Genomic DNA, 47,012 nt, shown 5'->3' on the forward strand with positions numbered 1-47,012 from the left:
CGAAAGCGGTGTGTCATCCAACGTTTATGTTGACTGACACACCGCTTTCGCGAGCAAGCCCGCTCCCACAGGTTGTGTGGCGTTTGGTTTAGAACGCTGAAGGATTTATCCGCGCAAAGCTGTCCACGGTGACATGCCCTGCCAGTTCCCCGCCCTCACGGGCCAATCCGCAAGTGGCCATCCCCGCTGCACGCGCCGCATCCAACTCTTCGACGATGTCCGACAGAAACAGAATTTGCCCCGCCTCGATGTTGATCGCCTGAGTGATGTTGGCGTAGGACTGCGCCTCGCGCTTGGGTCCCGAAGTGGTGTCGAAATAGCCGCTGAACAACGGCGTCAGGTCCCCCGCCTCGGAGCAACCGAAGATCAGCCGCTGGGCCTGGATCGAGCCGGACGAATAAACAAAAAGTTGATAACCGGCCTGATGCCAGTCTTTAAGCGCATCAACGGCGTCCGGGTAAACGTGGCCCTTCAACTGCCCGGCCTGATAGCCCTGCTCCCAGACCATTCCCTGCAACGCTTTCAACGGCGTGGCCTTGCGGTCTTCGGCAATCCAGCCCAACAGGATCTCGATGACCCGTTCGACATCGGCATTCGGCTCGTTGCTGTCGCGACGTACGGCAGCCAGTTGTTCGGCCACGTCGGCACGCTCGGCCTGCTGACGAACAAACTCCGGCAGATGTTTGGCGGCATAGGGAAACAGCACGTCGAACACAAAACTCACCGCGCTGGTGGTGCCTTCGATATCGGTGAGAATCGCTTTGATCGGCATCGACTCAGTCCTCAAGACGCGGGAATTGGCTGGCGATGTCTTCACCGGTGAAATTGGCCACCCAGCCTTCCGGGTTGTTGAACAGGCGGATCGCAATGAAGTGCGGATGCTCGCCCATGTCGAACCAGTGTTTGGTCCCCGCCGGCACCGAGATCAGGTCGTTTTTCTCGCAGAGCACCGCGTAGACGTAATCGTCGATGTGCAGGGTAAACAGGCCGCGCCCGGCGACGAAAAATCGTACTTCGTCTTCGCCATGGCGGTGTTCATTGAGGAATTTGGCGCGCAATTCGGCTTTTTGCGGGTGGTCGCTGTTGAGGCTGATCACGTCGACGGTGATGTAACCGCGTTCGGTCATCAGCTGGTCGATTTGCGCCTGATAGGCCGCAATCACTTCATCCTGGCTGGCGCCCGGCTGGAGCTTGGTGGCGGCTTGCCAGCGGTCGAAGCGCACGCCTTGCTCGGCAAGGGTCGAGGCGATGTCTTCGAAATGGGTCAGCACCTTATTGGGAATTTCAGGGCTGGAGACGTGATAAACGGACAGGCTGCTCATCAGGGCAACTCCTTAACGGTTCATGCTTTACGGTTAAAGAGCGAGCGGGTTTTCAACTCGCACTCGAACAAAAATTCAAAGGCCTCGATCTGCCGCAGGGCATCGCTCATGCGCGCGCCCCAGGTGTAGAGGCCATGACCGCGGATCAGGTAGCCGACGCAATCGGGATGGGCGTCGAGCCAAGGCTGCACCTTGGCGGCCAGGCGCGCAATGTCCTGGTCGTTGTCGAAAATCGGCACGCGCACCCGGGATTCGTGGGTCGTCACACCGCTGAAGGCTTTTTGCAGTTCGTAGTCTTCGAACTCGATGAAGTCTTGCGGCGTCAGGCGCGACAGTACCGTGGCGTTCACCGAATGGGTGTGCAGCACCGCACCGATCTCAGGGCGCCAGCTGTAAAGCTGGGTGTGCAACAGGGTTTCGGCGGACGGCTTCTTGCCCGGCTCCAGGCTGTTGCCTGACAGGTCGGTGGCCAGCACATCGTCCATGCCGAGTTGACCCTTGTGCTTGCCGGAAACGGTCAGCAAGGCTTCGGTCGGCGACAGGCGGGTCGAGTAATTGCTGCTGGTGGCCGGCGACCAGCCGCGGCCATACAGAAAACGCCCGGCGTCGATGATTTCCTGGGCGAGGTGTTCACGGGTAAGGCTCATGGCCTGTCCTCTTGCATACGTGTGGCAATGATAACGGCAGCCGCGAGGGCTGCGAGACTGGCAATACTAAAGGTCCATGCCGCGCCGAGGGCGTTCCAGCTATAGCCGGAATACAACGCACCCAATGCACCGCCGGTGCCGGCCAGGGCAGCGTACAACGCCTGGCCCTGCCCTTGCTGGCGTGCGCCGAAGCTACGTTGCACGAATGAAATGGCAGCGGCATGAAAGCTGCCGAACGTCGCCGCGTGCAACACCTGGGCAAACAACAGCACCCACAGAAACTCCGCGAGCGAGCCCAGCAATAGCCAACGCAGCGCCGCCAGCAGAAAACTGGCCATCAGTACCCGACGCAACGAGAAGCGCGCGAGGATCCTGCTCATGGCCATGAACATCAAGACTTCAGCCACCACGCCGACCGCCCAGAGCATGCCGATCACACCGCGGCTGTAGCCCAGTCGCTCAAGGTGCAGCGTTAAAAATGTGTAATACGGTCCGTGGCTCATCTGCATCAGCGCCACGCATGCGTAAAACGCCAATACGCCGGGGCTGCGCAGTTGCTTGAGGAATCCTTCCCCCGTCACCCGGTTGCCTGGCGCCGGTTGAGCGTTCGGTACCCACAGGCTGCTGAGCACGATGCCGGCCAGGATCAGTACCAGCGCCGCCGGGTAGATGTCGAGGCTCAACCATTCGAACAGTCGCCCCAGCACGACCACGGTGATGATGAAACCGATCGAGCCCCACAGGCGAATCTGGCTGTAGCGCGAGGTCTGCCCTTGCAAGTGCGCCAGGGTGATGACTTCGAACTGCGGCAACACCGCGTGCCAGAAGAACGCATGCAAGGCCATGACCATCGCCAGCCAGGCGTAGGTCTTGCTGACGAAAATCAGCGAGAACGTCAGCAACGTGCACACCGCGCCGAAGCGCACGATGGCCAGCCGTCGGCCGGTGTAGTCGCCCAGCCAGCCCCAGATGTTCGGCGCCACGCAACGCATCAGCATCGGGATCGCCACCAGTTCGCCGATGCGCGCGGCGCTGAATCCGAGGTGATCGAAGTACAGCGCCAGAAACGGCGCTGTCGAACCGAGCAAGGCGAAATAGAACAGATAGAAACTGGAGAGCCGCCAGTACGGGAGCGCCGCCACGCCGGTCAAACCGCAGCGGCTGCGAGGTCAGCCATTAAAGCTGACCCAGCACCGGCGTGCTCACCCGCACATCGGCGTTCTGCCCACGGTGACGCAGCAGGTGATCCATCAGCACGATGGCCATCATCGCTTCGGCAATCGGCGTGGCGCGGATGCCGACGCACGGGTCGTGACGACCCTTGGTGATCACTTCCACCGGGTTGCCATGAATGTCGATGGAACGGCCCGGCGTGGTGATGCTAGATGTCGGTTTCAGCGCCAGGTGCGCAACGATTGGCTGGCCCGAGGAAATACCGCCGAGAATGCCGCCCGCGTTGTTGCTGAGGAAACCTTCCGGGGTCATTTCATCGCGATGCTCGGTGCCACGCTGGGCAACGCTGGCGAAACCGGCGCCGATTTCCACGCCCTTGACCGCGTTGATGCTCATCAGTGCATGGGCCAGTTCGGCGTCGAGACGGTCGAAGATCGGCTCGCCCAGGCCTGGCATCACGCCTTCGGCGACCACGGTGATTTTCGCGCCGACCGAATCCTGGTCGCGGCGCAACTGGTCCATGTAGGCTTCCAGTTCCGGCACCTTGTCCGGGTCCGGGCTGAAGAAGGCGTTCTGCTCCACCGAGTCCCAGGTCTTGAACGGGATTTCAATCGGCCCGAGCTGGCTCATGTAGCCACGAATAACGATGCCCTGGCTGGCCAGGTATTTTTTCGCAATCGCACCGGCCGCGACGCGCATCGCGGTTTCGCGGGCCGAGCTGCGACCGCCGCCGCGATAATCGCGCTCACCGTACTTGTGGTGGTAGGTGTAGTCGGCGTGGGCCGGGCGGAACAGATCCTTGATCGCCGAGTAGTCCTTGGACTTCTGGTCGGTGTTGCGGATCAACAGGCCAATGGCGCAACCCGTGGTGCGACCTTCGAACACACCGGAGAGGATTTCGACTTCGTCGGCTTCCTGGCGCTGGGTGGTGTGGCGGCTGGTGCCGGGTTTGCGGCGGTCCAGGTCACGCTGCAGATCCTCCAGGGATATCTCCAGGCCCGGCGGGCAGCCATCGACAATGGCGACCAACGCCGGACCATGGCTTTCGCCCGCGGTGGTGACAGTGAACAGCTTGCCGTAGGTATTGCCGGACATGCAGGACGCTCCGTGAAATGAACCTGAATACGTAATGCGCGCCAGTATACGCAGGCTACCCAAGTAGTTCATCCTCGAACCTTATGGGTGCCTGTGAGTCCAACCGGCATCTTATTGATGATGGCGCGATGATGTTGCGAGTTCTAGCCTTGAGCCTTACCCTGATTTCCAACTTCGCCCAGGCGACTGTCCTGCAACGACCGATCACATTGGATACGGGCACTGGCGAGCTTTTCGGCTCGCTGTTACTGCCAAAATCCGACAATCCAGTGCCGGTTGTCCTGATCATTTCCGGCTCCGGTCCTACGGATCGTGACGGAAACAACGCCGATGGCGGGCGCAATGACAGCCTCAAGCGCCTGGCCTGGGTGCTGGCCAAACACAACATTGCCAGCGTGCGTTACGACAAACGTGGCGTGGCCGCGAGCCTGGCGGCGACCCCGGACGAACGCAACTTGACGGTAGAGGCTTATGTGTCCGATGCCCAGGCCTGGGGCCAGAAGCTCAAGACCGATCCGCGCTTCGGCAAACTGATTGTGCTGGGTCACAGCGAAGGCGCCTTGATCGCCAGTCTCGCTGCGCCGGGCATCGATGCCGACGCGGTGATTTCGGTCTCCGGCAGCGCAAGGCCGGTTGATCAGGTCATTCGCCAGCAACTGGGCAATCGCTTGCCGCCACCACTGATGCTGCGCAGCAATGAATTGCTCGACAGCCTCAAGGCCGGGAAACCCGACGACAACGTACCGCCGCCGTTGCAGGCCATTTTCCGTCCGAGCGTGCAGCCGTATCTGATTTCCCTGTTCCGCCAGGACCCGGCCGCGGCGTTTGCGAAGCTGAAGATGCCGGCGCTGATCATCCAGGGCAGCAACGACATCCAGGTCGGCGTCAATGACGCAAGGCTGCTCAAGGCCGCCAAACCGGACGCCGAACTGGCGCTGATCGAGGGCATGAACCACGTCATGCGCATCGTGCCCAACGACGTCAAACGCCAACTGGCTTCCTATAAAGACCCGCAGTTGCCCCTGGCGGCGGAACTGGGCGCGCGAATCCTCGGTTTTATCGACGGACTTCGCACCAGTTAAGCGCTGCAGGGGGCGTTCTCAACCAGTTTTCACGGCGTGAAAATGGTTGAGAACGCCCCCCGCCCTCCAGTCTTGGAAAAAACGGCCGATAAGCCTTTGTCGCCAGCAGATTGGCTGGCGACAAGCTGAGCTTGGACAGGATCTCGCCGTTATGACTGACACCCAGACTTCACCCGACACCACCGCTGAAAAAGACGCACCGCCAGCGGTCGAGCTGCCCTGGGCGGACGTCCACGTCGAGCACCACAAGATGCTCCGTCTGGCGCCGCTGCAGACTGACCGCAACACGGGCGGACGCCCATTGCGTTTTGTCGAGTTCGGCTATGCCGAGCGCAACGACAAGGAACGCAGCCTGATGCGCATGAGCATCACCCTGCCCGGCCAGCGTGTGCGCAAGGAACAGAATCATCTGGACGTGTGGGTCGATCACACCGAAAAGCGCGCGAATTTCGGCCCGGAAAGCGGTTTGCAGGTTGAACCGCTGAACCGTGGCATTGGTCGATTCATGGCGGCCCAGGGCATCAACTGGGCGAAGAAGCGCTGGCCGACCTACACCGTCGACGGCTTTGACCTGAGCAACAAGGAAGCGCTGAACGAAGACACCCGCCTGCGCCGCGATCATTTTTTACGCGTGCATGGTTTCGACGTGGTATATGCCGATGCCCAGCATTTGAAAGGCAGCGTCAAGCCGGTCAAGGTCGGCGACCTTGCTGGCGACTGGAACAGCGAAAAACTGCAGGTCGTGGAAATTCTCGAGGCGGCGCAGATGCTCCAGCAAGCCGAGCAGAACCTGGCCGAGCAGGAAGTCAAACTCAAGAAACACGAAGAGAAAGTCAGCAAGTACAAACGCGAAGACGCCGGGCTGCGTTTCACCATCACCTGCCTGGTGGCATTTGCGGTGTTTCAGGCGGGGTTGCTGATCTGGATTGCCACGCACCGATGAAGGTTTAAGACCGAGTCGCAGCCATTGTAGGAGCGAGCTTGCTCGCGATGGATTTGAGGACGACGCGTTTTTCCAGAAAACACGCATTATCGTTGACGTCCATCGCGAGCAAGCTCGCTCCTACAAGGGTCAGACGCGGGAAGCGAACAACACCTGATGCTCCCGGCACTGCTCCGCGCTCAGCATGAATACGCCATGGCCGCCACGCTCGAACTCCAGCCAGGCGAAGTCGACTTCCGGGTACAACGCCTCGACGTGCACCTGGCTGTTACCCACTTCGACAATCAGCAAACCCTTCTCGGTCAAGTGATCCGCTGCTTCGGCGAGCATGCGGCGCACCAGGTTCAAACCGTCATCGCCGCAGGCCAGGCCCAGTTCCGGTTCGTGCTGGTATTCGTCCGGCATGTCGGCGAAATCTTCCGCATCGACGTAGGGCGGGTTCGACACGATCAGGTCGAAACGTTGTCCCGGCAAGCCCTCGAAACCGTCGCCCTGCACCGTGTACACACGTTCATCGACACCATGGCGCTCGATGTTCTGATTGGCCACTTCCAGCGCTTCGTACGACAGGTCAGCCAACACCACCTCGGCATTCTGGAACTCGTAGGCACAGGCAATGCCGATGCAACCGGAGCCGGTGCACAGGTCAAGAATTCGCGCGGGCTCGGAACCCAGCCAAGGAGTAAAACGATTTTCGATCAACTCGCCAATCGGTGAACGCGGGATCAAAACGCGCTCATCGACAATGAACGACATGCCGCAGAACCAGGCTTCGCCCAGCAGATACGCAGTCGGAACCCGCTCTTCGATACGGCGCTTGAGCAGGTTTTGCAGGTGGACCAGTTCGTCGTCTTCCAGATTGCAGTCGAGGTAGCTGTCGGCGATTTCCCACGGCAGGTGCAGCGCGCCCAACACCAATTGCCGGGCTTCGTCCCAGGCGTTGTCGGTGCCATGGCCGAAAAACAGATCCTCCCCATGGAAGCGGCTGACGGCCCAACGGATATGGTCACGCAGGGTGCGAAGGCGGGAAGTGATCACGACGGCAAACTCCAGAAAAATCGACGGGAGATTCTACCAGTCAAACGACGCCACGACGACGCGGGAAAACTACCGGCTCAAATGTAGGAGTTATCCGTTTTTTCGCTTGGCTATTGAACAAAACGCGACTATTGACAAGGCTACAGGCCAGCAACGACGGCACCTACGATCGTAGCGATTCACAGAACCGCTCAGCCAGAGGACAATGTCGCAAAAGCCCCACTCCAAGGAGCCCCAGAATGTCCGTTCCAAAAACGATGTTTCAACTCAGCGGCCGCGGTTATCCGGCAGCCAAACTGAGTAATGCGACCCTTATCATCATCGATGCCCAGAAAGAGTATTTGAGCGGGCCGCTGGCCCTCAGCGGCATGGATGAGGCCGTCGCGAACATCAAGCAATTGCTCGCCGCGGCCCGTGCCGCTGGCCGGCCGATCGTGCATGTCCGCCACCTCGGCACGCTCGGTGGAATGTTCAACCCGCAAGGCGTCGGTGGTGAGTTCATTCCGGGCCTGGAGCCACAGAACGACGAAACCATCATCGGCAAATTGCTGCCGAGCGCGTTCCACGGTACCGAACTGGCCAAACGCCTGGAGGACCTCGGCGCCCTCGACCTGATCGTCTGCGGTTTCATGAGCCACTCCAGCGTCAGCACCACCGTGCGCGCAGCGAAGAACCTTGGCTTCCGCTGCACACTCATTGAAGACGCCTGTGCCACTCGCGATTTGCCTTACAAGGGCGGCGTCCTGAGCGCCGAGCACGTTCATCAGACCGAAATGGCGATCATGGGCGATAACTTCGCCACCCTCGCCTTGACCCACGAACTGGTCTGATCGGCGCCCAATGAGCGGTCAAAAACGCCGCTCATCCGCAAAAGCCTCTCATTAGCCGTAATTGTCTTAGCCTCAGGAACATCCCGGTCAACTCCCGGTCGAAGGGCCGATACCCATAGAGGAAGGTCGGAATGAAGTTATCCGATGGTTTTGACGCTCGCCGCTTGCGGCCCAAAGGCCAACGTAATTGGCGTTTTCGAATCGGCGCAACGATAGCCGCGTTGCTGGCCATGAGCGGTGTGTTGCTCGCCATGGCCGGTGTTGCCAGCCTGCTCGGTCACGCCCCCGCCCTCGGCGAGATGAACACCAACCGTGCCGGTGCGGCGGTGATCCTGGCGATTGGTCTGGTGGTGCTGTACCTCGGCGTGTGGCTGTGGCGCCGCTGCCGTCGCCGCTCGCGTCAGTCACAAGAACTGAACATGTCCCCGCATCTGATGAAAAAACACGACTGAGACCAAGGTCGAGACCGAACGCCGCGCGTTTTGTCGCGCCCGATTCGCTTCGAGTTGGGTAAACTGGCCGCCCTTCGCGGAGGCTGACATGCAAGACGACGATTTTTCCCTGTTCAAAAGCGCGATCCAAGGCGTCAAGCCGATCAAGCACGATCGCGCCGAAACCGGCAAACCCAAGGCTGACCGCGCGCAGATTGCCAAGCTGCGTCTAGCGGCCACTGTGCGCACCGAATCCACCACCGTTGACGGGCTGTCCGATCAGTTCGTCATCGACGTCGGCCCGGAAGACGAGCTGATGTGGGCACGTGATGGCGTGCAGGAAAGCCAGATGCGCAAGCTCAAGATCGGTCAGATTCCGTTCGAAGGCAGCCTCGACCTGCATGGCATGAACGTGGAAAAGGCCCGGGAAACCCTCTGGGCGTTCCTGGCCGAAGCCACCAAATTCGAAATCCGCTGCGTGCGCGTCACCCATGGCAAGGCTGTACGCCTGGACGGCAAGCGGCCGATGATCAAAAGCCACGTCAACACCTGGCTGCGCCAGCATCCACAGGTGCTCGGCTTCACCTCGTGCCAGGCCAAACATGGCGGTGCCGGCGCGGTTTATGTGATGCTCAAACGCACCATGATGGAAGGTCGCGACGAGTAAAGCTGATGCGCCACGCTTGCAGCGTCGTGTCCGCCACCGTACCCTTGCCCTTTGCGTAAAATCCCACAGGTAGTTTCATGTCCCTGGAACAGAATTACACCGCGATCCTTGGCCAACTGGGCGAGGACGTCTCCCGCGAGGGCCTGCTCGACACGCCCAAGCGTGCCGCCAAAGCCATGCAGTACCTCTGCCGCGGCTATGAACAGACGCTGGAAGAGGTCACCAACGGTGCCCTGTTCAGCTCCGACAACAGCGAAATGGTGCTGGTCAAGGACATCGAGTTGTACTCGTTGTGCGAACACCACCTGCTGCCGTTTATCGGCAAGGCTCACGTCGCCTACATCCCGAGCGGCAAGGTCCTGGGCCTGTCGAAGGTGGCGCGGATCGTCGATATGTACGCCCGTCGCCTGCAGATCCAGGAAAACCTCAGCCGCCAGATCGCCGACGCGGTCCAGCAAGTCACCGGCGCCCTGGGCGTTGCGGTGGTGATCGAGGCCAAGCACATGTGCATGATGATGCGCGGTGTGGAGAAGCAGAATTCGACGATGATCACCTCGGTGATGCTCGGTGAGTTCCGTGAAAACGCCGCGACCCGCAGCGAATTCCTCAGCCTCATCAAGTAATTCGCGGCACGAAGAAAACCGGCATTCATCGCCGGTTTTTTTTCGCCCGTAAAAAATCAGGTAAGCTGCGCGCCCTTCTTCATTTGCACCGTGAGGCTTTCAACGTGTTCGTAAAAGCGCTTCGTGTCGGCCTTGGCCAACTGATCATCTTCATCGACTTCATCACCCGTCCAGGCAAAAAGCAGCGCCCGGCGCAAGCTCAGGCTCAGGTCAACTCGGCTGCCAAGGGCCTGACGCTGTACCAGTTTCACGCCTGCCCGTTCTGCGTGAAGACCCGCCGCACCCTGCGCCGTCTGAACGTGCCGGTGGCGTTGCGCGATGCGAAGAACAACGAGCAGGATCGCCAGACCTTGCTGGAGCAAGGTGGCAAGATCAAGGTGCCGTGCCTGCGCATTGAAGAGAATGGCCAGACCACCTGGATGTATGAATCCAAGGTAATCATCGATTACCTGGACAAGCGTTTTGCGGCAGCCTGATGGTTATGTAGTGCTCTGACGGACGCCTTCGCGAGCAAGCCCGCTCCCACATTAGTGATTTGTGGCGCTCACAAAACCTGTGGGAGCGGGCTTGCCCGCGAAGAGGCCGGCACAGGCACCGCAAACCTCAGACAAAAATAAACCGGCCCATTGGCCGGTTTATTTGTATCTAGGCCGCTTGCGTCGCCTGCGCCTGTCGCACCACCCCCGCCAATCGCTTGAGCCCTTCATCCAGTCGCGCAGGCTCAATGTGGCTGAAGTTCAACCGCAAATACCCCGGATGGTTATCCGGCTCGGGAAAGAACGGTTCGCCCGGCATGAACGCCACGTCGTTGGCCAACGCGGCGTCGAGCAAGGTTCGGGTGTCCTGCGGCTGCTTGAGTTTCAACCAGAAAAACAGCCCGCCCTGCGGCACATTCCAATCTGCCAGATCGGAGAAATGAGTTTCCAGCGCTGCCTGAAACGCATCCCGACGTCCACGGTAAAAGTCGCGTAACTCGCTGCGGTGCTGCTGATATTTCTCGCTTCCAACCCATTGCAACGCCTGCCATTGGCCAACCCGATTGGTGTGCAAATCCGCCGATTGCTTGAGTTTCAACAGATGGGGAAACAGGTCTGGGCTGGCGATCAAGTAGCCGACACGCAAACCTGGCAACAGGGTTTTCGACACGGTGCCGGTGTAGATCCAGCTGGCGTTTTTCAAGCGACTGACAATCGGCGTGGCGCTGCCACCGTCGAAGGTCAGTTCGCGGTAAGGCTCGTCTTCGATCAAAGTGACGCCGAATTCATCGAGCAACGCGGCCACCGCATCGCGCTTGGCTTCGCTGTAACGTACGGCCGATGGATTCTGGAAGGTCGGGATCAGGTAGATGAAGGCCGGGCGGTGCTTTTCCAGGCGCGCGCGCAATTGCGCCAGGTTCGGGCCATCGGCCTCCAGCGGCACGGTCAGGCAATCGGCGCCAAAAAGTTGGAAGATCTGCAACGCCGCCAGATAAGTCGGCGCTTCGAGCAGGATTTCGGTGCCTTTGTCGATGTAGAGCTTGGCGGCCAGATCTAGAGTTTGCTGTGAACCACTGACCACCAGTACCTGGCTTGCCTCACATGCCACGCCCAGCGCCCGGGCCTCTGCCGCCAACACTTCACGCAGCGCCGGCTCGCCTTCGCTCATGCCATATTGGCCAATGGACACCGGCATGTCGGCCCAATCGACCTTGGGCAGCATGGCTTCAGCCGGCAAACCTCCGGCGAACGACATCACTTGCGGCCGCTGAGCGGCGGCAAGGATTTCACGGATCAAAGAACTTTTAAGGCGCGAGACACGTTCGGAAAAAGCCATGGGGATCACCGGTAGCGAGGCACGAGGGAAATGAGTCAAACTTGTTGACCGAAATTACGCCAACTCGAACGGATACGTCAATATGCTTGACCTTAAAAACCCGATCTCCCAGCAGCAAGCCATGGAAGCGTTTTTCTTCGGCTACCAGGCCTTCACCGCCAAGGCCGATGAAATGCTCGAACGTCGTGGCCTGAGCCGGGTGCATCAGCGCATCGTGTTTTTCATCGCCCGTTACCCGAACCTGAGCGTCAAGGAGTTGCTGGCCTTGCTCGGCGTGAGCAAGCAGGCGCTGAACATGCCGTTGCGGCAATTGTTGGAGATGCATCTGGTCGAAAGTATCGCGTCCGAGACTGACAAGCGTAAGCGCTTGCTGGAATTGACTGCTGAAGGCGCACGGTTTGAGCAGGCGTTGAGGCGTGAGCAGGTGAAATTGCTGGAGCGGGTGTTTGCGGAGGCTGGGGAGACGGCGGTGAATGGGTGGTTGGCGGTGAATCTGGCGTTGGGGAAAAACCAGGCACATACCGACTGAATCATTCTGCCTGCTGATTTTGATGCTGGCTGATCCGGCCTCTTCGCGGGCAAGCCCGCTCCCACAGTGATTGATGGTGTCCACAAATCTTGTGACTGACCGATTTTCCTGTGGGAGCGGGCTTGCTCGCGAAGGCGTCAAATCAGGCGATATATTCCTATCGCCAAAAAAATCGTAAACAAAACCAAAAACATTATTTGCATTCTTTGTATACAAAAGCATAATCCACTTCGTGCGAGTTCCTGACCAAGCGGTCAACAAATTCGCAAGTGCCTCAAAGGGCCGCTGCCACCCTCATGGGTCCGGCCCTGGAAATAACAATAAAACTCTTGAGGAGTATTCGCTGTGGAAAGCCGCAAATCCGAAGCATCGACGCTGGAACTCTCGCCGCCATTACGCAATGGCTTGCTGGAACGTCTGTTCAAACTCAGCTTGCACGGCACCACGGTGAAGACCGAGCTGATTGCCGGTCTGACGACCTTCATTACCATGGCTTACATCATCTTCGTTAACCCCAACATCATGGCCGACGCCGGGATCGACCACGGTGCCGCGTTCGTCGCCACCTGCATCGCTGCTGCACTCGGTTGCCTGTTGATGGGTCTGTACGCCAACTGGCCAGTCGGCCTGGCACCGGGCATGGGGCTGAACGCCTTCTTCACCTACACCGTGGTCGGCACCATGGGCTACAACTGGGAAACCGCCCTCGGCGCAGTATTCGTTTCCGGTGTGTTGTTCATGATCCTGACCTTCTCGCGGATCCGCGAATGGTTGCTCAACAGCATTCCGGTCAGCCTGCGCTTCGCCATGGGCGCCGGCGTGGGGTTGTTCCTGGGGCTGATCGGCCTGAAAACCGCGGGTATCGTCGTCGATAGCCCGGCTACCCTGATCAAGCTCGGTTCCCTGCGCGAGCCCGGCCCACTGCTCGCCGCCGTGTGCTTCCTGATGATTGCCATCCTCAGCTATCACAAAGTGTTCGGCGCAATCCTCATCAGCATCATTACCGTGACCCTCGCCGGCTGGGGCCTTGGGCTGGTGCACTACGAGGGCATCATGTCGGCCCCGCCAAGCCTGGCCCCGACCTGGATGGCCATGAACGTCGCTGGTGTGTTCAACGTCAGCATGATCAGCGTGGTCCTGGCGTTCCTCTTCGTGCACATGTTCGACACCGCCGGCACACTGATGGGCGTTGCCCAGCGCGCCAATCTGGTGGGTGCTGACGGCCGGATCGAAAACCTTTCCCGCGCGATGAAAGCTGACAGTGCTTCCAGCGTATTCGGTGCAATAGTCGGCGTTCCGCCAGTGACCAGCTATGTGGAAAGTGCTGCTGGTGTCGCAGCGGGTGGTCGGACTGGTCTTACCGCAGTGACCGTAGGTGTGCTATTTATTGCAGCCATGTTCTTCGCACCGCTGGCCGGGATGATTCCTGCCTATGCCACCGCGGGTGCGTTGATTTATGTAGCAATGTTGATGATGGGCGGCATGGCGCACATCGAGTGGGACGAAGCGACCGACAGCATTCCGGCCATTGTCACCGCGATCATGATGCCCCTGACCTTCTCGGTCGCCGACGGTATCGCGCTGGGCTTCATCACCTACGTGGCGTTGAAGGCCGGCACCGGCAAGTACAAGGAAATTTCCGTAAGCCTGTGGGTGCTCTGCGCGATCTTCATCGCCAAGTTCATCTTCCTGTAAACCTTACGCGGGACCCGCTTGAAAACAGCCTCACCCCGTCGGGTGAGGCTTTTGTGCAAATGGAGGAAAGTGATGAGTCTGGAAACCTGGCTGCTGTTCAGCGGCGCTGCGCTGATAGTGATCCTGATCCCGGGGCCGCTGTCTTTGTTGATGATCAGCAACAGTCTGAATTACGGCCTGCGCCGCTCTTATCCGGCCTTTCTCGGCGGCGTATCGGCCTCGATCTGCCTGCTCAGTGCTTCGGCCCTAGGCCTGGGTGCGTTGTTGCTGGCTTCGGAACAGCTGTTCAGCGCCCTGAAGATTATCGGCGCACTGTATCTGTTCTACCTCGCCTGGCAGAGCTGGCAGCAATCGCGCCAGCCTTCCCACGGTGCTGAAGTGCCGCAAACAGCGCCAGTGCCGCGCTTTCGTGCATTGTTCGGCCGTGCCTTCATGCTCGGCGCCAGCAATCCGAAAGACATTCTGTTCTTCGCCGCTTTCCTGCCGCAGTTCTTGAGTGCAGAGCAACCGTTCCTGCCGCAACTGTTGGTGATGATTGCGACCTGGACCGTGCTCGACCTGCTGTGCAAATTGGCCTACGGCCTCGGCGCCCATGGTGCGGCGCGGTATCTGCGCAGCGGCAAGGGCCAGAGCTGGTTCAACCGGATCAGTGCCGGGTTGTTCAGTGGTGCGGGGGCGGCATCGTTGTTCAGCCGTTAAAAGCTTCGCCGGCAAGCCAGCTCCTACAAGGGCGTCCATAACCTGTAGGAGCTGGCTTGCCAGCGAAGGCGTCAGACCACCCCCCCTTTCTCCAGGGCGAAAAAAAGCCCGCAGTGTGAGCGGGCGAAAGACCAAAGAAGCTATATGCGCAGTCGCTTCCAGGGTGCAGCAGCTGCTTGGGGGATCAGCTGCCGCGATAGGTGGAGTAGCTGTAAGGCGAAATCAACAACGGCACATGGTAGTGATCCTGTTCGGCAGAGATGCCGAAACGCAGCACCACGACATCCAGAAACGCCGGTTCAGGCAGCTTTACACCACGGGCGCGGTAGTAATCGCCGGCATGAAACTGAACCTGATAGACCCCGGTGCGGTAGTCATCGCCTTGCAGCAACGGTGCATCGACACGGCCATCGCTGTTGGTTATCGCGCTGGCGACCAATTCCAGGTGCGATCCTTCAACGCGGTACAACTCGACCTTGATCGAGCTGCCCGGGCAACCGTGTGCTGCGTCCAAAACGTGTGTAGTCAAACGTCCCATTGATTCTGCGCGCCTGCCTGCGTAGAGCAGTCAGACTGCGCGCCTCCCGAAGTCAGTTGAAAAGGAGACCGCACCGATTCGGAGCACGAAAAGCTGCGGCGAGCGACTGATTAAGACACTTTCTAAAAAAATTGTACACAATAAAAACGACATTTTTCGCATTCCCCCCGCCACCTGCACATTTGCTGTCGATTTCCCGCCAAACCGCACAGCCAATGAAACCTCCAACCAATAACTGACCAGTCAGGCAGATTTCTTGCAGGCACACGCCAATAGCAGTAAAAGATGACAGTCGGTGAAAAATGCGAAAAATCAGGCTTACAAAGTGAATATAAAGTTGTATACAATCAGCCCATCGCTGTGACGCAAGCCTGCCATCCAATTTTCAGCTGCGTCACACCAACCGTCATCATCGAACAAGAAGGAAGCCTGCAGTGAGCGCTGACTACCCACGCGACCTGGTCGGTTACGGCAGTAACCCTCCTCACCCACACTGGCCGGGCAATGCCCGCATTGCCCTGTCGTTCGTACTCAATTACGAAGAAGGCGGCGAGCGCAACATCCTGCACGGCGACAAAGAGTCCGAAGCGTTCCTCTCGGAAATGGTTTCTGCCCAGCCGCTGCAAGGCGCGCGCAATATGAGCATGGAATCCCTTTACGAGTATGGCAGCCGTGCCGGCGTCTGGCGGATCCTGAAACTGTTCAAGGAATTCGACATTCCGCTGACCATCTTCGCCGTGGCCATGGCCGCCCAGCGTCACCCGGACGTGATCCGTGCCATGGTCGATGCCGGCCACGAGATCTGCAGCCACGGCTATCGCTGGATCGACTACCAGTACATGGATGAAACCCAGGAACGCGAGCACATGCTCGAAGCGATCCGCATCCTCACCGAAATCACCGGTGAACGCCCACTGGGCTGGTACACCGGCCGCACCGGCCCGAACACCCGTCGCCTGGTGATGGAAGAAGGCGGTTTCCTCTACGACTGCGACACCTATGACGACGACCTGCCCTACTGGGAACCGAACAACCCGACCGGCAAGCCGCACCTGGTGATCCCGTACACCCTAGACACCAACGACATGCGCTTCACCCAGGTCCAGGGTTTCAACAAGGGCGACGATTTCTTCGAGTACCTCAAGGATGCGTTCGACGTGCTCTACGCCGAAGGCGCCGATGCACCGAAGATGCTGTCGATCGGCCTGCACTGCCGCCTGATCGGCCGTCCGGCGCGTCTGGCCTCGCTCAAGCGCTTTATCGAATACGCTAAAAGTCATGAACAGGTGTGGTTCAGCCGTCGCGTCGACATCGCGCGTCACTGGCAGGAAACCCACCCGTACCAAGGGGCCGCGAAATGAGCGCCTTTCAAACATTGAAACCGTCGACATTGAGCCGCGACGCTTTCGTCGCCGCTTTCGCCGACATCTACGAACATTCGCCATGGGTGGCCGAGAAGGCCTTCGACCTGGGCCAGGACGCTTCGATCGACCAGATCGAAACCCTGCACCAGCGCATGAGCGACATCCTGTTGAGTGCTGATCACGAAAGCCAACTGGCCCTGATCAACGCTCACCCGGACCTGGCCGGCAAAGCCGCCGTCCAGGGCCAGCTTACCGCAGCCAGCACTGAAGAACAGTCTGGCGCGGGTATTCACCAATGCACGGCCGAAGAGTTTTCTCGCTTCACCGAGCTGAACGACGCCTACAAAGCCAAGTTCAAGTTTCCCTTCATCATGGCGGTAAAAGGCAGCAACCGGCATCAGATCCTCGCAGCGTTCGAAACGCGCATCCACAACCCGGTCGACACCGAATTCAAATGCGCGCTGGCGGAGATCAACAAGATCGCCCTGTTCCGATTACTGACCCTATAGCAAGCCTGGCCCCGAGATTTCATGAACGCCGAAATCAACCAGGGCCTCGCAAGCATCCCAAGCCACTTATTTAAAGGCAGACAAGAAGAATGAAAGCTTACGCCGTACCTTTCGAGAAGTTCGTCAACCTGGCCGATGCCCGCCTGGGCACCAAAATCATCTCGGTCACCGATGACTGGTTCGCAGACGCCAACCGTCTGTTCCAACCGACCCCGGCCGTATGGAAGGAGGGCGTGTTCGATGACAACGGCAAGTGGATGGACGGCTGGGAATCGCGCCGCAAGCGCTTCGAAGGCTTCGACAGCGCCGTGATCCGCCTGGGCGTACCGGGTTCGATCAAGGGCGTCGACATCGACACTTCATTCTTCACCGGCAACTTCCCGCCGTCGGCGTCCCTGGAAGCCTGCTTCCTGGCCGCAGGCGAGCCGGACGAAAACACCCAGTGGGTTGAAGTACTGTCCGCCGTCGAGCTGCAAGGCAACAGCCACCACTACCACGAAATCAACAACGACCAGGCGTTCAGCCACCTGCGCTTCAACATCTACCCGGATGGCGGCGTGGCCCGTCTGCGCGTGTATGGCGTGCCATTCCGCGACTGGTCGGCTATCGGCGACAACGAACAGGTCGACCTGGCCGCAGCCCTCAACGGTGGCCGCGCCCTCGCCTGTTCCGACGAACACTTCGGTCGCATGAGCAACATCCTCAACCCGGGCCGTGGCATCAACATGGGCGACGGCTGGGAAACCGCGCGTCGTCGTACTCCGGGCAATGACTGGGTCATCGTCGCGCTGGGGCATGCCGGCGAAGTCGAGAAAGTCATCGTCGACACCCTGCACTTCAAGGGCAACTACCCGGACAGCTGCTCGATCCAGGGCGCCTTCGTGAAGGGCGGTACCGACAGCCAGATCGAAACCCAGTCGCTGTTCTGGCGCGAACTGCTGCCAAGCCAGAAGCTGGAAATGCACGCCGAACACACCTTCGCCGAGCAGATCAAGGCGCTGGGCCCGATCACCCACATCCGCCTGAACGTGTTCCCGGATGGTGGTGTGAGCCGCCTGCGCGTTTTGGGCAAGGTCGCGAAGTAATGCTGAGCCTGTAGGAGCGAGCTTGCTCGCGAAAAACTCAAGGACACCGCGTTCATCCTGGATACACGCGTTATCGTTGACGACCATCGCGAGCAAGCTCGCTCCTACAAAGAATCATCCACACCTGAACAAATTAAGAAGAACAGCATGCGCACATTAACGATTGAACCGCTGACCAAAGAAGCCTTCGCCCCTTTCGGTGACGTGATCGAAACCGACGGCAGCGATCACTTCATGATCAACAACGGTTCGACCATGCGCTTCCATAAACTGGCGACGGTCGAAACCGCTACGCCAGAGGACAAGGCGATCATCAGCATCTTCCGCGCCGACGCGCAGGACATGCCGCTGACCGTCAGCATGCTGGAGCGTCATCCGCTGGGCAGCCAGGCTTTCATTCCGCTGCTCGGCAACCCCTTTCTGATCGTGGTCGCGCCACTTGGCGATGAACCTGTATCAGGCTTGGTCCGCGCCTTCGTCACCAACGGCAGGCAGGGCATTAATTACCATCGCGGCGTCTGGCACCACCCGGTGCTGACGATCGAAAAGCGGGATGACTTCCTGGTGGTTGATCGCAGTGGCACAGGCAATAACTGCGATGAGCATTTTTTCAAAGAGGATGAGCGTTTGATCCTCGCCCCCCACCAATAAGAGAAGGTCTGATCACTCGACAACAAGAGTGACAGGCGAGAGGTAAAGACTGTGGAAGCACATCTGTTGGAATGGCTGAACCTGAGCGTGCGCTGGGTTCACATGATTACTGGCGTGGCCTGGATCGGTGCGTCGTTCTACTTCGTCTGGCTGGAAAACAACCTCAATCGGGTCAACCCGAAAAGCGGTCTGGCCGGCGATTTGTGGGCGATCCACGGCGGCGGTATCTACCACCTGGAAAAATACAAACTGGCTCCACCGACCATGCCGGACAACCTGCACTGGTTCAAATGGGAAGCCTACTTCACCTGGATGTCGGGTATCGCGCTGCTGTGCGTGGTGTTCTACTCCAACCCGACGCTCTACCTGCTGGCTCCGGGCAGCACCCTGAGCGGTCCTGAAGGCGTGGCCATCGGTCTCGGCTCGCTGTTCATCGGCTGGTTCGTCTACTCCTTCCTGTGCGACTCGGCCCTGGGCAAACGCCCTGCCCTGCTAGGCTTCATCCTGTTCGTACTGATCATCGGCGCGGCCTACGGCTTCAGCAAAGTGTTCAGCGGTCGGGGTGCGTACCTGCACGTCGGCGCGATCATCGGCACCATCATGGTCGGCAACGTGTTCCGCATCATCATGCCGGCGCAACGTGCACTGGTGGCGGCGATTGCCGAGAACCGCACGCCGGATCCGGCGCTGCCGGCCAAAGGCCTGCTGCGTTCGCGTCACAACAACTACTTCACCTTGCCGGTGCTGTTCATCATGATCAGCAACCACTTCCCGAGCACCTACGGCAGCCAGTACAACTGGTTGATCCTGGCCGGGATCGCGGTACTGGCGGTGTTGGTGCGTCACTACTTCAACACCCGTCATGACAGCCACAAGTTTGCCTGGACTCTTCCAGTCGCAGCCGTCGGCATGATCAGTCTGGCTTACGTCACCGGCCCTGCGCCGTTGAACAGCCCGGAAGTGGCCAAGGCGCCAGCGAAGATCGAATACCAGCCGCTGCCGGAAACGGCGCTGGGTGGTGGTTTGAAACCCGCTGAAGCCAAACCTGCAGAAGCGCCTGCCGCCGCCCCGGCGCAAGCGTCCAACGCCGGCCCTGGCTTTGACAAAGTGCACAGCGTGATTCAGGAACGTTGCGCGGTTTGCCATTCGGCCAAGCCAACCAGCCCGCTGTTCAGTGCGGCCCCTGCCGGTGTGATGTTCGATACCCCCGAGCAGATCCGCCAGAACGCAGCACGGATCCAGGCGCAAGCCGTCACCAGTCAGATCATGCCACTGGGCAACATCACCCAGATGACCCAGCAGGAACGTGACTTGATCGGTGCCTGGATTGTGCAGGGTGCCCCGACCAATTAATCGTTGAAAAGCTTCGCTGGCAAGCCAGCTCCTACGGGTCATGCGAAACCCTGTAGGACTTGGCTTGCCAGCGAATGGCCGCGCCGCGGTCAACCCCGATGCACAAAATCAAAAGAATAAAAAAGATCCGAGGTGTTGCATGTCCGAGCTATCCGCAGCGCGCATCCCCGACGCACCCGCCATTCAGCGTTTGCCCCTTTTGCAACTGATCCTGGTCGGTTTGCAACATGTTCTGCTGATGTACGGTGGCGCCATCGCGGTGCCGCTGATCATCGGACAGGCCGCTGGCCTGAGTCGTGAAGAAATCGCCTTCCTGATTAACGCCGACCTGCTGGTGGCTGGCATCGCCACCATCGTCCAGTCCCTCGGCATCGGCCCCATGGGCATTCGCATGCCGGTAATGATGGGCGCCAGTTTCGCCGCCGTCGGCAGCATGGTCGCCATGGCCGGCATGCCCGGAATCGGCCTGCAAGGGATCTTCGGCGCGACCATCGCTGCCGGGTTCTTCGGCATGCTCATCGCCCCGTTCATGTCCAAAGTCGTACGCTTCTTCCCGCCGCTGGTGACCGGCACGGTCATCACCTCGATCGGTTTGTCGCTGTTCCCCGTGGCCGTGAACTGGGCCGGCGGCGGTGCGAGCGCCGCACAATTCGGTTCGCCGATTTACCTGACCATCGCCGCGCTGGTGCTGGGCACCATCCTGTTGGTCCACCGCTTCATGCGCGGCTTCTGGGTCAATATTTCCGTGTTGATCGGCATGTGCCTGGGCTACGTGCTCTGCGGCCTGCTCGGCATGGTCGACCTCAGTGGCATGGCCAGTGCGCCTTGGCTGCAATTCGTTACGCCGCTGCATTTCGGCATGCCGAAATTCGAACTCGCACCGATCCTGTCGATGTGCCTGGTGGTGGTGATTATTTTCGTCGAATCCACCGGGATGTTCCTCGCCCTCGGCAAGATCACCGGCCAGGAAGTCTGCCCACGGATGCTGCGTCGCGGTTTGCTGTGCGATGCCGGCGCTTCGTTCTTCGCCGGGTTCTTCAACACGTTCACTCACTCTTCCTTCGCCCAGAACATCGGCCTGGTGCAGATGACCGGCGTGCGCTGCCGCTCGGTGACCATCGTTGCCGGTGGGTTGCTGATTGTCCTGAGCCTGCTACCCAAAGCCGCGTTCCTGGTGGCGTCGATTCCACCGGCCGTACTCGGTGGTGCAGCGATTGCGATGTTCGGCATGGTCGCCGCCACCGGGATCAAGATTCTCCAGGAAGCCGACATCGGTGACCGCCGAAATCAGTTGCTGGTGGCGGTGAGCATCGGCATGGGGCTGATCCCGGTGGTGCGTCCGGAGTTTTTCGCCCACCTGCCCGTGTGGATGAGCCCGATCACCCACAGCGGCATCGCCATGGCCACGCTCAGTGCCCTGACCTTGAACCTGCTGTTCAACATCCTCGGCGGCAAAGAACGCGCTGCGATCAACGACTGCCACGCCCATACGCACTGACAGAAAAGGCACAAAACCTTGTAGGAGCCGGCTTGCCGGCGAAGGCGATGTGTCAGACGACATCAATGCTGGATTTTCTGACCTCTTCGCTGGCAAGCCAGCTCCTACAAGGTCAGCAACTGCCTGTGCCTCAAACAATAAAAACAAGAGGGAGCAACAGATGATTCGGACACAAACCAACTTGCTGTTGAGTGGTGGCCTGCTGGCCGCGAGTCAGGCCATGGCTGGCGATCTACTGCTGTGGCAGACCAACAGCCTGAGCTACCTGTATGGCAAGAACTACGCGATCAACCCGGCGATCCAGCAGACGGTGACGTTCGAGCACGCCGACCGCTGGAAGTACGGCGACAACTTCCTGTTCGTCGACAGCACCTGGTACAACGGCGAGAAAGACCGGAACAAAGGGGATCACGCCTATTACGGCGAGTTCAGCCCGCGTCTCTCCTTCGGCAAAATCCTCGACCGCCGTTTCGAATTCGGCCCGATCAAGGACGTGCTGCTCGCCATGACCTACGAGAACGGCGAAGACGACAGCAAGGCTTACCTGATCGGTCCCGGTTTCGACCTCGCGGTACCGGGCTTCAATTTTTTCACCTTGAACTTCTATTACCGCCAGACCGAAGGCTCGCGCCCCGGCGACGATGTCTGGCAAATCACCCCGGCCTGGTCCTACACCCTTCCGTTGGGCAACTCGAACCTGTTGATCGACGGCTACATCGACTGGGTAGTGGATAACGACCAGAACTCACGCGGCACCTATCACGCCAACCTGCACTTCAACCCACAGATCAAATACGACTTGGGCAAAGCCCTGGGCTGGCGCGAGAAACAGGTCTATGTCGGCACCGAATACAGCTACTGGAAAGACAAATACGGCGTCCAGGACAGCTCCCGTTTCAATACCAATGAAAACACCGCCAGCCTGCTGGTGAAGGTGCATTTCTAATGCTGCCCCGCAGCCGCGCCCCATACCTGTCGTCGGTGCGCCGTTGCGGAGCACTTGAGACCTGTCCGAGGAGTCAGTATTCTCCGCGGCCGCCCGAATCCGGTTTAAAAAAAAGCCCGGATGTAAAACCTGACCAGCAGGCCAACTTATCCCGGCGCTGGCAGGAACCAAGGCACTCCAAAACCCCTCTCAATCGACCGCTCTTGAGCCGTCGAGCGGGAGTTTTTTTGCTTTTTGAAAGCCTTGGCCCAGCTCTTGCTCACAGCGCTAAAGCTGACCGAATGGATAATTTTTTACAGCTACAGAAACAGGCGCCACACCAGAGCGCCGACCTTAAAAAAATAACGTGGAACCACCTACTTTTTGGGAGCAACCGAATGAAACGTACGTGCACTAGCCTGATGCTGGCAGGATCGATGCTGGCCGGGGGCCAGGCCATGGCCGGCGACTTGCTGCAGTGGCAGAACAACAGCCTGTCCTACCTCTACGGTAAAGACTTCAAGGTCAACCCGCACATTCAGCAGACCGTGACCTTTGAACACGCCGACGGCTGGAAGTACGGCGACAACTTCTTCTTCATCGACAAAATCTTCTACAACGGCAAGGAAGACGCCTTCGCGGGCAAGAACACCCACTACGGTGAGTTCAGCCCGCGCCTGTCGTTCAATAAGATCTTCGACCAGAAGTTCGAGCTCGGCCCGATCAAGGACGTCCTGCTGGCCATGACCTATGAGTTCGGCGAGGACGACACCGAGTCCTACCTGATCGGTCCGGGCTTCGACCTGGCCATCCCGGGCTTCGACTATTTCCAGTTGAACTTCTACAACCGTCACACCGAAGGCGACCGCCCGGGTGACAATGTCTGGCAGATCACCCCGGTCTGGTCCTACACCATCCCGGTGGGCGATTCGAACATCCTGATCGACGGTTTCATGGACTGGGTGGTCGACAACGACGTGAACAAAAATGGCGAATACCACGCCAACCTGCACTTCAATCCACAGGTTAAATACGACTTGGGCAAGGCGCTGAATTTCGGGGCCAAGCAGTTGTATGTCGGTGTTGAGTACGACTACTGGTCGAACAAATACGGGATCGACGATTCCAAGGCGTTCAACACCAATCAGAACACGACGAGCTTCCTGGTGAAGTTCCACTTCTGATCCTGCTGTAACCGGCGTCTGCAAGGACGCCTTCGCGGGCAAGCCCGCTCCCACAGGAATTTGCGTCGTACGCCGAATTCGAATTCGGCGCAAATCTTTGTGGGAGCGGGCTCGCCCGCGAATTGATTCACCATCGATCTCAAGCCGAAACCACCGCCTCGGTAATCCCCAGAAACCGACACAACTCCCCGCGTTTGGCCAACGCATCGCGCCGCCCCAGTTCGATCAACTCGCTGCAATACCCCGCCTCGAACAGCAGGTAACTCAAAACCCCCGCCCCGCTGGTCTTGGTCGCACCCGGCCCGCGCAAGAACAGGCGCAGCGCCGGTGGCAGTTCCTGGCGATGGCGTGCGGCGATCTCGTCGATCGGCTGACTCGGCGAAATCACCAGCACGTCCACCGGCGCCACTCCCAAGGCGCGGGTTGGCGTACCGTCGGGCATCAGGTGACTGAACTGATTCAGACGCTGCAACAGCTCGATATCACTTTCCAGGCTGTCAATGAACGTACTGTTGAGCATGTGCCCGCCGATCTGCGCCAGTGTCGGCTGCTGACCGGTGTAGCTGCGCTGCAAGGGTTGTTGCGGGTCGAACCCGCGGGGGTTGCCGCTGACGCCCACCACCAGCACCCGACTGGCGCCCAGATGCAGCGCCGGACTGATCGGCGCCGACTGACGCACCGCGCCATCACCGAAATACTCTTCGCCGATTTTCACCGGGGCGAACAGCAGCGGAATGGCCGAACTGGCGAGCAGATGTTCAACGGAAAGTTGGGTTGGAACGCCGATGCGTCGATGGCGCAACCAGGCATCGATCTTGCCGCCACCCTGATAGAAAGTGACTGCCTGGCCGGACTCATAGCCGAACGCGGTAACCGCCACCGCATGCAATTGCTTCTGTGCGATCGCTTCGGCGATGCCGCCCATACGCAGCTTGTCGTGGAGCAAATGCCGCAGCGGAGAACTGTTGAGCAACGCCACCGGCATGTGTGTACCGATACCGAGCAAACTGTGGCTGACAAAGCGGCTGGCCTGACGGATCACCCCAGGCCAGTCGCTACGTAACACCAGATGACTGCGAAAGCCCTGCCAGAAAGCTGTCAGGTGTTCGATGGCGCTACGAAAGTCCATTGCACCGCTGGCGAGGCTGACGGCGTTGATCGCGCCCGCCGAAGTGCCGACGATGACCGGAAACGGATTGCTCGCCCCCGGCGGCAGCAATTCGGCAATCGCCGCCAGTACCCCGACCTGATAAGCCGCCCGAGCCCCGCCGCCGGAAAGAATCAACCCTGTAACCGGTTCGCCTGGACTCATGCATAACTCTCCATGGTGCTTGATGGGATTTCGTTGTTTCGACCTGTTCCCTTGCTCGCGATGGTCGTGAAAACGCCGCGGGGTGTCAGGTGCCCCGCGTTATCGTTGACCACCATCGCGAGCAAGCTCGCTCCTACAGGGGATCGGGGTTCAACCGCGTTTGGCGTACAGCTTGGGCTCGCCCGGCGGACGGCTCTTGAAGCGGCGATGGGCCCACAGGTATTGCTCGGGATGTTCGCGCAGAACGGCTTCGATCCATTGGTTGATGCGAATGCAGTCGTCTTCTTCGGTTTCGCCGGGGAAGCCTTCGAGCGGCGCATGAATCACCAGGCGATAACCGCTGCCGTCCGCCAGGCGCTCCTGGGTGAACGGCACCACCAGCGCCTTGCCCAGCCGCGCAAACTTGCTCGTGGCGGTGACAGTCGCAGCCTGAATGCCGAACAGCGGCACAAAAATACTTTGTTTGGCGCCGTAGTCCTGATCCGGTGCGTACCAGATCGCCCGGCCCGAGCGCAGCAATTTGAGCATGCCACGCACGTCTTCGCGTTCCACCGCCAGCGAGTCGAGATTGTGGCGCTCGCGGCCCTGGCGCTGGATGTAGTCGAACAGCGGATTTTTGTGCTCGCGGTACATGCCGTCGATGGTGTGCTGCTGACCGAGCAATGCTGCACCGATTTCCAGCGTCGTGAAGTGCAACGCCATCAGAATCACACCCTTGCCCTCGCGCTGGGCCTTTTGCAAATGCTCCAGCCCTTCGACATGAGCCAGCTTCGCCAGGCGCTTGCGCGACCACCACCAGCTCATCGCCATCTCAAAAAAAGCGATGCCAGTGGAGGCAAAGTTTTCCTTGAGCAGGCACTTGCGCTCGGCTGCGGTTTTTTCAGGAAAACACAATTCCAGGTTGCGTTTGGCAATGCGCCGTCTGTCGCCGGCCACGCGATACATCAATGCACCCAGTACACGACCGACCCACAGCAGTGCCGGATACGGCAACTGGACGATCAGCCACAACAGCCCCAGGCCACACCACAGCGGCCAGAAACGTGGAGATAGAAATGCTTTTCGAAAACGCGGGCGGTCCATTAATGCTTCCGGAATGACAATGGCCGCGCATTCTACATCGTTCGACCCGGCTTGCGGCCTGCGGGCGTTCTCGTTATAAGTCTCGGCACTTTTAGTGACAAGTCGTTGTATGCCGACCATGAGCCAAACCGAACCGCTAGACCAAGATCCCGTGTTCCAGTTGAAGGGCAGCATGCTGGCCATTACGGTGCTGGAACTGGCCCGTAACGACCTCGAAAGCCTTGATCGGCAACTGGCCGCCAAGGTCGCCCAGGCGCCCAACTTCTTCAGCAACGCGCCGCTGGTACTGGCCCTGGACAAACTCCCGGCCAACGAAGGCGCGGTCGATCTGCCAGGGCTGATGCGCGTCTGCCGCCAGCATGGCCTGCGCACCCTGGCGATCCGCGCCAGCCGTATCGAAGACATTGCCGCCGCCATCGCAGTCGACTTGCCGGTGCTGCCACCGTCCGGCGCCCGGGAACGTCCGCTGGACCTGACCGAAGGCGAACCGAAGAAAAAACCGGAAAAACCGCCCGAGCCGACCATCAAGCCGACAAAAATCATCACCTCGCCAGTACGTGGTGGCCAGCAGATTTATGCCCAGGGCAGCGATCTGGTGGTGATTTCCTCGGTCAGCCCGGGGGCGGAACTTCTCGCCGATGGCAACATCCATGTATACGGCCCGATGCGTGGTCGTGTGTTGGCCGGCGTCAAGGGCGACACCAAGGCGCGGATTTTCTGTCAGCAAATGAGTGCTGAACTGATCTCCATCGCCGGGCATTACAAGGTTTCCGAAGATCTGCGCCGCGATCCTTTGTGGGGTTCGGGTGTGCAGGTCAGCCTGTCCGGCGACGTGTTGAACATCATTCGGCTTTAACGGATACTGCCGCATTTTCCAAGCATCTCTAAAACGTAGCGAAAACGGCTCAAACGAAGTAGGAAAAAGGCCGAAAGCAGTGTTTACCGGGGGTAAACGCCGCTCTAAACCGAATTCCAGCCAAGGCTGTCCGACTGCAGTAGTTTTTCAAGAGATGTTTTTCAGGGGCTAACAAGTCCTTTTTCCTTAGGGGTGAAACACCTTGGCCAAGATTCTCGTGGTTACATCCGGCAAGGGTGGTGTGGGTAAGACCACCACCAGCGCCGCTATCGGTACCGGCCTCGCTCTGCGCGGTCACAAAACAGTTATCGTCGACTTCGACGTGGGCTTGCGTAACCTTGACCTGATCATGGGTTGCGAACGCCGCGTGGTGTATGACTTCGTCAACGTGGTCAACGGCGAAGCCAACCTGCAACAGGCCCTGATCAAAGACAAGCGCCTGGAAAACCTCTACGTGCTGGCCGCCAGCCAGACCCGCGACAAAGACGCGCTGACCGTCGAAGGCGTGGAAAAAGTCCTGATGCAACTCAAGGAAGACTTTGAGTTCGTGGTCTGCGACTCCCCGGCAGGTATCGAGAAAGGCGCCCACCTGGCCATGTACTTCGCTGACGAAGCGATTGTCGTGACCAACCCGGAAGTCTCCTCGGTGCGTGACTCCGACCGCATGCTCGGCCTGCTGGCCAGCAAGTCCCGTCGTGCCGAACGCGGCGAAGACCCGATCAAGGAACACCTGCTGATTACCCGTTATCACCCGGAACGTGTGAGCAAAGGCGAAATGCTCGGCGTAGAAGACGTCAAGGAAATCCTTTCGGTGACCCTGCTCGGCGTGATCCCTGAATCCCAGGCGGTGCTCAAGGCATCCAACCAGGGTGTTCCGGTGATTCTCGACGACCAGAGCGATGCCGGCCAGGCCTACAGCGATACCGTTGACCGCCTGCTGGGCAAGACCGTGGATCATCGTTTCCTCGATGTACAGAAGAAGGGATTCTTCGAGCGCCTGTTTGGAGGCAACTAAGCAATGAACCTTTTTGACTTCTTTCGTGCCAACAAAAAGCAAAGCACCGCGTCGGTAGCGAAAGAGCGTCTACAGATCATCGTGGCGCACGAACGCGGCCAACGCAGTACCCCGGACTACCTGCCGGCCTTGCAGAAGGAACTGGTCGAGGTGATCCGCAAGTACGTCAATATCGGGTCCGATGACGTGCATGTCGCACTGGAAAGCCAGGGCAGCTGCTCGATTCTGGAACTCAATATCACCCTGCCTGATCGCTGAGTCGATCCGTCAGGAGCCACGGCGGCTCGATCACTTGCCACCCTGTCTGTAGGAGCTGGCTTGCCAGCGATGGCATCAACGCGTTGTAGCAGATACAACGCGCTGCCTGCATCGCCAGCAAGCCGGCTCCTACAAAAAGGGACGCGCAGGTGATCGAGCCGCCGTTGGCGTTTGTTACGAGGCTGTTTTAATGCCGTTGTCCAACATCCACATCATCCATCAGGACGCCGCCGTATTGGTGGTGAACAAACCGACCCTGTTGCTCTCAGTCCCTGGCCGGGCCGACGACAACAAGGACTGCCTGATTACCCGCCTGCAAGAAAACGGCTACCCGGAAGCGCGAATCGTCCATCGGCTGGACTGGGAAACTTCCGGCATCATCCTGCTGGCCCGCGACCCGGACACCCATCGCGAGCTGTCTCGGCAATTTCACGACCGCGAAACCGAAAAGGCCTACACCGCCCTGTGCTGGGGTCAGCCGGAACTGGACAGCGGCAGCATCGACCTGCCCTTGCGCTACGACCCGCCGACCAAGCCACGCCACGTGGTCGACCATGAATTCGGCAAACATGCGCTGACCTTCTGGCGCGTGCTCGAACGTTGCGGCGACTGGTGCCGCGTCGAACTGACACCGATCACCGGCCGTTCCCATCAATTGCGTGTGCACATGCTCTCGATCGGTCATCCATTGTTGGGCGACGGGCTCTACGCCCATGAACAAGCGCTGGCAGCCTGGCCCCGCCTGTGCCTGCACGCCAGCATGCTCACCTTCACCCACCCGCAAAGTGGTGAGCGCCTGCGATTCGAGTGTCCGGCACCGTTTTAAAAAATGTGGGAGCGGGCTTGCTCGCGAAAGCGGTGTAACCGTCACTATTGATGTTGACTGACTCCAAGCCTTCGCGAGCAAGCCCGCTCCCACAGGGTTCTTTGGCAGGCTCAATATCCGAGCCTGCCCCAACATCAGCCCACCGCCATTTCCGCAACCAATACGTTAAACTGGCGCCACTGCTGTCTGGAGCTACTTTATGCGCGAAGAGTTGAATCAAGGCCTGATCGATTTCCTCAAGGCCTCCCCTACCCCGTTCCATGCCACCGCCAGCCTTGTTCAGCGCCTGGAAGCGGCGGGCTATCAACGCCTCGACGAGCGCGAGCCGTGGAATACCGAAGCCAACGGTCGCTACTACGTCACCCGCAACGACTCTTCGATTGTCGCGATCAAGATGGGCCGCCATTCGCCATTGCACGGCGGCATTCGCCTGGTCGGCGCCCATACCGACAGCCCGTGCCTGCGCGTCAAGCCGCAACCGGAACTGCAACGCCAGGGTTTCTGGCAGTTGGGTGTCGAAGTCTATGGCGGCGCGCTGCTGGCGCCATGGTTCGACCGTGACCTGTCCCTGGCCGGCCGCGTAACCTTCCGTCGTGATGGCAAGGTCGAAAGCCAGTTGATTGATTTCAAGGCTCCGGTCGCAATCATTCCGAACCTGGCAATCCACCTCAACCGTGAAGCCAACATGGGTTGGGCAATCAACGCCCAGACCGAACTGCCGCCGATCCTCGCGCAATTTGCCGGTGACGAGCGTGTGGACTTCCGCGCGGTGCTCACCGATCAACTCGCCCGCGAACACGGCCTGAACGCTGATGTGGTGCTCGATTACGAGTTGAGTTTCTACGACACCCAAAGCGCTGCGGTCATTGGCCTGCATGGCGATTTCATCGCCGGTGCGCGCCTGGACAACCTGCTGTCATGCTACGCCGGCCTGCAAGCGCTGCTGACGACCGACACCGACGAAACCTGCGTGTTGGTGTGCAATGACCACGAAGAAGTCGGTTCCTGCTCGGCCTGCGGTGCCGACGGCCCGATGCTTGAGCAAACCTTGCGTCGCCTGCTGCCTGAAGGTGATGAATTCGTACGCACCATTCAGAAATCCCTGCTGGTTTCGGCTGACAACGCCCACGGCGTTCATCCGAATTACGCCGACAAACACGATGCCAACCACGGCCCGAAACTCAACGCCGGCCCGGTGATCAAGGTCAACAGCAACCAGCGCTACGCCACCAACAGCGAAACCGCCGGGTTCTTCCGCCATCTGTGCATGGCTGAAGAGGTGCCGGTGCAAAGTTTCGTGGTGCGCAGCGACATGGGCTGCGGCTCGACCATCGGCCCGATCACCGCCAGCCACCTGGGTGTACGCACCGTGGACATCGGCCTGCCGACGTTCGCCATGCACTCGATCCGTGAGTTGTGCGGCAGCCATGACCTGGCGCATTTGGTCAAGGTGCTGAGCGCGTTCTACGCCTGCCGCGAGTTGCCGTAAACCCTGTAGGAGCGAGCTTGCTCGCGATGGACGTGAACGATGACGGGGGTTGCCTGGATAATCGCGGCGCCCTGACGTTCATCGCGAGCAAGCTCGCTCCTACACACATCACACGCCGGCCGCGTCAAAAGCCGCCTAGACTTCAAGTATCCCTTCGACAAGGCTGTCTCCATGATTTCGATGTCTACCTTTCACGCCATGCTGATCCCGATTCTTGCCGGGATGATCCTGCTGGCCCTGGGCTTCAACTTTCGCGACAAAAATGCCGGTGTATTCACCATGTGGATCGGCATGCTGACCATCCTCGCGACCGTGGTGATCAAGATCCTCGCCAAACTCAACGAATAATTCATCGCCCTTGGCTCGCATTGATTTTGACGGGCTCGTACACTCGGTCGATCCGTTCCTTGCGAGGTTGACCGCCTAGTGTTCGCTCGTCTTTTTGCCCTCCCGTGTTTTTTCCTTGTCTGCCTGATGACGCTGCTGCCAGTGGTGCCTGCCCAGGCGGCCGGCCTGCCAGGCCTGCTTGGCGGCCAGGTCAAGGCGCAGCCCGAAGCACAGGAACCGCTGGGGCAATCCCTGGACGAAGTGATCAAGTCACTGGAGAACGATCAGCAACGCAGCAAACTGCTGGCCGACCTGAAAAAGCTCCGTGACGCCACCCAAAAGGCCCAGCCGATTACCGAAGAAGGCGTGCTGGGCTTGATTGGCGGAACCCTGGCCACGATCGAGAAGAAATTTTCCGGCGACGACAGTCCGCTCACTCGCTGGTCCAGCGAGTTCGATCAGGCCCGGGAAGAGTTGATAGCGCTGGCGCTGCCGGCCAATGAATGGCTACCCATGCTCTTTGCCTTCGCCATGATCCTGATGGTCTGGAGCCTGCTGGCCGCCGCTCTGATCTGGATCAGCCACCGCGTGCGAATGCGTTTCGGCCTGACCGAAGAATTGCCGCAGCACCCCAGGGCCCTGGACATGTTGCGCTTCGCCTTGCGCAAACTCGGACCATGGCTGATCGCCCTGGTGATCACGGTCTACATGAGCTATGCCCTGCCCTCGTCCCTGGGCAAAAGCCTGGCCATGGTGCTGGCCTATGCACTGGTGGTCGGCACCTGCTTCTCGGCCATCTGCGTGATTGCCTTTTCCTTGCTCGACGGCCCACACCGCCACCGCGCCTTGTACATCCTGCGGCACCAGGCGTTTCGGCCGCTGTGGCTGATCGGCAGCTTTGCCGCGTTCGGTGAAGCGCTGAGCGATCCGCAACTGGTCAACAGCCTCGGCAGCCATCTGGCCCATACCGCCGCCACGTCCGCCAACGTCCTGGCAGCATTGTCCACGGCCCGGTTCATCATGCGTTTCCGCCGTCCGATCGCCCACCTGATCCGCAACCAACCGTTGTCCCGGCGCCTGACCCGTCGCGCCCTGAATGACACCCTGTCGATTCTCGGCACCTTCTGGTACGTACCGGCGCTGGTGCTGGTGGCCATTTCGCTGTTTGCCACCTTCATTTCAGCCGGCGACACCAGCACCGCGTTGCGTCAGTCGCTGATCTGCACCGTTTTGCTGGTGTTGTGTATGGTCATCAACGGCCTGGTGCGCCGCCACGCCCTTAAACCGCAGCGCGGCATCAGGCGTTATGCCTTGTATTCGGAACGCTTGAAAAACTTCTTCTACACCATTGCCCATCTGCTGGTGTGGCTGGCCTTTATCGAGCTCGGTCTGCGGGTCTGGGGCATGTCGTTGATCCGTTTTACTGAAGGCGACGGCCATGAAGTCAGCGTCAAACTGTTCAGCCTCGCCGGTACGCTGCTGTTCGCCTGGCTGATCTGGATTCTCAGCGACACCGCCGTGCACCACGCCCTCACCCGCTCGCGCAAAGGCCTGGCCAATGCTCGCGCGCAGACGATGATGCCGCTGATCCGCAACGTGTTGTTCGTGGCGATTTTCATCGTTGCGTTGATTGTCGCGCTGGCGAACATGGGCATGAACGTCACACCGCTGCTGGCCGGTGCCGGTGTGATCGGCCTGGCCATTGGTTTTGGCGCACAATCACTGGTGGCCGACCTGATTACCGGGTTGTTCATCATCATCGAAGACTCACTGGCCATCGACGACTACGTGGATGTCGGCGGCCACCTCGGCACAGTCGAAGGCCTGACCATCCGCACTGTGCGCCTGCGAGACATCGACGGCATCGTCCACACCATTCCGTTCAGCGAAATCAAAAGCATCAAGAACTACTCCCGGGAGTTCGGCTACGCGATATTCCGGGTAGCCGTGCCCGCCAGCATGGACATCGACAACGCAATCAAACTGATGCGCGAAGTCGCCCAGAAAATGCGCACCGATCCGCTGCAACGGCGCAATATCTGGTCGCCGCTGGAGTTTCAAGGGGTGGAAAGTTTCGAGTCGGGCAACGCGATTCTGCGTGCCCGCTTCAAGACTGCGCCGATCAAACAGTGGGAGGTTTCGCGGGCGTTCAACCTGTCACTCAAGCGGCATATGGATGAAGCGGGACTGGATCTGGCGACACCGCGGATGAGTATTCAAGTGATTACCGCAGGTGGTGGCCAACAGAGTGAATAGCCCGTGTAGGAGCGAGCTTGCTCGCGATGAACTCAAGAACACCGCGTTTAGCCAGTAAACACGCGTAATCGTTAACGACCATCGCGAGCAAGCTCGCTCCTACAGGAAGGTCGGACGCTAGACAACATCCACCCCGACATGAATCGCATCATGCCGCCAGAACTCCAGGTCGCAGTCGATCAACCGCTCATGCTGGTCATAGTTGACCCGGGCAATCTGCAAGCCCGGGCTACCCACCGACACCTTCAACGCCGCTGCCGCATCCACTGATAACGCCGTGGGCACAATCTCGAAGCGCACCCGCCCGTAGTGCAAGTCGTAATGCCGCGCATACAACTCGGTGATCGACTGATTCAAATCGAAATCGAGGATCCCCGGAAAGTACTGTGGGTTCAGGTAGTGCTCCACATACAGCACCAGTCGCCCGTCGATGCGTCGTGTGCGGCAGATCTGAATCACGCTCGACAGCGCCGGCAATTGCAGCCAGGCACAAACCGCCGCCGATGCCGGTTGCAATCGCGCCGAAATCACCTCGGTGGACGGAACCCTCCCCTGGGCGCTGACCATTGCGTGAAAGTGGCTGCGCTGCATGAGGTTGTACGCCAGGCGTGGCGGCGAGACGAACCAGCCACGACGCTCCTCTCGATAAATCTGCCCTTGTGACTCCAACTGCAACAACGCTTCACGCAAAGTGATCCGCGTAGTGCCGAACAATTCACTGAGCTTGCGTTCGGCCGGCAATTTGCTGCCAGGCGTCAACAGACCGTGGTCGATCTGTTCCTGCAGCACCTGGCCAATGGCTGTCACCGCTTTTGTTGCCTCGTCACGCATCAATGTTACCTATCTGGACTAGACCAGCACCAATTCGGGGCAGAACCGCAGCGCAAACCGGCTCATTCAATAGCCTGCAAGCGTAGGCAGCATAGATGACCGAGATGTGACATAGCTGCCCAACGGTCGCCACTCGCTGACTTCCTCTTCTTTCAACGACCTGCAATTCATCGGCCAAGTCCCTTGCCTGCCGGGGCCGTGACCATGGTCTACGCTTAGCAGGCCACCCGCGATAGCGCTCAACAAAAAGTCATCCCGGGCGACGAGCGACATCAAAGTGTCATCCAGCCCCCTTAAATTGGCTCAGGTATTGCTGACCTAGACCAACACAAACCGCAATCGCAGCGTTGAACACGACCCAAGGAGCTTCGGAATGAAAAAGCTTTTCCTGGCATCACTGTTAGGCTCGACCATCGCAATGTGCACTGCCGCCATGGCGGCCGATGATCTGAAAACCCTGGAAGCCGCTGCAAAAGCGGAAGGCGCCGTCAACAGCGTCGGCATGCCCGATGACTGGGCCAACTGGGCAGGCACCTGGAAAGACCTGAGCGATAAATACGGCCTCAAGCACATCGACACCGACATGAGCTCGGCCCAGGAGATCGCCAAGTTCGCGGCGGAAAAAGACAACGCCAGCGCGGACATCGGCGACGTCGGTGCAGCTTTCGGCCCTATCGCGGTCAAGCAGGGCGTGGTCCAGCCTTACAAGCCCTCCACCTGGGAACAGGTTCCAGCCTGGGCCAAGGACAAGGATGGCAACTGGGCATTGGCCTACACCGGCACCATCGCTTTCATCGTCAACAAGAAGTTGCTGCACGGTTCCGAGGCGCCAACCAAGTGGGCTGACCTCAAGGGCGGCAAATACAAAGTTTCCATCGGCGACGTGAGCACCGCAGCCCAGGCGGCCAACGGCGTACTGGCCGCGGCCCTGGCCAACGGCGGCGACGAGAAAAACCTCGACCCTGCCCTGAAACTGTTCGCCGACATCGCCAAGCAGGGGCGCCTGTCGATGGCCAACCCGACGATTGCCACCATGGAAAAAGGTGAAATCGAAGTCGGTGTGGTCTGGGACTTCAACGGTTTGAGCTACAAGGCCAAGATGGCCAACCCGGATGACTACGTGGTGCTGATTCCGTCCGACGGCTCGGTGATTTCCGGCTACACCACCATCATCAACAAGTACGCGAAAAACCCGAACGCCGCCAAGCTGGCCCGCGAGTACATCTTCAGCGACGCCGGCCAGATCAACCTGGCCAAGGGCAACGCCCGTCCGATCCGTGCCGAGCACATCACACTGCCGGCCGACGTGAAGTCCAAGTTGCTGCCTAACGAGCAGTACAAAAAGGTCACGCCGATCAAAGACGCGGATGCATGGGAAAAGACCTCCAAGGCCCTTCCTCAGAAGTGGCAGGAAGAAGTCATTATCAATATGCAATAACCGGGTAGATCCCCATTTCGGGATCTGATGGCGATCCAAATGTGGGAGCGGGCTTGCTCGCGAAAGCGGTGTGTCATTCAACGATGTATTGACTGACTCGACGCCTTCGCGAGCAAGCCCGCTCCCACAGTGGATCGAGTGAGCTTCGAATATCTGTTACACGGAGTTTTTGCCCCTATGAAGCACAACGTCATCCTTGTCGTGCTCGACGGCCTCAACTACGAGGTCGCCCGTCACGCCATGGGGCACCTGCAGGCATACGTCGGTGCCGGACGCGCCGCACTCTATAAACTGGAGTGCGAGTTGCCGGCCCTGTCCCGACCGCTTTACGAATGCATCCTGACCGGCGTTGCGCCGATCGACAGCGGTATCGTCCACAACAACGTTTCACGCCTGTCCAACCAGCGCAGCATTTATCACTACGCCACCGCTGCCGGCCTGACGACCGCAGCGGCGGCCTATCACTGGGTCAGCGAACTGTACAACCGTTCGCCCTTCGTGGCGGCCCGGGATCGCCACACCGACAGCCCGGAACTGCCGATCCAGCACGGCCATTTCTACTGGAACGATCACTACCCGGATTCGCACCTGTTCGCCGACGCCGAAAACCTGCGCCTGCGCCACGCACCGAACTTTTTGCTGATCCACCCGATGAACATCGACGACGCCGGGCACAAGCACGGCCTCGACACCCCGCAGTACCGTAACAGCGCCCGCTCGGCCGACATCGTTCTGGCCGACTACCTGCAAGGCTGGCTCGATGCCGGTTATCAGGTGCTGGTCACCGCCGACCACGGCATGAACAACGACCGCTCCCACAACGGCCTGCTGCCGGAAGAACGTGAAGTACCGCTGTTCGTTCTCGGTGACGCGTTCAGCTTCGATGCCGGTGCCGCGCCGAAACAGACCGAGATCTGCGGTACCGTCTGCGAGTTGCTGGGCGTGCCCCACGACAAACCGGTCTGCCGGGAGTTGCTCAAGTGAGTGCCATGACCCGCAGTAAATGGCTCGCTGCCCTGTGCCTGCTCCCGTTCGCGCTGTTCTTCATCGTGTTCGAAATCGCCCCGCTGACCTGGGTGATGATCAACAGCCTGCAATCGGAAGAGTTCGGCTGGGGCCTGGCCAACTTCAGCAAAATCTTCAGCTCGAAGTTTTACCTGCAGGCGATCCAGTACAGCCTTGAGATCAGCTTCTGGTCCAGCGTGTTCGGGATCATCATCGCCATACTTGGCGCCTACTCCCTGCGCCAGGTCGATTCGAAACTGCGCAACTTCGTCAACGCCTTCGCCAACATGACCAGCAACTTCGCCGGTGTGCCCCTGGCCTTTGCGTTCATCATCCTGCTCGGCTTCAACGGCAGTTTCACCATCATGCTCAAGCAGGCCGGAATCATTCAGGATTTCAACCTGTACTCGAAAACCGGGCTGATCATTCTCTACACCTACTTCCAGATTCCCCTCGGCGTGTTGCTGCTGTACCCGGCCTTCGACGCCCTGCGTGAAGACTGGCGCGAGTCTGCCGAGTTGCTCGGCGCCAATGGCTGGCAGTTCTGGCGGTACATCGGTCTGCCGGTGCTGACACCGGCGTTGCTCGGCACGTTCGTGATCCTGCTGGCCAACGCCCTCGGCGCTTATGCCACGGTATATGCGCTGACCACCGGCAACTTCAACGTGCTGCCGATCCGCATCGCGGCGATGGTGTCCGGTGACATTTCCCTGGACCCGAACCTGGCCAGTGCCCTGGCCGTGGTGCTGGTGGCTTTGATGACCCTGGTGACCATCGTGCATCAGCTGCTGTTGAAGAGGAGCTACCATGTCTCGCGCTGAACTGGGGCCCGTTGGTGTCTACCACCGTGTCGTGGTGTATTTGCTGTTTGCCATTCTGCTATTGCCGCTGGCCGGCACGCTGGTCTATTCGATTGCCAGCAGTTGGTCGGCGACCATTCTGCCCAGTGGCTTCACCCTCAAATGGTACATCCAGCTGTGGAGCGATCCACGCTTCCTGCAAGCGTTCGGGCAATCGCTGCTGGTGTGCGTTGGTTCGTTGATTCTTTCCGTGGTGCTGATTCTGCCGCTGCTGTTCGTGGTGCATTACCACTTCCCGAAACTCGATGCATTGATGAACATCCTGATCCTGCTGCCCTTCGCCGTGCCGCCGGTGGTGTCGTCCGTGGGGCTGTTGCAGCTCTATGGTTCCGGGCCGTTCGCCATGGTCGGGACACCGTGGATCCTGATCGGTTGCTACTTCACCGTGGCGCTGCCGTTCATGTACCGGGCGATCACCAACAACCTGCAAGCGATCAACCTGCGCGACCTGATGGACGCCGCCCAGTTGCTCGGCGCCAGCACCTTTCAAGCAGCGTTCCTGGTGGTGCTGCCGAACTTGCGCAAGGGCCTGATGGTGGCACTGCTGCTGTCGTTCTCGTTCCTGTTCGGTGAGTTCGTGTTCGCCAACATCCTCGTCGGCACCCGCTACGAAACCTTGCAGGTCTACCTCAACAACATGCGCAACAGCAGCGGTCATTTCACCAGTGCGCTGGTGATTTCCTACTTCTTCTTTGTGCTGGTCCTGACCTGGGCTGCCAATATCTTGAACAAGGACAAAAGCCAATGAGCTTCGTCAGCGTCCAACATCTGAAAAAAGACTACGCAGGCACCACGGTGTTCAGTGACATCAACTGCGAGATCCAGAAAGGTGAATTCGTCACCCTGCTCGGGCCGTCCGGTTGCGGCAAATCCACGCTGCTGCGCTGCATTGCCGGTCTGACCTCGGTGGACGGCGGCAAGATCTTGCTCGACGGCCAGGACATCGTGCCCCTGAGCCCGCAGAAACGCGGGATCGGCATGGTGTTCCAGAGCTATGCGTTGTTCCCCAACATGAGTGTGGAGCAGAACGTCGCCTTCGGCTTGCGCATGCAAAAGGTCAATGCCGACGACAGCCAGAAGCGCGTCGCCGAAGTGCTGAAACTGGTGGAGCTCCACGATTTCGCCGCACGCTATCCGCATCAGCTGTCCGGCGGTCAATGCCAGCGCGTGGCCCTCGCCCGCTCACTGGTGACCCGACCACGCCTGTTGCTGCTGGACGAACCGTTGTCGGCCCTGGACGCGCGGATTCGCAAGCACCTGCGCGAACAGATCCGTCAGATCCAGCGCGAACTGGGCCTGACCACGATTTTCGTCACCCACGATCAGGAAGAAGCCCTGACCATGTCTGACCGGATTTTCCTGATGAATCAGGGAAAGATCGTACAAAGTGGCGACGCCGAAACCCTCTACACTGCGCCAGTGGACGTGTTCGCCGCCGGCTTCATCGGCAACTACAACCTGCTGGACGCCGACAGCGCTTCGAAGCTGTTGCAGCGACCGATCAGCAAGCGCATCGCCATTCGCCCGGAAGCCATTGAACTGAGCCTCGACGGCGAACTGGACGCGCAGATACGCAGCCACAGTCTGCTGGGCAACGTGATTCGCTACCGGGTCGAAGCCCGGGGCGTGGAATTGGTGGTGGATGTGCTGAACCGCTCGGCGGCCGACCTACATCCCGATGGTCAGCGCCTGGCACTTTCCATCGATCCGACGGCCCTGTGTGAGGTAGCCTGATGCCTTTGCTTATGCTGAAGAGAGAACTGCACTGATGGCCCTGGCAATTTTTGATCTGGACGAAACCCTGATCCACGGCGACTGCGCCACCCTCTGGAGTGAGCAAATGGGCCGCCTGGGCTGGGTCGATCCCGAGTCGTTCATGCGGCAGAACAACGAACTGATGGACGCCTACAGCCACGGCAAACTGCGCATGGAGGACTACATGACCTTCAGCCTGGAGCCGATGATCGGCCGCACGCCACAAGAGGTCGAGCATCTGGTTGGCCCGTGGGTGGAAGACTACATCGAGCCGATCATTTTCAGTGACGCCACCAAAACCATCGCGGCGCATCGCAAGGCCGGCGACCGGATCCTGGTGATCTCGGCTTCGGGTACGCACCTGGTCGGCCCCATCGCCGAGCGCCTGGGCATCGACGAGATTCTAGGCATCGAACTGGAAGTGGACCACGGCGTTTACACCGGCCACACCGTCGGCACCCTGACCTACCGCGAAGGCAAGATCACCCGCTTGCTGGAGTGGCTGGATGCGGAAGAAGAAAACCTTGAAGGCGCGAGTTTCTATTCCGACTCACGCAACGACCTGCCGTTGTTGCTGAAGGTGGATTTCCCGCACGTGGTCAACCCGGACCCGGTATTACTGGAACACGCCGAAAAAGCCGGATGGCCAATCCATCTCTGGACATAACACATTCCCCATGTGGGAGCGGGCTTGCTCGCGAAAGCGGATTTACATTCAACATTTGTGTTGACTGATACACCGCTTTCGCGAGCAAGCCCGCTCCCACAGGTTGAGTGTTGTCAGCTCAGACTCTCGTCAATCACCAACACCACCTTCCCCGCCACGGTATTGCTCGCCAGCTCGGCAAACGCCGCTTCGGCATCCGTGATCGCAAAAGTCCTGGCCAGTTGCGGGCTCAAACGTCCCTCAGCAAACAACGGCCACACATGCAGGCGTAGATCGCTGAACAGATCAGCCTTGAACTGATCGTCACGGCTGCGCAGGGTCGAACCCAGCAACTGCACACGCTTGGCCAGTACCTGGGCCAGATCCAGCTTGGCCTCACGACCGCCCATCAGACCGATCAACACCCAACGGCCATCCTGCGCGAGCAACTTGAGGTTCAATGCCGCGTAATTGCCGCCCACCGGATCAAGAATCACATCAAACGGCCCCAGACCGCGCAGGCTCTCCAGATCCTCGTTACGCACCACGCCGCCCTGGGCGCCCAGCGCTTCGCAGTACGCCAGCCGCTCGGCGGAGCCGACGCTGACCCAACACGGGTTGCCGAATGCCTTGCACAACTGAATGGCCGCTGAACCGATTCCACTTGCTCCGGCATGCAGAAGAACTTTCTGACCCGGCTTGAGCGCAGCCAGTTGAAACAAATTCAGCCAGACTGTTGCATAAACTTCGGGCAAGGCAGCCGCTTCGACCAATGACACTCCGTCGGGAACCGGCAGCACGTGCCGCCCGTCGACAACTACCTCCTCGGCCATCCCGCCCCCGGCCAGCAAGGCGCAAACCCGGTCGCCAACCTGCCAGGAGGACCCGGCGCCAACCTCGCTGATCACGCCCGAGCACTCTAGACCAAGCACCTGACTGGCTCCTGGCGGCGGCGGGTAAAGGCCGGCTTTCTGTAATAAATCGGCGCGATTGAGGCCCGCTGCCGCCACTCGAATACGAACTTGTCCTACATCGCAAGCAGGACTCGCCTCATCAACCCATACCACTTGACCGTCAACGCCTTGCAATGCTTTCACAGTGCCTCCATAGTGAGTCTGGACTGAGCCCGAAGCTGTAGCGCCGGGCTTTTTGCATTATGCGACCGGCTCTCAAAGAACCGGCGACTTCAAAGACGGCCTAATATGCGTTATCAATTGTCCCCGCGTCGAATCAGCATGAAGCATCTGTTCCCCAGCACTGCCCTCGCCTTGTTCATCGGTATCGGCTTGCTGCCGATCTCGGGCAATACATTCGCAGCCAATAGCTGGGACAAGCTTCAACCCGATCGTGACGAAGTGATCGCCAGTCTGAACGTCGTGGAGTTGCTCAAGCGCCACCACTACAGCAAGCCGCCGCTCGATGACGCGCGCTCGGTGATCATCTACGACAGCTACCTCAAGTTGCTGGATCCGTCGCGCAGCTATTTCATGGCCAGCGACATTGCCGAATTCGACAAGTGGAAGACGCAGTTCGACGACTTCCTCAAGAGCGGCGACCTGAACGCCGGGTTCACCATCTACAAGCGCTACCTGGACCGCGTAAAGGCGCGTCTGGACTTCGCTCTTGCCGAGCTGGACAAAGGCGTCGACAAGATGGACTTCACCACCAAGGAAACCTTGCTGATCGACCGCAAGGACGCCCCTTGGCTCAAATCCACCGCAGAACTCGACGACCTGTGGCGCAAACGCGTCAAGGACGAAGCGCTGCGGATGAAGATCGCTGGCAAAGAGCCCAAGCAGATCCAGGAAACCCTGACCAAGCGCTACAAGAACCAGTTGGCACGCCTGGACCAGACCCGCGCGGAAGACATCTTCCAGGCGTACATCAATACCTTCGCCATGTCCTACGACCCGCACACCAACTATCTGTCGCCGGATAACGCGGAGAACTTCGACATCAATATGAGCCTGTCCCTCGAGGGCATCGGCGCCGTGTTGCAGAGCGATAACGACCAGGTGAAAGTCGTGCGCCTGGTGCCGGCAGGTCCGGCAGACAAGACCAAGCAGGTTGCACCGGCCGACAAGATCATCGGCGTGGCCCAGGGCAACAAGGAAATGGTCGACGTGGTGGGCTGGCGCCTGGACGAAGTGGTCAAACTGATTCGTGGTCCGAAGGGCACCGTGGTGCGCCTGGAAGTCATCCCGGCCAGCAATGCGCCGAACGACCAGACCACCAAGATCGTGCCGATCACCCGTGAAGCGGTGAAGCTCGAAGATCAGGCCGTGAAGAAATCGGTATTGAACCTGAAGCAGGACGGCAAGGACTACAAGCTCGGTATCATCGAAATCCCGGCGTTCTATCTGGACTTCAAGGCCTTCCGTGCCGGCGACCCGGATTACAAGAGCACCACCCGCGACGTCAAGAAACTGCTGACCGAGTTGCAGAAAGAGAAAGTCGATGGCGTGGTCATCGACCTGCGTAACAACGGCGGCGGTTCCTTGCAGGAGGCCACCGAGCTGACCAGCCTGTTCATCGACAAAGGCCCGACCGTGCTCGTGCGTAACGCCGATGGTCGCGTCGATGTCCTGGAAGATGAAAACCCCGGCGCATTCTACAAAGGCCCGATGGCATTGTTGGTCAACCGCTTGTCCGCCTCGGCTTCGGAGATTTTTGCCGGCGCCATGCAGGACTACCACCGCGCACTGATCATCGGCGGCCAGACCTTCGGTAAAGGCACCGTACAGACCATTCAGCCGCTCAATCATGGCGAACTGAAACTGACCCTGGCCAAGTTCTACCGGGTTTCCGGGCAGAGCACCCAGCATCAGGGCGTCTTGCCGGACATCGATTACCCGTCGATCATCGACACCAAGGAAATCGGTGAAAGCGCCCTGCCGGAAGCCATGCCATGGGACACCATCAAGGCCGCCATCAAGCCTGCGGTGGATCCGTTCAAGCCTTACATTTCGCAGCTCAAGTCCGAGCATGACGTGCGTACGGCCAAAGATGCAGAGTTCGTGTTCATCCGCGACAAGCTGGCCCTGGCGCAGAAACTGATGACCGAAAAAACCGTCAGCCTCAATGAAGCCGAGCGTCGTGCCCAGCACGCCGACATCGAAGCCAAGCAACTGGCCATGGAAAACATCCGTCGCAAGGCCAAGGGCGAAGAACCGCTCAAAGAGCTGAAGAAAGAAGACGAGGACGCCATTGCGGCCGAGGATGACAAGACCAAACCGGAAGACGATGCCTACCTGAGCGAAACCGGGCGGATTCTGCTGGATTACCTGAAACTCAACACGGCAGTGGCCAAGCACTGAGTTATTACAAACAGATGATGGCAATTTAATGCTGACGCCCCCGAGGCGTCATCAAACAGTCATCATTCTGTCGTGAAATAAAGGACCGGCGTGCTCTTTTTACCAAGGGTACGCCCGGTCCTTTTTTATCGCCAGAGATCGCCATGACCACAACCGAACAGCTGAGTGCATTGAGCTCGATCCTGACTCAAAGCGGCTTGCACAGCCTGTTCCAACCGATCATCAGCCTCTCTGAACGGCGCATTCTCGGCTACGAAGCCCTCAGTCGCGGCCCCTCCAACAGCCCTCTGCACTCCCCTGTCGCCCTGTTCGCCGTCGCCCGTCAGGCCGGACGCCTGAGCGAGCTGGAAATTGCCTGCCGCGAAAGCGCTTGCCGACGCTTCAATGAACAACAACTGCCCGGCAAGTTGTTCCTCAACGTATCCCCGGAATCCCTGCTCGAAGCGGCCCATCAACCGGGGCGCACCCTGCAATTGCTGCAGGACTTCGGCATTCCGCCGAGTCAGGTGGTCATCGAGCTCACGGAACAGACGCCGACGGATGATTTCCAGTTGCTGCAAACCGCCCTGCATCACTATCGGGCGATGGGGTTTTCGATTGCACTGGATGATCTGGGCGCGGGTTATTCGAGTTTGCGCTTGTGGTCCGAGTTACGACCGGATTATGTGAAAATCGACCGGCATTTCATTGATGGTATTCATCAGGATGCGCTAAAGCGCGAGTTCGTCGGCTCGATCCTGCAAATTGCCAAGGCCTCGCGGGCGCAAGTCATTGCCGAAGGTATCGAGTTACCAGAAGAGCTCACGGTGCTGACCGAAATGGGGGTGGATCTGGTGCAGGGTTATCTGCTCTGCCGCCCCCAGGAACACCCTCCGCGGGATGCCCGGACATTGATGCCCCGGCAGGACAGCACCGCCGTTGTACTGAGCGAAGACGGCAGCGACCTCAGCGCCCTGCTCAACGAGCAACCCGCCGTGGACCGCGACACCCCGACCGCCACGGTACTCGAAGCCTTCCGCCGCCAGGCCAACCTGAACTCGCTGGCAGTGCTGGATGAGCTGGGCCAACCGTGTGGCATTGTCCATCGACATTCCCTTTCCGATGCCTTGCTCAAGCCCTTTGCTACCGACCTGTTCGCCCGCAAGCCCATCAGCCGGTTGATGAACGATGACTTCCTCGCCGTCGAACTGAGCCAGTCCCTGCAACAGGTCAGCCGCCTGATCACCAGCCGTGCCCGCCAGCGCATCGAGGAGGATTTCATCATCACCCTCAATGGCGGTTATCTGGGACTGGGCCGGGTGATTGACGTACTCAAGCTGATCACGGAACTGAAGATCCAACAGGCCCGCTACGCCAATCCGCTGACCTTGCTTCCGGGCAACGTGCCGATCCAGCAATGCCTGACGCGGCTGCTGCAACAGCAACGGGAATCGGTGATCTGCTACGTGGACATTGATAGTTTCAAACCCTTCAACGACATCTACGGCTATGGCCGTGGCGACGAAGTCTTGCTGTGCCTGGCGCAATGCCTGAACGACCGCATCGACCCGTCCCGCGACTTCGTCGGCCATATCGGCGGTGACGACTTTCTGTTGGTGCTCGGCCCGGAAGACTGGCGCAAACGTTTGAATCAATTACTCGACGACTTCCAGAGCCAGTGCCGGCGCTTCTACCGCAGCGAGCACCTCGAGGCCGGCTGCTTCATCGCGCCGAATCGACAGGGCGCGCGGCAGGAGTTTCCACTGCTGTCGCTGTCGATCGGCGTGGTGCATTTGCATCCACAGGCCTGTGAACAACTTGATACGAGCCAGTTGGCAGAATTGGCGTCACAGGCCAAGCACCATGCGAAAAATGTGCAGGGGTATAGCGTGCATGTGATTGATAGCCTGGTGCTGACCGGGCATGAAGAGAAACTGCTGGCAGGGCATCGGTAAATGAACTGATGCCTTTGCGGGCAGCTCACACCTTCTCCTGTAGGAGCGGGCTTGCCCGCGAAGGCGCCAGTTCAGGCGACCTAAACTTTGAATTGATTGTTTAGCTACTTCCTCACGATGGCCGAGCCCGCAACCGCCGCCCAACCACATCCAGCACATCACAGCCATCGCGCAACGGAATCGCGCAGAGCAAAGTAAAGTCACTGAGAATGAACGAATCACACTCCACCGAGCCGCGCATGGACAGGTTCTCCAGCACCTGGGTGACGGCACGAATCCGGTAGCCGGCAGCGTCGGTCAATACATCGAGAGGGGCGTGGGTGTCGACGAACAAAGTGGGCATGTCGTTGCAGTTGCTGGTGAGCGCCATGAAACGGTTTTCGGGATGGGGGATGGGTTTTTCGTAGGGTGGGTCGGGGTGAATTGTCTTCATTATTTAAGCCCTAAGGAAGAAATGGGAGCTGCCAGAAACCTTCCTACAGGTTTGGGTGGCAGCTATGCACGGGGTAGGAATATCGAGACCCTTAGAGCAAAACTCGACCACGCCGAAGCGTGCCCGCGCATAGCCGCCGCAACTGATTTTACGGACGCACGTTAACGGCCGCAAACAAGCATTGACGCCAATGTAACTCTAACGGTTTCAAAGGGTTCCTACGCCCCATCACTGAGTTTTCAGTGACCACCAAAGACTATCCACGGAACTCACGTCGCACCAGTTCATGGAAACCGCTACGTTTTGAAGGAAACGTCCGAAGACCTTGCCCGGAAATTTCCTACATCAATCGAAAGACACATCAATTCTATCCACTGCGATCTTTACGTATTGCTCATTGAGTTCTGGATAATCGTAGTGGATGCCTTGATCGTCGAAATCAACAAACGAACGGAAGACACTACCGTTCAAGTAACCGGAAAGAACACACGAAAACCCTCCGCCAATCATCTCAATTGCTTGACTCTTCTCTTCTGCCGCAATGACAAAACCCTTGTCCGGAAGCATCATTTCGAGCTCGATTTCATATTGCTTTCCCACTTCTATTTTTGACGAGCAGTAGTTCACAAAACATTTTGCTTGAACGTCTCCAATGAGCAGAACGACTTCCTCTTCTACGACCTCGTCAATCGAGACCACAAGCGCTACATACTTCCTAGTCATTTTTCGGTCTCACTACTTTATCGCTCGCATTGCCGTTCAATGTCTTCCAGAATTCCTTCCCGCTTTTTGTATGCAATGTCGTAATCTCCTGTTTGTTATTCGTTCCAACAAACGCAAATTTTGACTCTCCCCTTCGGTTGTTGCCTATAAGTTGCAAATACCCGAATCGTATCTCCCCTTTGTACTCATACTCTACACGGGCGCCGTGATTTACTACGTCACGAGCTATAAGCAAATACTCTTCTTTGCTCATAGCACCAAACTCTGCACCGTGCTTTTCATAATGACCAACAAGCTTGTCTTCACTACCAAAATCTTGGGGGCGCGACTTAGCTTTCGGTAGTCCCGGCTCTCCAGCATCAACCTTAGCCCCGCCTGCCCTATCCGGTACTGAACATCCCGGCCTGTTCGCCCCCGGGCAATTCCCGCTCAACCCCAACGGATCCACCCACCCGGTCGGGTTGCGGGTGTACCGGTACGGATTCAACCCACCCGCCAGCTTGACCGGGTCCGGCGTCAGGTAGCGGCCGAGGTCCGGGTGGTAGTAGCGATGGCGGTTGTAGTGCAGGCCGCTTTCGGCGTCGCAGTACTGGCCCTGAAAGCGCAGCGGCTGCTCCAGCTGTTCGCCGTCGCCGTGAGTCAGGTCGCGCAGTTGGCCGTGGGCGCTGTAGCGCGCCGACCAGACGATGGCGCCGCCGTAGCTGGTCAGTTCCTGCGGGGTGCCGAGGTGGTCGAGTTGGTAGTAGAAGGGGCAGGCGTTGAGTCGGCCTTTGCCGTCGAGCAGGGCCAGCGGGCGGAAGCTGCCGGGTTCGTAGAGGTAGCTGCGGTAGTGCTTGGGGCCGCTTTCGGCGACCAGTTGGTCGCCTTGCCAGAAGAACTGCGTGGTCTGGCCGTTGACGGTTTTGCCGATGCGTCGGCCGAAGGCGTCGTAGCGGTAGCTGGCGGTTGTGCCGTC

General features: G+C 59.2%; 49 protein-coding genes. 34 read left to right on the forward strand and 15 right to left on the reverse strand.

Annotated features, from left to right (window positions below; genetic code table 11):
• Positions 1–88: 88 nt before the first annotated feature.
• Genes mtnC through aroC form a run of 5 tightly spaced genes read right to left on the reverse strand, consistent with a single transcriptional unit; the run spans position 89 to position 4,237 of the window.
• Entirely contained in the window at positions 89–772 is a 684-nt protein-coding gene (gene mtnC / locus AC07XF_RS22520) for an acireductone synthase (RefSeq protein WP_495028232.1), read from the reverse strand.
• A gap of 4 nt (positions 773–776) precedes the next feature.
• The gene (locus AC07XF_RS22525) at positions 777–1,322 is read right to left on the reverse strand and encodes a 1,2-dihydroxy-3-keto-5-methylthiopentene dioxygenase (RefSeq protein WP_007988110.1); all 546 of its coding nucleotides are present in this window, start codon (positions 1,320–1,322) and stop codon (positions 777–779) included.
• A gap of 20 nt (positions 1,323–1,342) precedes the next feature.
• The gene (locus AC07XF_RS22530; RefSeq protein ID WP_495028233.1) at positions 1,343–1,969 is read right to left on the reverse strand and encodes a methylthioribulose 1-phosphate dehydratase; all 627 of its coding nucleotides are present in this window, start codon (positions 1,967–1,969) and stop codon (positions 1,343–1,345) included.
• The gene (locus tag AC07XF_RS22535) at positions 1,966–3,111 is read right to left on the reverse strand and encodes an MFS transporter (RefSeq protein WP_495028234.1); all 1,146 of its coding nucleotides are present in this window, start codon (positions 3,109–3,111) and stop codon (positions 1,966–1,968) included. The genes AC07XF_RS22530 and AC07XF_RS22535 overlap by 4 nt, the downstream gene beginning before the upstream one ends.
• Positions 3,112–3,145: 34 nt before the next feature.
• On the reverse strand, positions 3,146–4,237 hold the full coding sequence (aroC, locus tag AC07XF_RS22540; RefSeq protein WP_057715749.1) for a chorismate synthase: 1,092 nt from the start codon (positions 4,235–4,237) through the stop codon (positions 3,146–3,148).
• Positions 4,238–4,320: 83 nt separating this feature from the next.
• On the opposite strand from aroC, the gene AC07XF_RS22545 reads away from it, so the two are divergent.
• Positions 4,321–5,319 (forward strand): alpha/beta hydrolase, encoded by a 999-nt coding sequence (locus AC07XF_RS22545; RefSeq protein WP_495028235.1) that lies wholly within the window; start codon positions 4,321–4,323, stop codon positions 5,317–5,319.
• A 151-nt stretch (positions 5,320–5,470) separates the two neighbouring features.
• Entirely contained in the window at positions 5,471–6,262 is a 792-nt protein-coding gene (locus AC07XF_RS22550; RefSeq protein WP_495028236.1) for a hypothetical protein, read from the forward strand.
• 129 nt (positions 6,263–6,391) lie between these two features.
• On the opposite strand, the gene prmB is transcribed toward AC07XF_RS22550, so the two are convergent.
• Positions 6,392–7,300, reverse strand: coding sequence for a 50S ribosomal protein L3 N(5)-glutamine methyltransferase (gene prmB / locus AC07XF_RS22555; RefSeq protein WP_495028237.1), 909 nt, complete (start codon positions 7,298–7,300; stop codon positions 6,392–6,394).
• Positions 7,301–7,539: 239 nt separating this feature from the next.
• Here prmB and AC07XF_RS22560 point away from each other — a divergent pair, with 239 nt between their 5' ends.
• From AC07XF_RS22560 to AC07XF_RS22580, 5 genes are all read left to right on the forward strand, one after another.
• A complete protein-coding gene (locus tag AC07XF_RS22560; RefSeq protein WP_495028238.1) occupies positions 7,540–8,130 on the forward strand; it encodes a cysteine hydrolase family protein in 591 nt (196 codons plus the stop codon).
• A 131-nt stretch (positions 8,131–8,261) separates the two neighbouring features.
• The gene (locus tag AC07XF_RS22565; protein WP_007988126.1) at positions 8,262–8,582 is read left to right on the forward strand and encodes a hypothetical protein; all 321 of its coding nucleotides are present in this window, start codon (positions 8,262–8,264) and stop codon (positions 8,580–8,582) included.
• Between the two features lie 88 nt (positions 8,583–8,670).
• Complete coding sequence (locus tag AC07XF_RS22570) at positions 8,671–9,228, forward strand: Smr/MutS family protein (protein WP_495028239.1); 558 nt, start codon at positions 8,671–8,673, stop codon at positions 9,226–9,228.
• A gap of 77 nt (positions 9,229–9,305) precedes the next feature.
• On the forward strand, positions 9,306–9,851 hold the full coding sequence (folE, locus tag AC07XF_RS22575; protein ID WP_007988130.1) for a GTP cyclohydrolase I FolE: 546 nt from the start codon (positions 9,306–9,308) through the stop codon (positions 9,849–9,851).
• 104 nt (positions 9,852–9,955) lie between these two features.
• On the forward strand, positions 9,956–10,327 hold the full coding sequence (locus tag AC07XF_RS22580) for a glutathione S-transferase N-terminal domain-containing protein (protein ID WP_495028240.1): 372 nt from the start codon (positions 9,956–9,958) through the stop codon (positions 10,325–10,327).
• A 169-nt stretch (positions 10,328–10,496) separates the two neighbouring features.
• Here AC07XF_RS22580 and AC07XF_RS22585 read toward each other — a convergent pair whose 3' ends face one another.
• Positions 10,497–11,663 (reverse strand): aminotransferase-like domain-containing protein, encoded by a 1,167-nt coding sequence (locus AC07XF_RS22585; RefSeq protein ID WP_495028241.1) that lies wholly within the window; start codon positions 11,661–11,663, stop codon positions 10,497–10,499.
• An 82-nt stretch (positions 11,664–11,745) separates the two neighbouring features.
• Here AC07XF_RS22585 and AC07XF_RS22590 point away from each other — a divergent pair, with 82 nt between their 5' ends.
• From AC07XF_RS22590 to AC07XF_RS22600, 3 genes are all read left to right on the forward strand, one after another.
• On the forward strand, positions 11,746–12,192 hold the full coding sequence (locus AC07XF_RS22590) for a MarR family winged helix-turn-helix transcriptional regulator (protein ID WP_495028242.1): 447 nt from the start codon (positions 11,746–11,748) through the stop codon (positions 12,190–12,192).
• Positions 12,193–12,537: 345 nt separating this feature from the next.
• Positions 12,538–13,887 carry an NCS2 family permease gene (locus AC07XF_RS22595; protein WP_495028243.1) on the forward strand — a complete coding sequence of 450 codons (1,350 nt, stop codon included), beginning with the start codon at positions 12,538–12,540 and terminating at the stop codon, positions 13,885–13,887.
• Between the two features lie 72 nt (positions 13,888–13,959).
• Positions 13,960–14,586, forward strand: a complete 627-nt coding sequence (locus AC07XF_RS22600; RefSeq protein WP_495028244.1) for a LysE family translocator — start codon at positions 13,960–13,962, stop codon at positions 14,584–14,586.
• 184 nt (positions 14,587–14,770) lie between these two features.
• On the opposite strand, the gene uraH is transcribed toward AC07XF_RS22600, so the two are convergent.
• Positions 14,771–15,124 (reverse strand): hydroxyisourate hydrolase, encoded by a 354-nt coding sequence (gene uraH / locus AC07XF_RS22605; protein ID WP_007974925.1) that lies wholly within the window; start codon positions 15,122–15,124, stop codon positions 14,771–14,773.
• A 285-nt stretch (positions 15,125–15,409) separates the two neighbouring features.
• Here uraH and AC07XF_RS22610 point away from each other — a divergent pair, with 285 nt between their 5' ends.
• The 9 genes from AC07XF_RS22610 (at position 15,410) to AC07XF_RS22650 (ending at position 23,693) form a co-directional block, all read left to right on the forward strand.
• Positions 15,410–15,562 (forward strand): hypothetical protein, encoded by a 153-nt coding sequence (locus tag AC07XF_RS22610; protein ID WP_157221333.1) that lies wholly within the window; start codon positions 15,410–15,412, stop codon positions 15,560–15,562.
• On the forward strand, positions 15,559–16,485 hold the full coding sequence (gene puuE / locus AC07XF_RS22615) for an allantoinase PuuE (RefSeq protein ID WP_495028245.1): 927 nt from the start codon (positions 15,559–15,561) through the stop codon (positions 16,483–16,485). The genes AC07XF_RS22610 and puuE overlap by 4 nt, the downstream gene beginning before the upstream one ends.
• Positions 16,482–16,997, forward strand: coding sequence for a 2-oxo-4-hydroxy-4-carboxy-5-ureidoimidazoline decarboxylase (gene uraD / locus AC07XF_RS22620; RefSeq protein ID WP_495028246.1), 516 nt, complete (start codon positions 16,482–16,484; stop codon positions 16,995–16,997). The genes puuE and uraD overlap by 4 nt, the downstream gene beginning before the upstream one ends.
• A gap of 89 nt (positions 16,998–17,086) precedes the next feature.
• On the forward strand, positions 17,087–18,082 hold the full coding sequence (alc, locus tag AC07XF_RS22625) for an allantoicase (protein ID WP_495028247.1): 996 nt from the start codon (positions 17,087–17,089) through the stop codon (positions 18,080–18,082).
• A gap of 147 nt (positions 18,083–18,229) precedes the next feature.
• Positions 18,230–18,733: an ureidoglycolate lyase gene (locus AC07XF_RS22630; protein WP_007988150.1), complete on the forward strand. Its 504-nt coding sequence runs from the start codon at positions 18,230–18,232 to the stop codon at positions 18,731–18,733.
• A gap of 51 nt (positions 18,734–18,784) precedes the next feature.
• The gene (locus tag AC07XF_RS22635) at positions 18,785–20,086 is read left to right on the forward strand and encodes a urate hydroxylase PuuD (RefSeq protein WP_495028248.1); all 1,302 of its coding nucleotides are present in this window, start codon (positions 18,785–18,787) and stop codon (positions 20,084–20,086) included.
• Positions 20,087–20,225: 139 nt separating this feature from the next.
• Positions 20,226–21,584, forward strand: a complete 1,359-nt coding sequence (locus AC07XF_RS22640; RefSeq protein ID WP_495028249.1) for a nucleobase:cation symporter-2 family protein — start codon at positions 20,226–20,228, stop codon at positions 21,582–21,584.
• 160 nt (positions 21,585–21,744) lie between these two features.
• Complete coding sequence (locus AC07XF_RS22645; RefSeq protein WP_495028250.1) at positions 21,745–22,530, forward strand: outer membrane protein OmpK; 786 nt, start codon at positions 21,745–21,747, stop codon at positions 22,528–22,530.
• Positions 22,531–22,907: 377 nt separating this feature from the next.
• Positions 22,908–23,693: an outer membrane protein OmpK gene (locus AC07XF_RS22650; protein ID WP_007993095.1), complete on the forward strand. Its 786-nt coding sequence runs from the start codon at positions 22,908–22,910 to the stop codon at positions 23,691–23,693.
• A 139-nt stretch (positions 23,694–23,832) separates the two neighbouring features.
• Here AC07XF_RS22650 and AC07XF_RS22655 read toward each other — a convergent pair whose 3' ends face one another.
• Together AC07XF_RS22655 and AC07XF_RS22660 are read right to left on the reverse strand one after the other, a co-directional pair.
• Entirely contained in the window at positions 23,833–25,005 is a 1,173-nt protein-coding gene (locus AC07XF_RS22655; RefSeq protein WP_495028251.1) for a patatin-like phospholipase family protein, read from the reverse strand.
• 150 nt (positions 25,006–25,155) lie between these two features.
• On the reverse strand, positions 25,156–26,088 hold the full coding sequence (locus AC07XF_RS22660; RefSeq protein ID WP_495028252.1) for a lipid A biosynthesis lauroyl acyltransferase: 933 nt from the start codon (positions 26,086–26,088) through the stop codon (positions 25,156–25,158).
• Positions 26,089–26,206: 118 nt separating this feature from the next.
• Here AC07XF_RS22660 and minC point away from each other — a divergent pair, with 118 nt between their 5' ends.
• The 7 genes from minC (at position 26,207) to AC07XF_RS22695 (ending at position 33,115) form a co-directional block, all read left to right on the forward strand.
• Positions 26,207–26,944, forward strand: coding sequence for a septum site-determining protein MinC (gene minC, locus AC07XF_RS22665; protein WP_007974945.1), 738 nt, complete (start codon positions 26,207–26,209; stop codon positions 26,942–26,944).
• A gap of 202 nt (positions 26,945–27,146) precedes the next feature.
• Positions 27,147–27,959, forward strand: coding sequence for a septum site-determining protein MinD (minD, locus tag AC07XF_RS22670; protein WP_007974946.1), 813 nt, complete (start codon positions 27,147–27,149; stop codon positions 27,957–27,959).
• Positions 27,960–27,962: 3 nt separating this feature from the next.
• On the forward strand, positions 27,963–28,217 hold the full coding sequence (gene minE / locus AC07XF_RS22675) for a cell division topological specificity factor MinE (RefSeq protein WP_007974947.1): 255 nt from the start codon (positions 27,963–27,965) through the stop codon (positions 28,215–28,217).
• Between the two features lie 190 nt (positions 28,218–28,407).
• Complete coding sequence (locus AC07XF_RS22680; protein WP_015096127.1) at positions 28,408–29,043, forward strand: RluA family pseudouridine synthase; 636 nt, start codon at positions 28,408–28,410, stop codon at positions 29,041–29,043.
• Between the two features lie 199 nt (positions 29,044–29,242).
• A complete protein-coding gene (locus tag AC07XF_RS22685) occupies positions 29,243–30,532 on the forward strand; it encodes a M18 family aminopeptidase (protein ID WP_223532888.1) in 1,290 nt (429 codons plus the stop codon).
• A gap of 171 nt (positions 30,533–30,703) precedes the next feature.
• On the forward strand, positions 30,704–30,880 hold the full coding sequence (locus AC07XF_RS22690) for a hypothetical protein (RefSeq protein ID WP_495028253.1): 177 nt from the start codon (positions 30,704–30,706) through the stop codon (positions 30,878–30,880).
• A 126-nt stretch (positions 30,881–31,006) separates the two neighbouring features.
• Positions 31,007–33,115: a mechanosensitive ion channel family protein gene (locus tag AC07XF_RS22695; RefSeq protein ID WP_495028254.1), complete on the forward strand. Its 2,109-nt coding sequence runs from the start codon at positions 31,007–31,009 to the stop codon at positions 33,113–33,115.
• 117 nt (positions 33,116–33,232) lie between these two features.
• Here the strand turns inward: AC07XF_RS22695 and AC07XF_RS22700 are convergent, their stop codons facing one another.
• Positions 33,233–33,946, reverse strand: coding sequence for a UTRA domain-containing protein (locus tag AC07XF_RS22700; protein WP_495028255.1), 714 nt, complete (start codon positions 33,944–33,946; stop codon positions 33,233–33,235).
• Positions 33,947–34,319: 373 nt separating this feature from the next.
• Between AC07XF_RS22700 and AC07XF_RS22705 the strand changes: the two genes are divergently transcribed.
• The 6 genes from AC07XF_RS22705 (at position 34,320) to AC07XF_RS22730 (ending at position 39,671) form a co-directional block, all read left to right on the forward strand.
• Entirely contained in the window at positions 34,320–35,384 is a 1,065-nt protein-coding gene (locus AC07XF_RS22705; RefSeq protein WP_495028256.1) for an ABC transporter substrate-binding protein, read from the forward strand.
• Positions 35,385–35,561: 177 nt separating this feature from the next.
• A complete protein-coding gene (locus tag AC07XF_RS22710; RefSeq protein WP_495028257.1) occupies positions 35,562–36,368 on the forward strand; it encodes an alkaline phosphatase family protein in 807 nt (268 codons plus the stop codon).
• Positions 36,369–36,373: 5 nt separating this feature from the next.
• Positions 36,374–37,210, forward strand: coding sequence for an ABC transporter permease (locus tag AC07XF_RS22715; protein WP_495028258.1), 837 nt, complete (start codon positions 36,374–36,376; stop codon positions 37,208–37,210).
• Positions 37,197–37,997 carry an ABC transporter permease gene (locus AC07XF_RS22720; protein WP_108232284.1) on the forward strand — a complete coding sequence of 267 codons (801 nt, stop codon included), beginning with the start codon at positions 37,197–37,199 and terminating at the stop codon, positions 37,995–37,997. Before AC07XF_RS22715 ends, AC07XF_RS22720 begins: the two co-directional genes overlap by 14 nt.
• Positions 37,994–38,983 (forward strand): ABC transporter ATP-binding protein, encoded by a 990-nt coding sequence (locus AC07XF_RS22725; RefSeq protein WP_495028259.1) that lies wholly within the window; start codon positions 37,994–37,996, stop codon positions 38,981–38,983. Before AC07XF_RS22720 ends, AC07XF_RS22725 begins: the two co-directional genes overlap by 4 nt.
• A 34-nt stretch (positions 38,984–39,017) precedes the next feature.
• The gene (locus AC07XF_RS22730) at positions 39,018–39,671 is read left to right on the forward strand and encodes an HAD family hydrolase (protein WP_495028260.1); all 654 of its coding nucleotides are present in this window, start codon (positions 39,018–39,020) and stop codon (positions 39,669–39,671) included.
• A gap of 113 nt (positions 39,672–39,784) precedes the next feature.
• On the opposite strand, the gene AC07XF_RS22735 is transcribed toward AC07XF_RS22730, so the two are convergent.
• A complete protein-coding gene (locus tag AC07XF_RS22735) occupies positions 39,785–40,747 on the reverse strand; it encodes an NAD(P)H-quinone oxidoreductase (protein WP_495028261.1) in 963 nt (320 codons plus the stop codon).
• Positions 40,748–40,885: 138 nt separating this feature from the next.
• Between AC07XF_RS22735 and AC07XF_RS22740 the strand changes: the two genes are divergently transcribed.
• On the forward strand, positions 40,886–42,967 hold the full coding sequence (locus AC07XF_RS22740) for a carboxy terminal-processing peptidase (RefSeq protein ID WP_495028262.1): 2,082 nt from the start codon (positions 40,886–40,888) through the stop codon (positions 42,965–42,967).
• Between the two features lie 143 nt (positions 42,968–43,110).
• Positions 43,111–44,901 (forward strand): bifunctional diguanylate cyclase/phosphodiesterase, encoded by a 1,791-nt coding sequence (locus AC07XF_RS22745; protein WP_495028263.1) that lies wholly within the window; start codon positions 43,111–43,113, stop codon positions 44,899–44,901.
• Positions 44,902–45,013: 112 nt separating this feature from the next.
• On the opposite strand, the gene AC07XF_RS22750 is transcribed toward AC07XF_RS22745, so the two are convergent.
• The 3 genes from AC07XF_RS22750 to AC07XF_RS22760 all read right to left on the reverse strand — a co-directional run.
• The gene (locus AC07XF_RS22750) at positions 45,014–45,334 is read right to left on the reverse strand and encodes a hypothetical protein (RefSeq protein WP_495028264.1); all 321 of its coding nucleotides are present in this window, start codon (positions 45,332–45,334) and stop codon (positions 45,014–45,016) included.
• A gap of 345 nt (positions 45,335–45,679) precedes the next feature.
• Positions 45,680–46,057 carry a UCP019853 family protein gene (locus AC07XF_RS22755; protein ID WP_495028265.1) on the reverse strand — a complete coding sequence of 126 codons (378 nt, stop codon included), beginning with the start codon at positions 46,055–46,057 and terminating at the stop codon, positions 45,680–45,682.
• On the reverse strand, positions 46,050–47,012 hold a 963-nt coding region (locus AC07XF_RS22760), incomplete at its 5' end, for an RHS repeat domain-containing protein (RefSeq protein ID WP_495028266.1). The genes AC07XF_RS22760 and AC07XF_RS22755, both read right to left, overlap by 8 nt.

The sequence above is a fragment of the Pseudomonas sp. GW821-FHT01C01 genome (assembly GCF_059422645.1).

What these genes read in the sequence shown, in the direction of transcription:
- mtnC (WP_495028232.1), bottom strand. Translation starts at nt 772, where the DNA reads ATGCCGATCAAAGCGATTCTCACCGATATCGAAGGCACCACCAGCGCG.
- AC07XF_RS22525 (WP_007988110.1), bottom strand. Translation starts at nt 1,322, where the DNA reads ATGAGCAGCCTGTCCGTTTATCACGTCTCCAGCCCTGAAATTCCCAAT.
- AC07XF_RS22530 (WP_495028233.1), bottom strand. Translation starts at nt 1,969, where the DNA reads ATGAGCCTTACCCGTGAACACCTCGCCCAGGAAATCATCGACGCCGGG.
- aroC (WP_057715749.1), bottom strand. Translation starts at nt 4,237, where the DNA reads ATGTCCGGCAATACCTACGGCAAGCTGTTCACTGTCACCACCGCGGGC.
- AC07XF_RS22545 (WP_495028235.1), top strand. Translation starts at nt 4,321, where the DNA reads ATGGGTGCCTGTGAGTCCAACCGGCATCTTATTGATGATGGCGCGATG.
- AC07XF_RS22550 (WP_495028236.1), top strand. Translation starts at nt 5,471, where the DNA reads ATGACTGACACCCAGACTTCACCCGACACCACCGCTGAAAAAGACGCA.
- AC07XF_RS22560 (WP_495028238.1), top strand. Translation starts at nt 7,540, where the DNA reads ATGTCCGTTCCAAAAACGATGTTTCAACTCAGCGGCCGCGGTTATCCG.
- AC07XF_RS22565 (WP_007988126.1), top strand. Translation starts at nt 8,262, where the DNA reads ATGAAGTTATCCGATGGTTTTGACGCTCGCCGCTTGCGGCCCAAAGGC.
- AC07XF_RS22570 (WP_495028239.1), top strand. Translation starts at nt 8,671, where the DNA reads ATGCAAGACGACGATTTTTCCCTGTTCAAAAGCGCGATCCAAGGCGTC.
- folE (WP_007988130.1), top strand. Translation starts at nt 9,306, where the DNA reads ATGTCCCTGGAACAGAATTACACCGCGATCCTTGGCCAACTGGGCGAG.
- AC07XF_RS22585 (WP_495028241.1), bottom strand. Translation starts at nt 11,663, where the DNA reads ATGGCTTTTTCCGAACGTGTCTCGCGCCTTAAAAGTTCTTTGATCCGT.
- AC07XF_RS22590 (WP_495028242.1), top strand. Translation starts at nt 11,746, where the DNA reads ATGCTTGACCTTAAAAACCCGATCTCCCAGCAGCAAGCCATGGAAGCG.
- AC07XF_RS22600 (WP_495028244.1), top strand. Translation starts at nt 13,960, where the DNA reads ATGAGTCTGGAAACCTGGCTGCTGTTCAGCGGCGCTGCGCTGATAGTG.
- uraH (WP_007974925.1), bottom strand. Translation starts at nt 15,124, where the DNA reads ATGGGACGTTTGACTACACACGTTTTGGACGCAGCACACGGTTGCCCG.
- AC07XF_RS22610 (WP_157221333.1), top strand. Translation starts at nt 15,410, where the DNA reads ATGACAGTCGGTGAAAAATGCGAAAAATCAGGCTTACAAAGTGAATAT.
- uraD (WP_495028246.1), top strand. Translation starts at nt 16,482, where the DNA reads ATGAGCGCCTTTCAAACATTGAAACCGTCGACATTGAGCCGCGACGCT.
- alc (WP_495028247.1), top strand. Translation starts at nt 17,087, where the DNA reads ATGAAAGCTTACGCCGTACCTTTCGAGAAGTTCGTCAACCTGGCCGAT.
- AC07XF_RS22630 (WP_007988150.1), top strand. Translation starts at nt 18,230, where the DNA reads ATGCGCACATTAACGATTGAACCGCTGACCAAAGAAGCCTTCGCCCCT.
- AC07XF_RS22640 (WP_495028249.1), top strand. Translation starts at nt 20,226, where the DNA reads ATGTCCGAGCTATCCGCAGCGCGCATCCCCGACGCACCCGCCATTCAG.
- AC07XF_RS22645 (WP_495028250.1), top strand. Translation starts at nt 21,745, where the DNA reads ATGATTCGGACACAAACCAACTTGCTGTTGAGTGGTGGCCTGCTGGCC.
- AC07XF_RS22650 (WP_007993095.1), top strand. Translation starts at nt 22,908, where the DNA reads ATGAAACGTACGTGCACTAGCCTGATGCTGGCAGGATCGATGCTGGCC.
- AC07XF_RS22655 (WP_495028251.1), bottom strand. Translation starts at nt 25,005, where the DNA reads ATGAGTCCAGGCGAACCGGTTACAGGGTTGATTCTTTCCGGCGGCGGG.
- AC07XF_RS22660 (WP_495028252.1), bottom strand. Translation starts at nt 26,088, where the DNA reads ATGGACCGCCCGCGTTTTCGAAAAGCATTTCTATCTCCACGTTTCTGG.
- minC (WP_007974945.1), top strand. Translation starts at nt 26,207, where the DNA reads ATGAGCCAAACCGAACCGCTAGACCAAGATCCCGTGTTCCAGTTGAAG.
- minE (WP_007974947.1), top strand. Translation starts at nt 27,963, where the DNA reads ATGAACCTTTTTGACTTCTTTCGTGCCAACAAAAAGCAAAGCACCGCG.
- AC07XF_RS22680 (WP_015096127.1), top strand. Translation starts at nt 28,408, where the DNA reads ATGCCGTTGTCCAACATCCACATCATCCATCAGGACGCCGCCGTATTG.
- AC07XF_RS22685 (WP_223532888.1), top strand. Translation starts at nt 29,243, where the DNA reads ATGCGCGAAGAGTTGAATCAAGGCCTGATCGATTTCCTCAAGGCCTCC.
- AC07XF_RS22690 (WP_495028253.1), top strand. Translation starts at nt 30,704, where the DNA reads ATGATTTCGATGTCTACCTTTCACGCCATGCTGATCCCGATTCTTGCC.
- AC07XF_RS22695 (WP_495028254.1), top strand. Translation starts at nt 31,007, where the DNA reads ATGACGCTGCTGCCAGTGGTGCCTGCCCAGGCGGCCGGCCTGCCAGGC.
- AC07XF_RS22700 (WP_495028255.1), bottom strand. Translation starts at nt 33,946, where the DNA reads ATGCGTGACGAGGCAACAAAAGCGGTGACAGCCATTGGCCAGGTGCTG.
- AC07XF_RS22705 (WP_495028256.1), top strand. Translation starts at nt 34,320, where the DNA reads ATGAAAAAGCTTTTCCTGGCATCACTGTTAGGCTCGACCATCGCAATG.
- AC07XF_RS22710 (WP_495028257.1), top strand. Translation starts at nt 35,562, where the DNA reads ATGAAGCACAACGTCATCCTTGTCGTGCTCGACGGCCTCAACTACGAG.
- AC07XF_RS22715 (WP_495028258.1), top strand. Translation starts at nt 36,374, where the DNA reads ATGACCCGCAGTAAATGGCTCGCTGCCCTGTGCCTGCTCCCGTTCGCG.
- AC07XF_RS22720 (WP_108232284.1), top strand. Translation starts at nt 37,197, where the DNA reads ATGTCTCGCGCTGAACTGGGGCCCGTTGGTGTCTACCACCGTGTCGTG.
- AC07XF_RS22725 (WP_495028259.1), top strand. Translation starts at nt 37,994, where the DNA reads ATGAGCTTCGTCAGCGTCCAACATCTGAAAAAAGACTACGCAGGCACC.
- AC07XF_RS22730 (WP_495028260.1), top strand. Translation starts at nt 39,018, where the DNA reads ATGGCCCTGGCAATTTTTGATCTGGACGAAACCCTGATCCACGGCGAC.
- AC07XF_RS22740 (WP_495028262.1), top strand. Translation starts at nt 40,886, where the DNA reads ATGAAGCATCTGTTCCCCAGCACTGCCCTCGCCTTGTTCATCGGTATC.
- AC07XF_RS22745 (WP_495028263.1), top strand. Translation starts at nt 43,111, where the DNA reads ATGACCACAACCGAACAGCTGAGTGCATTGAGCTCGATCCTGACTCAA.
- AC07XF_RS22750 (WP_495028264.1), bottom strand. Translation starts at nt 45,334, where the DNA reads ATGAAGACAATTCACCCCGACCCACCCTACGAAAAACCCATCCCCCAT.
- AC07XF_RS22755 (WP_495028265.1), bottom strand. Translation starts at nt 46,057, where the DNA reads ATGACTAGGAAGTATGTAGCGCTTGTGGTCTCGATTGACGAGGTCGTA.